The sequence below is a fragment of the Streptomyces spiralis genome (assembly GCF_014654675.1).
Taxonomy (GTDB): Bacteria; Actinomycetota; Actinomycetes; order Streptomycetales; family Streptomycetaceae; genus Streptomyces; species Streptomyces spiralis.
Genome location: NZ_BNBC01000002.1, coordinates 167,370 through 225,040, shown reverse-complemented (window position 1 = coordinate 225,040; position 57,671 = coordinate 167,370). Strand labels below are relative to the sequence as shown.

Here is a 57,671-nt window from a genome sequence, read left to right as displayed (position 1 = left end):
CCCGGCGATGACCCCTGTGACCCCCGTGACTCCTGTGACGTCCCCCACCGGGACAGCAGCCGCCGGCCCGGCCCCCGTGCCGTCGTTCGCGGTGATCTCCGGCGCGCAGGTGCAGCAGGCGCTGCACGGCCGCGAGCGGGAGATCGTGAACCTGGTCGAGGCCACCTACCGGCTGCACGGCGCCGGGCGGACGGTGAACCCGCCGTCGTACTTCCTGCGCTTCCCCGACCGGCCCACGTCCCGGATCATCGCGCTGCCGGCCTCCGTCGGCGCCCCGGTGGCCGTGGACGGCCTGAAGTGGATCTCCAGTTTCCCGGAGAACGTCGCGGCCGGAGTGCCGCGGGCCTCGGCGGTGCTGATCCTCAACGACCCGGCCACCGGCTACCCGTTCGCCTGTCTGGAGAGCTCCATCATCAGCGCCACCCGGACGGCGGCCTCCGCCGCCCTGGCCGCGGACCGGCTCAGCCGCAACCGGACCCGGCCCACCCGGGTCGGCTTCTTCGGCACCGGGCTGATCGCCCGCTACATCCACACCTTCCTCACCGGCACCGGCTGGAGCTTCGACGCCGTCGGCGTGTACGACGTGTCCGCCGACAGCGCCGCCGGATTCTGCGGCTACCTGAAGCAGGCCGGCGCCGAAGGGCCCGGTTCCTGCGGTGCGGTCACCGTCCACGACAGCCCCGAGGAGCTGATCCGCTCCAGCGACCTGGTGGTCTTCGCCACCGTCGCGGGCGAACCGCACGTCACCGAGCCGTCCTGGTTCGCGCACCACCCGGTGGTCCTGCACGTGTCGCTGCGCGACCTCGACCCGCGGATCCTGCTCGACTCGGCCAACTTCGTCGACGACGTCGAGCACTGCCTGAAGGCCGACACCTCCCCGCACCTGACCGAACAGCTCACCGGGGGGCGGGACTTCCTGGACGGCACCCTCGACGACGTCCTGACCGGCCGGGTGGAGCCGCCGGCCGACCGCACGGTGATCTTCTCCCCCTTCGGCCTCGGCGTCCTCGATCTCGCCGTCGGCAAGTTCGTCCACGACGAGGTGGCCCGCTCCGGGCGGCTCCGCGTCGTCGACGACTTCTTCCACGAGCTGTGCCGGTACGGGTGATCGACCTCTCGGCTGATCGTCCCTCTCCTCGGCCCAGGCATCAGGAGGCCAGCGTGCCCGTCATCACCGCCCCCCACGCCTTCAACGAAGGCCAGCTCTTCGTCGACCTCCAGCCGATCTTCGGGCGCTCGCTCTACCTGAAGTGCGAGGGCTTCAACTTCGCCGGCTCGATCAAGCTGAAGGCCGCGATCGAGATGGTGGAGTCGGCGGAGCAGGAGGGACTGCTGTCCGAGGACTCGGTCCTGATCGAGTCCTCCTCCGGCAACCTCGGTGTCGCGCTCAGCATGATCGCCGCCAGCAAGGGCTACCGGTTCCTGTGCGTGACGGACTCCCGCTGCAACCTGTCGACCAGGCTGCTGATGGAGGCGCTGGGCAGCGAGGTCCAGGTCATCTCCGACCTGGACGCCAACGGCGGGTTCCTGGGCGCCCGCATCGACTACGTCCGCTCGCTGTGCGCCTCCGACGAGCGGTACGTGTGGCTGAGCCAGTACACCAACCCGGGCAACTGGCAGGCGCACCACCGCCGTACGGCGCCGGAGATCGCCCGCCAGTTCCCGCAGCTGGACGTGCTGTTCGTGGGGGCGGGGACCACGGGGACGCTGATGGGGTGCGCCCGCTACTTCCGCGAGTGGCACCGGCCGGTGCGGATCGTGGCGGTGGACACCGTCGGCTCGGTCGCCTTCGGCGGCGAGCCGGGCCGACGGATGATCCCCGGCCTCGGCATGAGCATGCGTCCGCCGCTGCTGGACGAGTCCTACGTCGACGAGGTCATCCGGGTGGAGGAGGCGGACACCATCCGCGCCTGCCACCGGCTGGCCCGCCGCGGGTTCCTGTTCGGCGGCTCCACCGGGACGGTGGTCAGCGGTGCGATGGACTGGCTGGCCCGCAACGAGACCCCTGGCCTCACCGCGGTGGCCATCTCCCCGGACCTCGGCGAGCGCTACCTGGACACGATCTACCAGCGGACCTGGCTGGAGGACCTGTACGGCGACCAGGTCCTCGGCGACGACCGGGATCCCGCCTCCGAGGAGGTGACCGCGGGCTCCCCCGGCGCCGAGCCGGTGTCCCGGACGTGCGACAACCGCCGCGAGGTGTAGGGGACGTCCGAAGGGTCCCGTTCCCGTGCGCGCCGGTGCACGGCGTCTTCTCAGGACCGGGCCGGTGGCGTCCAGTCGGCGTGGCGGAGGATGGTCCGGAGGGTCACGCCGGAGGGGGTGAGCCGCAGGGCGGTGTTGCGGGCGGCGACGGCCAGGGGATTGCTCAACCGCTGGCCCATGCGCCCGGCTTGACGGGCCGCGCGGGCGACGGACTGGCTCCGTGGGCGGCGCTGTGCGTCGTAGCGGGCCAGGGCCGACTCGACCGTCGGTGCGGTGGCGAGCGCGGCGGCCAGGGTGGCCGCGTCCTCCAGGGCCTGGCAGGCGCCCTGACCGAGGTGGGGTGTCATGGCGTGCGCGGCGTCGCCGAGGAGGACGACCCGGCCCGCGGTGTAGGCGGGCAGCGGAGTCGTCAGTTCGTGGATGTCGTGGTGCAGGACGTCCTCGGGCCGGGTGGCGTCCAGCAGGGCGGGGATCGGCGCGTGCCAGCCGGCGAACCGGCGGCGCACCGCGGCGAGGGGGTCGGCGTGGCGCAGGCCGGGCGGCGCGTTGAGCACGGCGTGCCACTCGGCCCGGCCGTCCCGGAAGGCGATGTGGCCGAACTCCGCGCCCGGGCCCCAGGTGAGTTCGAAGTCGGTGCGCAGCGCGACGGGGTGCTCGGTGATGGCGCGCAGGACCGTCGAGCCGCTGTAGGCGGGGCCGGGGTGGTGCGGGAACAACTGGGCGCGCAGCCTGCTGTTCACGCCGTCGGCGGCCACGACCAGGTGGGCGTCCAGGGTGTGCGTGGGGTCCGGTGTGTTCGGGGTGTTCGAGAGGTCCGATATGTCCGAGGTGACCGGGGTGGTCCCGGCGACGGTCACGCGCAGGCGGCCGGGGCCGTCCTGCTCCACGGACGCCGCCTCCGTCCCGATGCGCAGGCACTCGGGCGGCAGCGCGGCGCGCAGCACGCGGTGCAGCTCGGCGCGGGGAATGCCGACGATCGGGGTCCCCAGCGCCTGTTCGAGCGCGGCTCCGTCCATCCTGGCCAGCCATCCGCCGTCCGGAGTGCGGGTGCCCCCGGTGTACTGGGGCCGGGCGGCCGCGCGTACGGCGTCGCCGACGCCGAGGGCGTCCAGGGCGCGCATGCCGTTGGCGTGCAGCGAGATGCCCGCGCCCACGTCCGCGAGTTCCCGGGCGCGTTCGAGCACCGTCACCTCCCAGCCGGCCTGCCGCAGACCGATGGCCGCGGCCAGCCCACCGATGCCCCCGCCGACAACCACCGCGCCGTCACCCATGTCCGTCCTCCCCATGCCCGATGCGCAACCCGCGACTCCGGATCTTCTACAGGTGTAGAAGCGCCATGCCGCAGACTAATCCCGCCTCTCTACAGGTGTAGAAACGGGGGTGTAGAAATGGGGGGTGCCCAGGGACCGACGCGCCGTTCTCGCCGACGCCGCCATCGACGTGCTCGCCCGCAGCGGGATGCGCGGGCTGACCCATCGCGCGGTGGACCGGGAGGCCGAGGTGCCTCCGGGTACGACCTCCGCCTACTTCCGCACGCGTCAGGCCCTGCTCACCGCCCTGGTGCGGCGCCTGGTCGAGCGCGACCAGGCGGAGCTGGAGGAGACCGGAAGGAGGACGCCGGTGCCGCGCGACGCCGAGGAACTCGTGGCCGGGATCACCGCCCTCATGGAGCGGCGGCTCACGGGGGACGGACGCCGGCGCTCCCTGGCGCGTTACGCCTGCGCCATCGAGAGCGTGCACCATCCCGAACTGCGGGAGATCCTCACGCCGCGCGAGAACGCGGGGCGTGACGTGGTGCGCGCCTTCCTGGCCGCGCAGGGCGTCGGCGACGCCGAGGACCGTACGGTCACCCTGCTGACCTGCGTGGACGGCCTCGTCTTCGATCGCCTGGTGAACGGCGGAGGCGTCTCGCCCGGGGACGTCCGCGGCCTGGTGGCCGCAGCGCTCCGCTGATGCGGACCGCTGCGAGATGCCGCACATGACACACCCCGGACTGGACGACATACCGACTAGTCAGGATGATGGTCGGGACCTGATGTTGTCGTCTCGTTCCCAGGAGCGTTCGATGAGCCCTGACCACCCGCCCGGACTCGACCTCGACCGGCTGCGCGGGCTGCTCGACCGTGAGCGGCCCGGCCTGGTGGGCGGCCCCCTGACCGGCCGGCTGATCGAGGGCGGACGGTCGAACCTGACGTACGCGCTCTCGGACGGCGTCTCGAAGTGGGTCGTGCGGCGGCCTCCGCTCGGCCATGTGCTGGCCACCGCGCACGACATGAGGCGTGAGCACCGGGTGATCAGCGCCCTGCACCCCACGAACGTGCCGGTGCCCCGCCCGGTGCTGCTGTGCGAGGACGAGGACGTGCTGGGGGCACCGTTCTACGTCATGGAGTTCGTCGAGGGCACCCCCTACCGCACGGCCGACCAGCTCGCCCCGCTGGGCGAGGAGCGCACCCGGAACGCGGTGCTGTCCCTCGTCGACACCCTGGTGGAGCTGCACGCGGTGGACCCCGACGGCGTGGGCCTCGGCGACTTCGGCCGGCCCGAGGGGTTCCTGGACCGGCAGCTGCGGCGCTGGGGCAAGCAGCTGGACGCCTCCCGCAACCGCGACCTGCCGGGCATCGACGAACTGCACGCCGCTCTCGGCCGCCGACTGCCGGTCTCCCCCGCGCCCACCGTGGTGCACGGCGACTACCGTCTCGACAACGTACTGATCGGGACCGTGGACGGCGCCGACAGGATCAAGGCGATCCTCGACTGGGAGATGTCCACGCTCGGCGACCCGCTCACCGACCTGGGCCTGCTGGTGATGTACTCCACCCCGCTGGGCATGCCCGACTCGCCCGTGTCCACCACCGCCCAGGCCCCCGGGCACCCCTCGCCCGCCGAGCTGATCGAACGGTACGCCGCGCGGTCGGGGCGCGACGTCGGCGCCGTCGACTGGTACACCGCGTTCGCCTGGTTCAAGCTCGCGGTGATCCTGGAGGGCATCCACTACCGGTACACGCTCGGCCAGACGGTCGGCCGCGGCTTCGACCGCATCGGCGACCTCGTTCCCGTCTTCATCCGGCACGGCCTCACCACCTTGCACGAGGGCCTTCAGGAGGGCTGACCATCATGGACTTCGCGTTCGACGCGCGCACCGAGGAGCTGCGCGCAAGGCTGCTGGCCTTCATGGACGAGTACGTGTACCCCGCCGAGCAGGTCGCGCACGAGCAGCGCGCGCGGCTCGCCTCGCCGTGGGAGAACCCGCCGGTGGTGGAGGAGCTGAAGGCGGAGGCGCGCCGCCAGGGCCTGTGGAACCTGTTCCTGCCGGACGCCGAGTACGGCGCCGGCCTGACCAACCTCCAGTACGCGCCGCTCGCCGAGATCACCGGCCGTTCCCCGCAGCTGGCGCCCACCGCCACCAACTGCGCGGCCCCGGACACCGGCAACATGGAGGTGCTGGCCCAGTTCGGCGACGAGCGGCAGAAGAAGCAGTGGCTGCAGCCGCTGCTGGCGGGCGAGATCCGCTCGGCCTTCGCGATGACCGAGCCGGAGGTGGCCTCCTCGGACGCCACCAACATCACCACGCACATCGAGCGAGCCTCCGACGGCACGGACGAGTACGTCATCACCGGTCGCAAGTGGTACATCTCCGGCGCCATGCACCCGGACTGCCAGATCTTCATCGTGATGGGCAAGACCGACCCGGACGGGCCGGACATCCGCCGCCAGCAGTCGATGGTACTGGTGCCGCGCGACACGCCCGGTGTCACCGTGGAGCGGGCCATGCAGGTCTTCGGGTACGAGGACCACTACCACGGCGGCCACGCCGAGGTGGTCTTCGACCACGCGCGCGTACCGGTGTCGAACCTGATCGGCGAGGAGGGCGGCGGCTTCGCCATCGCCCAGGCCCGCCTCGGCCCGGGCCGCATCCACCACTGCATGCGGCTGATCGGCATGGCCGAACGGGCGATCGAGCTGATGTGCCGGCGCGCGGTGTCCCGTACGGCGTTCGGCAAGGCGCTGGCGCAGCAGGGCGTCGTCCAGAACTGGATCGCGGACGCCCGGGTCCAGGTCGAGCAGCTGCGGCTGCTGGTCCTGAAGACGGCCTGGCTGATGGACACCGTGGGCAACAAGGGCGCCCACACCGAGATCCAGGCCATCAAGATCGCCACGCCTCGCACGGTGGTCGGCATCCTGGACCGGGCGATCCAGTTGCACGGCGCGGGCGGCGTCAGCCAGGACTTCCCGCTGGCCGAGCTGTACGCGGGCGCGCGCACCCTGATGCTGGCCGACGGCCCGGACGAGGTCCACCAGCGGTCGCTGGCGCGCCGCGAACTGAAGAAGTACCTGTGAGTTCCCGGCGGTGAGGGGCCCGCCCCGGCCCCTCACCGCCGCGACCGCGGCGATGCGCCGCGCCCGGTGGCGTCCTCCGGTAGGGACGGCCGCCGAGGGGTACCCCGGCAGGCATGGCTGGCATCGAACTCTCTAGCAGCGCTTTCAACGATCACGCCTTCATCGCGCGCCGGTACGCGTTCGAGGCGGAGAGCGTCTCCCCACCGCTGAGGTGGAGCGGCGCGCCGGACGACGCGGCCGAACTCGTGCTGCTGTGCGAGGATCCCGACGCGCCCTCGGGCACCTTCGTGCACTGGGCCGTGGTCGGCATCGATCCCCACAGCGATGGTGTCGCCACCGGCGAGTGCCCGCCCGGCGGCACCGAACTGGTCAACGGCTACGGCGAACGGGGCTGGGGCGGACCGCATCCCCCGCCGGGCGACGATCCGCACCGCTACTTCTTCCGCCTGTACGCGCTCAAGGAGCCCTGCGTCCTCCCCGACGCGCCCAGCGCCACCGAGGTGCACGAGGAGGTCGAGAAGCGGCAACTCGCCAGCGGCACCCTCGTCGGGCTCTACCAGCGGTGACGTCTCCCCGGCCGATCCCCTGCCGGATTCCCGGGCCGGCGATCCCCTGCCGGAATCCCGTGCCGAACCAGGGCAATCCGGTGCGTCCTGGGCGGGTACCCGGGCCCGGAGTGGATGTGTTCGCCCACGAAGCCAAGTGGCCGGGGAGTGATGACCCATGATGTCCGAGACGGTGTCGGTGCCCGCCGATCGCGTCAACCTGGACGGCGACCTGTCCGTTCCGGCGGCGGCCGAAGCGATCGCGGTGCTCCCGCACGGCGTCGACAGTTCCCGGCAGAACGATCACAGCCGGTCGATCGCCGCCCGCCTGCACGCGGCCGGGATCGCGACCCTGCTGGTGGACCTGCTCAGCAAGAGGGAGGAGGAGCACAGGGCCACGGGGAGCGGTGAGCACCTCTTCGACGTGGCACTGCTGTCCCGCCGCCTGGTGGCCACGGTCGACTGGGTCAAGATCCAACCCGACACGCGGGCCCTGCCGGTCATCCTGTTCGGGGTCGGCACCCAGGCGAGTTCGGTGCTCGAAGCGGCGGCCGACCTGCCGGACCAGGTACTGACCGTGGTGCTGTGGGGCGGCCTGCCCGACCCGGGGACCGACACGATCAAGCGGGTCCGCGTACCGGTGCTGTTCGTGGCCGGCGGGCAGGAGCCGGGAGTGCTGAGGCTGACCGAGAGGGCGGCACACCGGCTGCACGTGCCCCACGCCGTGCGCGTGGTGCCCGGTGCCACCCACCTGTTCCAGGAACCTGACGCGCTCGACCAGCTCGTCGACATCGCCAGGGAGTGGTGCGCGGAGCGCCAGCGGTACGCGGAGACGACCCGCCCGTGAGACGACGGGACGACCCGCCCGTGACCGTGACCGGCGCGGGCGGGTGACGATCAGGTCCCGCGCTCGCGCCGCATCCGGCGCACCACCACCGCCAGATCGACCGCTGCCAGCACGGCGAGCGCCGCGCACACGGCGGCGATGACGACAAGGGCGCCGCGGCCCGGGCTGTCGCCGGGGATCCAGTCGGCCGCCCAGAGCGCGAAGAACGCCGCCGCCGCGCAGAACAGCGGCACGAAGACGGCGGACAGAAGCAGGCGCAGCCCCAGCGGGCTCTGCGCGGTGGCCGGCTCGGTGCCGGTCCGTGGGTAGCGGCGGCCGATCATGCCGGAGCGCGCCCGCGGCACCGGTTCCCGGGTCCGGTGGGCGTCGTCGTCCCGTGCCGCCCATCGAGGGGTCCGGTCGCCTTCGGTCCGCCGCCGGGAGTTGTCGTCGGTCATGGCATGTCCTCCAGGCGCTCGCACCTGCTGCCACCTGACGCGCGCCCGGGTACCCGGCCGGATCACGGCCAACCGCGGTACGGCGCGCGGGGACGGGTACGCGGGATACGTCCGGGGAATCCGGCGCGCGCGCCTCACCGAGGTGAGCGTGGACCCACACCGGGAAGGGGCTGACCTGATGGTCACCGAGCGGCGTTCGGGCGGGACGGTGGCGCACCGGCTCATCGAGGAGCACCTGGTCGAGGGCAGCATGGCCGCCGGGGAGGAGATCGGCCTGCGGATCGACCAGACCCTCACCCAGGACGCCACCGGGACGCTGGTGATGCAGGAGCTGGAGGCGCTCGGCCCGGAGCGGGTGCGCACGGAACTGAGCGTGCAGTACGTCGACCACAACCTGCTCCAGGCCGACGAGCGCAACGCGGAGGACCACGCCTTCCTGCGCTCGGCCGCCCGGCACTACGGCATCTGGTACTCCAAGCCCGGCAACGGCGTCTCGCACCCGACCCATATGCAGCGCTTCGGCGTCCCCGGCAAGAGCCTGGCCGGCTCCGACTCCCACACCTGTGCCGCGGGCTCGCTGGGCATGCTGGCCATCGGAGTCGGCGGCCTGGAGGTGGCGCTGGCCATGGCCGGACAGCCGCTGTACGTGCGCATGCCGCAGATCTGGGGCGTACGGCTCACCGGCACCCTGCCCGAGTGGGCCAGCGCCAAGGACGTGATCCTGGAGATGCTGCGCCGGCACGGGGTGAAAGGCGCCGTGGGCCGCGTCCTGGAGTACCACGGCCCGGGGCTGGCCCACTTGACCGCGATGGACCGGCACGTGATCGCCAACATGGGCGCCGAACTGGGCGCCACCACATCGGTGTTCCCCGCCGACGACGCCGTGCGCGCCTTTCTGCGCACCGAGGGCCGCGAGCACGACTTCCACGAGATCGCCGCCGAACCAGGCGCCCGCTACGACCTGGAGGAGGACCTCGACCTGTCCGGTCTTCAGCCGCTGATCGCCCGGCCCACCTCGCCCGGCAACGTGGTCGCCGTGCGCGAGGTGGCGGGCGAACCGATCGGGCAGGCCGTGATCGGCTCCTCCGCCAACCCGGGGCTGCGCGACTTCGCCATGGCGGCCGCCATGGTGCGCGGCCGGCAGACCTCTCCGGCGGTGAGCTTCGACGTCAACCCGACCTCGCGGGAGATCCTCCAGGACCTCACCCGCGCGGGCGCCACCTTCGACCTGCTGGCGGCCGGCGCGCGGCTGCACCAGGCGGGCTGCCTGGGCTGCATCGGCATGGGCCAGGCCCCAGCCGTCGGCCGGAACTCGCTGCGCACCTTTCCCCGCAACTTCCCCGGCCGCTCGGGCACCGAGGATGACGCGGTCTGGCTCTGCTCCCCGGAGACGGCGACGGCCTCCGCGCTGACCGGCGCCATCACCGACCCCCGTGACTGGGCGGCCGAACACCACGTGCCGTACCCGCAGTTGAAGCTGCCCGAGAAGGCCACGGTGAACGCCGCCATGCTCGAGTCACCGCCGCCGCCCCACGAAGCCGCCCACATCTCGCTGGAACGCGGCCCCAACATCTCCGCCCTGCCCGAGCTGGATCCGCTGCCCGACACCATCGACGTCCCTGTCCTGCTGACGGCAGGCGACGACGTCTCGACGGACGAGATCTCACCCGCCGGGGCCAGGGCGCTCCCCTACCGCTCCAACATCCCCAAGCTCTCCGAGTTCACCCTCACCCGGCTCGACGCCGACTATCCGCGGCGCGCGGCCGAACTGCGGGAGAACGGCGGCCATGTGATCGTCGCGGGCGAGAACTGGGGGCAGGGCTCCTCCCGCGAACACGCCGCGATCACCCTGCGGTTCCTGGGGCTGCGTGCGGTGATCGCGAAGTCCTACGCCCGGATCCACTGGCAGAACCTGGCCAACTTCGGTGTCGTGCCCCTGGAGTTCGACGACCCCGCCGACCAGGCGCGCATCCAGCCCGGCGACCGGTTGCGCCTCGACGGACTCCACGAGGCGCTGGCGCCACAGGGCCCCTCGACGCTCACCGCCCACAACACCACCCGCGACGAGCACTACCGCCTCCGCCACCGGCTCTCCGACCGGCAGCGCCGGGCCGTCCTCGCCGGGGGTGTGATCCCCGCGCTCGCCCGCTCCGCGTGAAGGAACGACACCGATGACCGACGAACACCATGGCAGGGTCCTCGTGGGAGTCGACGACTCACCGCACTCCCGGCTCGCCCTCGACTGGGCGGCCGCCGAAGCCGAGTCGAGCGGCAGGGCGTTGCGGCTCGTGCACTCCGTCGGCCCCGGCCCAGAGGTCGGCTACGACGAGACCGGGGCGGGCCTCACCGAGGAGGTCTTCGAGGCGGCCACCGGCCTGCTGGACGACTGCCGGGCGCTGGTCGCCTCCGGGCATCCCCGGCTGCCGGTGGACACCGCCCTCGTCCACGGCGACCCGGCGGAGGCCGTCCTCGACGCGGCCGAGGACGCGGACGCCGACATGATCGTGCTCGGCACCCGCGGGCGGGGCGGCTTCGCCGAACTGCTGCTCGGCTCGGTGAGCCTCAAAGCGGCCGCGCACGCCGACCGCCCGGTGGTCGTGACCCATGGCGCCCCGGACCCCGCGAAGGGCGGCGACATCGTGGCCGGGATACGCGACGACCGGGACGAGCCGGCCGTACGGTTCGCCCTCACCGAGGCGGACCGCCGCCGGGCCACCGTCCGCCTGGTCCATGCCTGGACGCCGCTGCACCATGCCGGCCTCATGGTGCCGCAGGTGGACGACATGGACCAGGAGCAGCGCGACCACGCCGAACTGCTGAGCCGGGCCGCCCGTCCCGGCAAGGAGTTCCCCGGGGTGAACGTGGTCACCGAGCTGGCCGCGGGCGCGCCCGCCTCCGCGCTGGTGGATGCCTCGAAGGAGGCCGGTCTCCTGGTGCTTCCGCGTCACCCGGCCGAGGGCCGGCTGGGGCTGCCGCTGGGCTCGGTGACGCACGCGGTACTGCACCATGCGAGCTGCCCCGTCGCCATCGTTCCCGTGCGCTAGGGGGTGTCTCGCCGATCATGCCGGGCTCGCGGCGCCTGGCACCGCTCCCGGATCCGGCATGATCGGCGAGACACCCCCTAGTCCCTTTCCGGTCTTCCGGTCGCGGTGGTCCCGGTCCGGTTCAGCCGGCCACGGCCTCCCGCCGGGCGACGACGCGCTCGATGTCCTCGCGTTCCAGAAGGCCGAGGAGGTGTCCCTCCGGATCGGTGACCGGCACGACCGCCGTGCCCGAGCGCGCCATGCGCTCCAGCAGCGGGACGAGTGGCTGGTCGGCACGGACCGTCGTCGGGCCGGGCTGCAGGACGTCGTCCACGACTCCGCCGGTGAGGGCGGCGGCGTCCTCGTGCCGGAGAAGGCCGATGACCACCTGCTCGGCGTCGGTCACCACGCACACCCGCCGCCCGGTCTCGTCCAGCCTGGCCAGGGCCTCGTCGATCGACTGGTCGACCGTGCAGACGGGCACGTCGCGGTCGGCCACGTCCCCGGACAGCGGTATGGACGCCAGCTCTCCCTCCCTCGGCAGGCCCGCCGCGAGCCAGTCCGCCTTGCCGGGCACGTAGTCGTACACCTGCCGGAAGCCGAGCTGTTCGAGCCGGGCCGCCGCCCGTGGGCTCAGGTCGCACAACTCGTCGGCGCAGTAGACGATCACGGGCCGGGCGATGTCCAGCCGCTCCCGGGCCTGCCGGTCCAGTTCGCGCAGCCCGATCCGCAGCGCCCCCGGGAGATGGACCAGCTCGTACCGCTCCTGGGGCAGCACCTCGACCAGCTGGGCCATCTCCTGCTCGACGAGACGGAACACTTCCTGCCGGTCCATCAGTCGCGTCGGCATCGTTCCGCTCCCTCCGGACGTCCTCGTACTCCTCCGGGGCCGGTGCCGGCCGGGTACCCGAGCCCGTACGGCCCACACGGCGGGAGCCGTTTCCCGGGCCGGCCGGCGGGCACCCGGAGCCCGGGCGTGCGGATCGACGGCGGACGGCAGGAGGGCGCCGTGCAACTGGAGGAGTTCCTGGACGAGGTCCGCGACCGCGGAGAGTACAGCAGCCGGGACGAGGCCGAACACGTCAGCACGGCCGTCCTGTGGGTGCTCGCCACCCGGATCACCCCCGAAGAGGCCGACGACCTGGCGGGTCGGCTGCCCGCGCCCCTGGACGAGGCACTGCACCTGGAGCGGGGCCGCCCGGAGTCCTTCGACCTCGAGGAGTTCCTCTGGCGCGTGGCCGAGCAGACCGGCGCCCGGCCGCGGACCGCGCAGTGGGACGCGTGCGCCGTCCTGTCCACCGTCGCCGACGCCGTCCCCGGCGGGCGGGTCGACGATCTGCTGTCCCGGCTGCCGACGCGGTACGCGGAGCTGTTCGGCAGGACCGGCCCGCCGGCAGGGAGCCCGCAGGCAGGGACCCCGCAGGCGGCGAGAAGTGAGCAGACCTGACCCGCGGGCGCCCCGGCCCGCGCGCGCGTGCCAGAAGGACGACCGTGCCTTTCCGTGACCGCACCGACGCCGGCCGGCAACTGGCCCTCCGACTCGTGGAATGGGCGGACTCCGGCGATCTCGTCAACCGGCTGGTCCTCGACCTGCCCCGCGGGCGGGGTGCCCGTCGCGGCCGAGATCTCGCGCGCGCTGCACGCGCCGCTGGACGTCCTCGTGGCCCGGAAGATCGGCGCTCCCGGCCGTCCGGAGACGGCCGTCGGCGCCCTCGTCGACGACGAGCCCGCGGTGTTCGACCGCCGCAGCCTGGACGCCCTGGAGCTGACCGCGGACGCGTTCGACTCAGAGGTGGCCCGGGAGCGCGACGAACTGCACCGCAGGGAGCACGTGTACCGCGGCGACCGCCCCGTGCCGGACGCCCGCGGCCGGGCCGTGGTCCTGGTCGACGACGGTCTCGCCACCGGCCTGACCGCCACCGCCGCCCTGCGCCATCTGCGCCGTCAGGACCCCGGACGGCTCGTCCTGGCCGTGCCCGTGTGCAGCCCTCACGCGGCAGGCGAGCTGCGCGCCGAGGCCGACGACCTGGTCTGTCTGGAGCAGCCGGGGTCCTTCCGCGCGGTCGGCGAGTGGTACGAGGACTTCGGCCGGCTCACGGACACCGAGGTGGTCGACACCCTCCGCACCTTCCATGCCACGGCCTGAGACCCCGCCGTACCGGCTCGGCGGTCAGGTGCGCAGCCACACCGCCGTGTCCGGCGGCAGCAGGCCGTCGGCACCGAGCGGTCCGCTGGCCAGCAGCAGCGTGCGGTGCGGTGGGAGTCCGGCGGGGCGGCCGGAGAGGTTGACCACGCAGACCAGGCCGTGGGTCCGGGCGAAGGCAAGGACACCGTTGTCGGCCGGCAGCCAGGTCATGGGGCCGTCGCCGAAGCCGGCGACGGCCCGGCGCATCCGCAGGGCCTCCTGGTACAGCCTGAGCATCGACTCCGGCTCGGCGCTCTGCCTGTCCACGGCGTACCCGGCCCAGTCCGCGGGCTGGGGCAGCCAGGGCTCGGCCCCCGCCCCGAAGCCGCACCAGGGCGCGTCCTGGTTCCAGGGCAACGGGATGCGGCAGCCGTCGCGTCCGGGATCGACGCCCCCGGAGCGGAAGTGCATGGGGTCCTGGATGCGGTCCAGCGGCACCTCGGCCTCGGGCAGCCCGAGCTCCTCGCCCTGGTACAGGTAGACCGAGCCCGGCAGGGCGAGGGTGAGCAGGGCGGCGGCGCGCGCACGCCGGGTGCCCAGCCGCAGGTCGGTGGGGGTGCCGAAGGCCTTCGTGGCGAAGTCGAAGGAGGTGTCGGCGCGGCCGTAGCGGGTCACGGTCCGGGTGACGTCGTGGTTGCACAGCACCCAGGTTGCCGGGGCCCCCACGGGTGCGTGCTCGGCGAGGGTGTCGTCGATGGCCCGGCGCAGCCGGTCCGGCTCCCAGGGGCAGGTGAGGAAGTTGAAGTTGAAGGCGGTGTGGAGTTCGTCGGGGCGGAGGTACCGTGCGAAGCGCTCGGCGTCCGGGAGCCAGACCTCGCCGACGAACACGGCGCCGTACTCGTCGGCGATGGCCCGCCAGGAGCGGTAGATGTCGTGCAGTTCGTCCTGGTCGATGTACGGGTGCGGGTCCACCCCCTCCTCGAAGTCGGCGAGAGCGGGGTCCTTGACGAGCAGCGCGGCGGAGTCGATGCGTACGCCCGCCACTCCGCGCTGGAACCAGAAGCGCAGGATCTCCTCGTGCTCCTGGCGGACGGCCGGGTGGGCCCAGTTGAGGTCGGGCTGCTCGGGGGTGAACAGGTGCAGGTACCACTCGCCGTCGGGCACCCGGGTCCAGGTCGGGCCGGAGAACTGCGACGGCCAGTCGTTGGGCGGCAGCTCCCCGTTCTCGCCGCGGCCGGGACGGAAGTGGAACAGCTCCCGCTCCGGGCTGCCGGGTCCGGCCTCCAGCGCGGCGCGGAACCACGGGTGCCGGTCGGAGACGTGGTTGGGGACGATGTCGACGATGATCCGGATGCCGAGTTCCGCGGCCTCCTCGATGAGCTTCTCGGCCTCGGCGAGGGTGCCGAAGGCGGGGTCGATGGTGCGGTAGTCGGAGACGTCGTAGCCGCCGTCCACCATCGGGGAGGCGTACCAGGGGGTGAACCAGACGGCGTCGACGCCGAGTTCCGCGAGGTAGGGCAGTCTCGCCCGGACTCCCGCGAGGTCCCCGGTGCCGTCGCCGTCGCCGTCGGCGAAGCTGCGCGGATACACCTGGTAGATGACGGCGTCGCGCCACCAGTCGTCGGTGCGGGGCGAGTGAGGGACTGCCACGTGAGGTCCTTTCGGGCAGGGCGGATCTTCGCCGCCGGTCCGGAGCTGCGGGGCGTCGGACGGGCCGGCGGCGAAGGCTTGTGAGGGGGAAGGCGGGGGCAGCGGGCGGTTGCCCGCTCAGCCCTTGAGGCCGCCGGCGGTGAGGCCGCTCATGATGTTCCGCTGGAACACCAGGAACACGATCAGCGTCGGCAGCGAGGCGATCGTCAGTGCGGCGATGAGGACGTTGACGGGGACGCCGTTGGAGAGCGAGTAGATGCCCACGTTGAGGGTCTGCTTCGACGGATCGGGCAGGGTGAGCATCGGCCAGAGGAAGTCCTTCCAGACGCCGACGACCGCGAAGATCGACACCACGCCGATGATCGGCCGGGAGATGGGCAGCACGATCGACCACAGGATGCGCATCGGGGAGGCGCCGTCCATCGACGCGGCGTCCAGGAGCTCCTTCGGGACGGAGTCGAAGAACCGCTTCAGCAGGAAGATGTTGAAGGCGTTGGTGACGGACGGCAGCCAGATCGCCCAGGGCGTGTTCAGCAGGTTGCGGTGCACGATCGGCACGTCCAGGACGGTCAGGTACTGGGGGACGACCAGGACGGTGGCCGGGATCATCAGCGTGGCCAGCATCATGCCGAGGATCGCCTTGCCGAGCACCGGACGCAGCTTGGACAGCGAGTACGCGGCGGCGACGTCCAGGACGAGCTGGAAGGCCAGCGCGCCGAACGCGTAGAAGAGCGTGTTGAACAGCAGGGTGGACAGGCCCATGACGTCCCAGGCGCGGCTGTAGTTGCCCGGGGTGAAGGACTTCGGCACCAGGGTGGGCGGCGTCTGGACCACTTCCTGTGCGTCCTTCACACCGCTGGAGGCCATCCAGTACAGCGGTCCGAGGAACACCAGGGTGAAGGCGACGACGACCACCGCGAAGACGGTCCAGTACAGGGCCTTGCCCCGGGGGCGGGCGAGTTGGGCCGGTGAGATGAGTGTGCGTGTGGACATGCGGGTCTCCCCCCGGCTACTCGTTGTCGTTGCGGCTGAGCTTCACGTACACCGCCGAGAACCCGGCGAGGACGACGAGCAGCAGCAGGCCGAGCGCCGCCGCGGCACCGTAGTTGTTGAAGTTGAAGGCGTACTGGTAGATGAGGTAGACGACCGTGGTGGTCGAGCCCTCGGGTCCGGCGCCGCCGGTGAGCAGGAACGGCTCGACGAAGACCTGCATGGTCGCGATGATCTGCATCAGCATCATCAGCGACAGGATCAGCCGGGTCTGCGGGATGGTGACGTGCCAGATCTTGCGGAACAGGCCGGCGCCGTCCAGCTCGGCCGCCTCGTACAGCTCACCGGGGATGCCCTGGAGCGCGGCGAGGTAGATGAGGGCGGCGCCGCCCATGTTCATCCAGGTCGAGGCGATGACCACGGACAGCATCGACAGGTCCGGGTCCTGCAGCCACTGCTGCTCGGGCAGGTGCAGGACCCGGAACACCTCGTTCAGCAGGCCGTATCCGGGGTCGTAGAGGTACTTGAAGAGCAGTACCGAGGCGACCGGCGGGAGCATCACCGGCAGGTAGACGAGCAGCCGGAGGTAACCCTGGCCGTGGCGGAACTCGTTGATGACGATCGCGGTGACGAAGGGCACCGCGAACCCGAGGAGCAGCGCGAGCACGGTGAACAGCAGCGTGTTGCGCCAGGCCTGCCAGAAGGCCGGGTCGTGGTACACGGTGGTGAGGTTGTGCAGGCCGACCCAGGTGACACGGCCGTCCTCGGTCTTCTGGAAGGCGAGGAGGAACTCCCTGATCATCGGGTACCAGGAGAACACCGCGAAGCAGACGACCGCTCCGATGAGGAAGCCGTGGGCGGTGAGGTTGCGTCTCAGGCTCTTGGCGAGGCGTCCGCCTGGTGGTGCGGGAGCCGTTCCGCGCGGGGGTGAGGGGCGGGCGTGGGCCGCCGTGCTCGGGGTCAGACTGGGGGCCGCCATCGTCTCTCCTTGGTGCTGGGCCTCGGTACCGGGCTGCCGGTCGCCGGCGCGCCGGGGTCGCGGGTGGTCGGGTCCCGTGCGGCCGGGACCGGGACGCGGTGTGCCCGGTGGGGGCGGGGCCTTCGGCCCGCCCCGACCGGGGTCCGGTCACTGGTTGGCCAGGACCTGGTCGACCTGTGCCTCGGCCGTGGAGAGCAGCTTGTCGATGTCGGCGTCCTTGTTGGTCAGGACGCCGGACATCACGTTGTCGAGGACCTTGTAGATCTCCTGGGCCTTCGGCGGTTCGGCCTTGCCGGGCACCGGGTTGTCCATGAACGTCTTGAAGTTCTCGACCGGCATGGTGGCGTTGGTCCTGCGTGAGGCGTCGTCCGTCTTCTTGGACTCGCCGAGCCAGAAGTTGGGCTGCGGGACGCCCACGGGGAGCTTGTCGGCCTTGGTACGGGCCCAGTCGAACTGGCCCTTGCCGACGGTGAGGTTCTTGAAGTTCAGCCAGGCGATCGCGGCCTTGATCTTGTCGGAGGAGATTCCGTTCTTGATCATGTAGTTGTTGCCGCCGGCCAGGGTGTTCTTCTCGCCCGGGATCGGGCCCATGCCGAAGTTCTCATACTTCGCGCCGAGTTGCTGGACCATGTACGCGATGTCGTCGGGGGCGGCGAGGAACATGCCGAGCTTGTCGGTGGCGATCTGCTTCTGCAGGTCGCCCCACTTCAGCAGCTGGGTCTTGCCCATGCTGTCGTCCTCCCAGCGCATGGCGTGGAGGCTCTGCAGCACCTGGCGGCCGATGTCGTTGTTGAACGCGGCCTTCTTGCCGGTCGGGTCCACGATGTCGCCGCCGCGGCTGTACATCTGCGCGGTGAAGTGCCAGCCGCCGGTGTTGGCCGCGCTGTACTCGCCGTAGCCGGCGATGCCGTGGCCGAGCCCGGCTATCTTCTTGGCGGCGGCGCGGACCTCGTCCCAGGTGCGCGGCGGGTTGTCGGGGTCGAGGCCGGCCTGCTGGAACAGCTTGCGGTTGATGAGCAGGCCCATGGTGTAGTTGCTGGTCGGCAGGCCGTAGAGCTTGCCGTCGTGCTTCAGCGAGGCCAGGACGTTCGGGTCGATGTCCTTCAGCAGCGGGACCGTCTTGTCGTTGACGTAGGCGGTGATGTCCGCGGCGCCGCTGTTGTCGAGCACCTGCGGCAGGTCGGTGAAGTACGTGTAGAAGACGTCGGGCTGGGAGTGGGCCTTCAGCATCGCGGTGAAGCGCGGGGGCTCCAGGCACTGGCCCGGCGTGGACCGGCCCTCGATCCTGACGTTCGGGTACTTCTTGTTGAACTCGGCGACGTCCTCCTTCCACTCCTTGAGCTCGGCCGCCTTCGCCGCGGGAGGCATGCAGTCGATCGTCAGGGTCACCTTGGTCTTCGGGTCCAGCGGGGCGGCCGGGTCCGAGGAGCCACCTCCTTCGGAACCACCGGAGCCGTTGTTGCTCGCGCTGGTGCCGCAGGCGGCGAGCGCGGTCAACGTGAGCGCGGAGACGAGGGCGACCGCGCTGGCGCGGCGGGTACGGCGGAACCGGGCACTTCTCATGGGTGGTCCCCTTCGGGCATGAACGGCGAGGTCGCCCCACCGTCGGTGCGACTCGGTGCGTTGTGGGGCGCGACACACTCAACCACCGCCCACAGATGAACGCAAGATGTCGCGTCAATTTCGTAATTGTTTGACAAGCCCTGTCGATTGCGTGAGCGCCAAAGCTGCGGCGGGGCGAGGAAGCCCGCGGGACCGCAGAGCCCTGGGCCGGCAGGACGGGGTCACACAGGGCCGCCCAGGGGCCCCACGTCGGCCTGGACGCCAAACGCGCGCAAGGCCGGTGCAAGGCTCCGCAAGGAGCTTGCACCGGCCTCTTATGCCGGCCTCTTACGCCGGTCTCATGGGCCGACCTCACGGGCCGCCGACGGCCCGGCCGCCGCGACGTGCCGCTACGGATTGATGTTGATCTTGAAGGTCGACGTGGTGTTGCGGATGTCGACGGCGTTGTTGCTCAGCTTGAGCCCGTTGAACGTCACCTCACCGACGGCCGGGCCCTGGCCCGCCTCGGGCATCTCGTTGGCCCACAGGCCGAAGCCCGACTTGGCGTCGTAGGCGTCGCCGCTCTTGCGGGCACCGGAGACGGAGACGTCGGTGAAGACCGTGTCCTTGATGGGGTACTGCGGCTGGCCGCCCGAGTAGTTCGTCTGGAACATCACCCCGCTGTAGGTGGGATCGACGATGTCGACATGGTTGACCCGGATGCCCTGGAACACCTTCGACGCGGAGAACAGCCAGATGCCCGGGAAGGTCTGCGCGCCCCAGAAGTGGCCGCCGGCCCGCTCGATCGTCACGTTCTCGAACGTCGTCGGCTCGGTCCCGAAGCCGTTCATCGGAGAGCCGAAGTCCAGGGAGGAGATGGTGATGCCGGCGTACACCAGCGTGTCCGCGATGCGGATGTTGCGGAAGGTGTTGCTGTAGCCGCCGTAGACGGCCACACCCGCGGCCCGCCAGGTCAGGGTGGTGGTCAGGTTCTCGTAGACGTTGTTCTTCTCGTCCGCGCCGCCCGCGTCGATCGCCGAGAACAGCGCGAAGCTGTCGTCGCCGGTGGCGCGCGCGTCGTTGTTGGTCACATGGTTGTCCGTGGAGCCGTTGGTCATGTTGATGCCGTCGGCGAACATGTCCCGGATCCTCGAGTTGCTGATGGTGATCCGGTCGGTGTTGGCGCCCCAGTAGAGGCACACCATGTGCTCGTTCCAGATGTCGTCGATGACGATGTCCGACACGTTGGAGAAGTCGAACACCTTGCCCGGCCCGTCGATGCGCGAGGTGTAGTTGCCGAAGTAGGCGAAGCCCTTGAACAGCGAGCCCTTGGCGGTGGCGTCGGCGCGGAAGCCGATGTCGGTGTTCTCCTGCGTCGACGGCGCGTGGAACGTGGTGTACCAGGGGCCGGCGCCGACCACGTTCACGGCCCTGCCGTACACCTGGAACTTGCTCGACGTCTCGTAGTCGCCGGGCGGCAGATAGACGCCGGTGAGCTTGCCCGTGGTGTCCATGCGGACCTTGTCCAGGGCGTCCTGCACGGCCTGCTGCGTGAAGCCGGCGGGCACGGCGTACGCGGCGGGGTCGGGGTTGGCGACCGGTGCGGCCTGCTCCAGGTTGATGAAGTCGATCGCGTAGGTCGAGGTGTTGGCGGCGTCCTTCTGCAGCCGGATCCTGCTGCCCTTCGGAACGGTGTCGCCCAGGAGGATGTGCGCCTCGTCGTAGATGTGGCGCGGGGCACCCGAGCCCGGGGAGTTGCCGGGCGCGCTCTCCGCCCCGTACAGCCAGGCGTACTTCGACGTCAGCGGCAGCGCCTTCTTGAAGACGCCGTCGACGTAGACGTCGATGGTGGAGTCGATGCCCCCGCCGCCCGGCGCGTCCGGGATGGAGAAGCGGGTCACCAGGGTGTTGGTGGCGGCCCGGGTGGTGAACTCGACGTACTCCCCCGTCTGGTCCAGCTTGACGGCCCTGCGGCCGGAGGCCTCGCCCGCGATGTCGCCCACGGTGCGGTTGGGGCCGACGACGGTGGCGCCGCCGCCGAGAGTGCCGTCCTCCGCCTCGTACATGTCGTACGGCATGTTCGCGCCGCGTCCCACGAACAGCGGCTGGGTGGAGGTGTTGTTCTCGCGCTTGACCGGCACCTCGTTGGCGTCGGCGGCGACGACGGTCTTCACGGTGTAGGAGCCGTTGGCGGCGGTCCAGGTGCCGAGGTCCACGTCGGCCGAGGCACCGGCGGCGAGGACACCCGTGTAGGTGCCGGTGAGTGTCTTGACCGTGTCGCCCTGGGAGTCGGCCAGGGTGAGCGTGACGCCGTGGTCACCCCCGGCGCTGGGCTGGGTGCCCTGGTTCTTCAGCTTGACCTTGAACGTGACGTTCTGGCCGGCCGACGGGCTGGAGGGCGAGGTGGTCACCGAGGACACCACGAGGTCCGAGGTGTCGACGGGCTTGACCACCAGCGGATCGGGACTGGTGTAGGTGTTGTTGGACTCGTTCTGCTCGATGACCGCGTCACCGTCGTCGGCGACCGCGCTGAGCTGGTACGAACCGGCGTCCCGCCGGCCTATGGACGCGGTGACGGTGGTCTTCTCGCCGGCCGCCAGGGCATCGACCTGCGCGGTGGCGACCTTGGAGCCGCCGAGGCGCACGGCCAGGCTGCTGGCCGGTGCGTCGGCCGGACCGCTGTTGCGTACGGTGGCGGAGACGCTGATGGGGTCCGACTCCACCGGGGCGGTGGGCGACACGGTCAGCCCGGTGACCTCCAGGTCGGGGTTGGGCGCCGGGACGCCGATCACCTGGAACTCGGCGACCTGGCCCGCCGTGGCACCGGAGTTGGCCGTGAACTTCAACTGCACATCGGCCACCCGGGCGGACACCGGAACGGAGACGCTGTTGCCGTCGGCCGGATCGAAGGTGTAACTCTTGGCGCCCACCAGGGACTTGAAGCCGTCGGCGCTCTGCTCCCGGCCCAGGACCTCGATGGTCTGCGTGCGCTTGGACCAGGCCGGGTCGGGGTTCAGCCTCAGCACCAGATGGTCCAGGTCGGCGTTGGCGCCGAGCTTGACGGTGAGCGTGTTCGGGTAACTTCCGGCCGCGCCTTCCCAGTAGGTGGTCACGCTGTTGTCATTGGCGTTCGCCGCTACGAAGGTGTCCACCACGGAGGACGCGGTGATGGGCTTGCCGACCGCGAGGTTGGAACCGCCGCCTCCGCTGCCGTTGCGGGTCACGCTGTTGCTGGCGACGGATTTGTTGCCGGCCGCGTCCTTGGCCCGCACGTAGTAGGTCACCGTGCTCGTCGCGGGCTGGGTGTCGGTGTACGTGGTCATGTCACCGGCGACGGTGTCGCGCAGGGCGTTGTTGGCGTAGATCTCGTACCCGGTGACCTTGGTGTCGTCGGACGAGGCGGTCCACGTCAGCTTGATCCTGCCGTCCGTCGTCTCCGTGTAGGCGAGGTTCGACGGAGCCGTCGGGGCCTGGGTGTCGCCCTTGTCGCCGAGGCGGGTCACCGTGTTGCTGTCGGCCGACTGGTTGCCGGCCGCGTCCCGCGCGCGCACGAAGTACGACACGGTCTCGCTCGTCGGCCGGGTGTCGGTGTACGTGGTGACGTCACCGGCGACGCTGCTCAGCAGCGACCCGTCGGCGTAGATGTCGTACCCCGTCACGCCGACGTTGTCGGTGGCCGCGTTCCAGGTCAGCCTGATCTGGCCGGTGGCGGGCTCGGTGAAGGCGAGTCCGGCCGGGGCGCTGGGCGCCTGGGTGTCGCCGGTGTCCGGGCCGTAGACCTCCAGCTCGGAGACCTGGGCGCCGGGCTGGGCGCTGTTGGCGGTGACCAGGACGCGCACGTAGCGGGTGGTGGTGGCGTCGAAGGCGATGCTCACCGAGTTCCCGCTCGCGGGATCGAAGGTGTACGCCTGGGAGGCCGTGAGGTCGGTGAAGTCGGTGCCGTTGGTGCTGCCCTGGATCTTCAGCGTCTGGCTGCGCCTGTCCCAGCCGGCCGGCAGCCGCAGCACGACGCGGTTGACGCGCACGGAGGATGAGAGGTCGGCCTGGAGCCACTGCGGGAAGGCGTTGTTGTCGCTCTCCCAGTAGGTGGCCCGGTTGCCGTCGTTCGCATTCGCGGGGGCGTACACCTGGGTGTGGCTGCTGGCGGTCAGGGTGCGGCCGGCGGCGAGGTTCGCCGACGAGCCGTCGGCGGCGTGCACCTCCAGCTCGGACAACTGGGCCGACTTCCAGCCGGTGTTGGCGGTGACGGCGATGCGTACGAAGCGCGTACGGGCCGCCGGGAAGGCCACCGTCACGGTGTTGCCCGAGCCGGGACTGAAGGTGTACGAGGCCGAGGTCTTCAGCGTGCTGAAGCTGGTTCCGTCGGCGCTGCCCTGTACGGAGAGGGTCTCGGCTCGGCTCTCCCACGACGCCGGCAGCCTCAGGACGACCTCGTCCACGTTCTGCGTGGTTCCGAGGTCGGCCTGTACCCACTGCGGGAAGTCCGGTCCGGCGGCCTCCCAGTAGGTGCCCTGGTCGCCGTCGGTGATGTTCGCCGCGGAGTAGTCGCTCAGGGCGCTGCTCGCCGAGGCCCGGTCGCCCAGCGCGATGTTCGGTCCTCCCGACGCCCGGGCGGTCACGACCGGACCGGCCAGGGCCAGGAGGCTGCTCACGATCACGGCGCTCAGCGCCCGTGATCCCCGTCTGCGGAATCTCATCAGTCCTCGTTCTCGGCCTCGCGTCTCACGCCGCGAGGCGCGGCTCTGTGGGGTACGTGGACTAGCGACGGAGTGATGTCGCCAACTTGCGTTGAACGCTCAGAGAGTTCCAGAAGATTGTCAACTCGTCTACGGCTCGGGAACCGCGATTTGTATCGGGAGTACGGCGAAACGGAGCCGGCCTCGGCCGGGCGCCACGAGGGAGGGCGCCCGGCCGAGGCCGGCTCCTGGGGAGATATGGGCAGATGTGGAAGGGCGGGCCGGGCTCAGCCGGCCGGCGGCGGCGCGGTCGAGCCGCGCAGCACCAGTTCCGGTTCGAAGAGCAGCTCACCGGGGTGCGACCGGGTCCCCTGGAGCTGCGCGCACAGCAGCTCGACCGCCGCGCGGCCCATCGCCTCGATGGGCTGCCGGACGGTGGACAGCGGCGGCTCGGTGCAGTTCATGAAGGCGGAGTCGTCGAATCCCACGACCGACACGTCCGCGGGGACGGACAGCCCGCGCCTGCGCACGGCCCTGATGGCGCCGAGGGCGAGCGGGTCGCTCGCGCACACGATGCCGGTGATGCCCGCGTCCAGCAGGCGGGCGGCCGCGGCCTGTCCCCCTTCGAGCGAGAACATCGACCGCACGACGGACTCCTCGGGCAGCTCCGCGCCCGTGGCCCGCGCCACCGCACGGGCGGCTTCCAGCTTGCGACGCGAGGGAACGTGGTCGCTCGGGCCGAGGATCAGGCCGATCCGCTCGTGCCCCAGCGAGGCCAGGTGCCGCCACGCCTGCTCGACCGCGACGGCGTCGTCGCAGGCGACACAGGGGAAGTCGAGACCCTCTATCGAGGCGTTGATGAGCACCACGGGGATGTCCCGCTCGGCGAGCTGCCGGTAGTGGTCGTGCGGGGCGTCGGCCTGCGCGAACAGGCCACCGGCGAAGACCACGCCGGACACCTGCTGCTGGAGCAGGAGATCCACGTAGTCGGCCTCGGACACCCCGCCCTTGGTCTGCGTGCACAGCACCGGCGTCAGCCCCTGCTGGGCCAGCGCCCCTCCGATGACCTCGGCGAACGCCGGGAAGATCGGGTTCTGCAGCTCCGGCAGCACCAGGCCGACGAGCCGGGCGCGCTCTCCGCGCAGCTGCGTGGGCCGCTCGTACCCCAGCACGTCGAGGGCCGTGAGGACGGCCTGGCGGGTCGACTCGGACACCCCGGGCTTGCCATTGAGGACACGACTGACCGTCGCCTCGCTGACCCCCACCTTCTTAGCCACTTGAGCAAGTCGTCGCGTCATGTACGCAAGACTAGCGCAATTCTCGCAAGCGGATTGCGGCCGAGATGCCAGGACCGACGGATGCCGTCTTCCGAGCCGAGGGTGAGTGTGCCGGACAGCACCGGGGAACCGGATGGCCTGCGCTGTGCAAAATCCGTGCAGGACTTGCAGAGATCAGTTCCCCTTCGGGCGGGCGGGGCGCGCGGGGTGCGGCCGCCGTCGGGGCCGTAGCCGAAGCGGATCAGCACATGGGGGCTGCAGCGCCGCCGCGGGCCGCGCATCGCCGCGCGCAGGTCGGGCCACTCCATCGCCTGGTGCAGCATCGAGGTGCGTACGCCGTGCCGGGTGGCCACGAGCAGTGCCCGCTCCAGTGCCTGCCCCGCCCGCAGCCAGTCCGCCCGCCGTTCGTGCGCGGTCCACAACAGGGCCACCTGGGTGTGCCGTTCGAAGCGCAGGGCGGGCAGATGCAGGCCGCGCAGCGGGCCGGTGAAGCCTGGTGGCCTACGCACGCAGTCACGGAGTCGACGTAGCGGTGCTCCGGAGGCGGCGGGGCCCCGGATCCAGAACCACGCCCGCCCACGCCCACCGCCCGCAGCATGCGAAGGCCGGCACTCGGGTGCAGCGGCCCTCCCCCTGCCGTCGTAGGGCGCCGGGCTGGTCGTACGGGCCGGGCTACTCGCCCCGGGCCGTCACAGGCACCCGCGGGGCCATGTCGGCCAGACCGCTGCGGCGGCCCTCGGCGGGAATGCCCACCTCGTTGTCCGTGACCGTCGGCCGCACGGTCCCGCCCTCCGTCTCCAGCGCCGCCTCGGCCCGTCCGGCGCGTGCGTGCCGGGTGATGTTCGTTTCCGAAGGCCGGCACCGCCGCGGTGTCACGCCCGCTGTGCCACGACGGCCACCGGGCACTGGGCGTGATGCAGCAGCGAGTGGGCCGTGCGGCCGAGCTGGAGGCCGAAGTGGCCCGTTCTGTGCCGCGCCCCGACGACCACCAGGTCGGCGGCGGCCGAACGGTGCACGAGCACCCGGTGCGCCGGCCCCTCGGCCGTCGCAGGGCGCACCCGTACCGCCGGATGGGCGGCGATCGCGTCGCTCAGCAGTTCCTCCAGTTCGGCGTCGGCCCGCTCCTCCGGCTCGCGGGCCGCTTCCCCGGCCGCCGTGCCGCCGCCGGCCGTCCTGAGCACGGGGCGGCGCCAGGCCCGTACGACGTCGAGGACGCTGCCGCGTGCCTCGGCCTCACGGAAGGCGAACCGCACGGCCTCCCCGCACGTGCCGGGCGGGCCGGCGCCGAGCAGGATCCGCTCGTGGGTGCCGGCCAGGCCGGCGGCGTCACCGCGCACCACGACCACCGGGCACTGGGCCCGGCCCGCCACGGCCAGACCGACCGAGCCGAGGAGCAGCCCCTTCAACTCGCCGCGCCCGCGGGATCCGGTGATCAGCGCGGAGGCGTGGTTGCCCTCGCCCAGCAGGCCCGTCACCGCGTCCTCGGGGAGGACGTCGGTGGTCACCTTCACGTCCGGGCCGCGCCGCCGGGCCCGCTCCGCCGCGGAGGCGATCAGCTGCTCCGCCCTCACCTGCTCCCAGGGACGGTCGGCACCACCCCCCGGGGCGGCGCCCTCGTAGTGCTCCCAGAGCGAGGCGTACACCAGCCGCAGCGGCAGACCGTGCCGGGCGGCCTCGTCCACGGCCCAGTCGACCGCCGTCAGACTCGCGTCCGATCCGTCGACGCCCACGACCAGGGGCAGTTCCATCGTCTCCACCGCCTTTCGCCGGTCTGCCGCGTCGCTCACATCGCTCGGCAGGAGGTACCGCTGCCACCGTCGCACCCCGCACGCCCGGGCGCGAGGGCGGTCCGCCCCCGTTCCGGGGACCTGCGGCCCATCGGCGCCGGCCCGGCCGAACGACCCTGGCGCCGGGGCGGTCCGTGTGGTGTCCTGAAAGTGGCGGGAAGGATCGCCCGGAAAGACGCGGAGAAGCGGCACCGGCCGCGCACCGCGCAATCAGGATCCGCGAGAAGCGGATGGTCCTTCCCGTCCTTTCGCGTCGTCCCTCCGTGCGCCCTTCTCGCGTCGCCCCTTTCGTGTCGTCCTTCCGTGTCGTCCTTCCGTGCCGTCCTTCCGTGTTGCGGCTCCCCGCGGCCTGGGCCGAAGGTCCCCGAAGCGGGTCCGTTCGGCCCGTGGCACCGGTGCCCGCCCGGGCGGAGCCTGAAAGCAGCAGGCCCACGGCCTCGTCCGACGGGAACGAAGGGAGCCGGTGCGATGACCTCCACCACCACTCTGGCCACGGCACTGCCGGTCCGGCACCGCGAATGGCTCATGGACCTGGGCCGTGAGGTGTTCTTCGACGCCGGCAGCCGCCTGTTCGAGGAGGGGCGGCACGCCGACCGGTTCTGGATCGTCAGGACCGGGACCGTCGCCCTCGACCTGCACGTCCCCGGGCGCCGCCCCGCCGTCATCGAGTCCGTGGGACACGGTGAACTGCTCGGCTGGTCCTGGCACTTCCCGCCGTACGTGTGGCAGCTGGGCGCAGAGGCCACGAGCCCGGTCCGGGCCTACGAGTTCGACGCCGACGCCGTGCGGATGCTGTGCGCCGCGGATCCCGAGTTCGGCCGGGCGGTCGCGGTCTGGGTCGGAAAGGTGGTCGCGCACCGGCTGCACTCGGCCCGTGTCCGGCTCCTCGACCTCTACGCCCCGTACGGCAGCGGGACCAGGTGACGAGTTGCGGCCTGAGGGCCGCGCGCGGCCACCGTACCGACACTCCGAGGAGGAGATCATGGACGGCAGTCCGCACATCGTGAGCGACGTGATGACGCACACCGTCGTGGCGGTGGGGCGCGACGCCCCGTTCAAGGACATCGTCGGCCTCATGGGGCAGTGGAAGGTCAGCGCGCTGCCCGTGCTGGAGGGTGAGGGCCGGGTGATCGGCGTCGTCTCGGAGGCCGATCTGCTGCCCAAGGAGGAGTTCCGCGACAGCGATCCCGACCGGTTCACGCAGCTGCGCCGCCTGTCCGACCTGGCCAAGGCGGGCGCGCTGACCGCCGGGGAGCTGATGAGCAGCCCCGCCGTCACCGTCCACCCGGACGCCACCCTCGCCGAGGCGGCCCGGACCATGGCCCAGCGCAGGGTCAAGCGGCTGCCCGTGGTCGACGAGGAGGGCATGCTGGAGGGCGTGGTCAGCCGGGGGGACCTGCTGAAGGTCTTCCTGCGGACGGACGACGACATCGCCGAGGAGGTCCGGCGGGAAGTCGTCGTCCCTCTCTTCCCCTCCCTCGCCGAACGGATCCACGTGAAGGTCTCCGACGGCCTCGTCACCCTCACCGGCCACATCCGGGACACCTCGCTCGTGCCGGTGGCCGCCCGGCTGGTGCGCGCCGTGGAGGGCGTCGTCGACGTCGAGTGCCATCTGAGGAGCCGCGCGGCGCTCGCCGTGCCCGAGTGACAGGGCGATGCGAACCTGGGGCATGACCCACAAGAAGGCGGCGAAGCTGCCGCGCAAGACGTACGAGAAGGAACTGCTGCGCCTGCAGACGGAGTTGGTGCAGGTCCAGGAGTGGGTACGGGCGACCGATGCCCGGCTGGTGGTGGTGTTCGAGGGGCGGGACGCGGCCGGCAAGGGCGGCACGATCAAGCGGCTGACCGAGCACCTCAATCCGCGCGTCGCCCGGATCGCGGCACTGCCCAAGCCGACCGAGCGCGAGCGCACCCAGTGGTACTTCCAGCGGTACGTCGCGCAGCTGCCGGCCGGCGGGGAGATCGTGCTCTTCGACCGGTCCTGGTACAACCGGGCCGGAGTGGAGCGTGTGATGGACTTCTGCACCGAGGAGGAGTACCGCCGGTTCCTGCTCCAGTGCCCGGTCTTCGAGCGGATGCTCGTGGAGGACGGGATCCTGCTGCGCAAGTACTGGTTCTCGGTGAGCGACGCCGTGCAGGAGGAGCGGTTCCGGCGCCGTCTGGAGGACCCGTTGCGGCAGTGGAAGCTGTCGCCGATGGACCTGGAGTCGATCACCCGCTGGGAGGCGTACTCACGGGCCAAGGACGAGATGATGGCGCACACCGACATCGCCGAGTCGCCCTGGTACGTCGTGGAGAGCGACGACAAGCGCCGCGCCCGGCTGAACATGATCGCTCATCTGCTGAGCACCCTGCCGTACCACGACGTCTCGCCGCCCGTGCCGGAGCTGCCGCCGCGGCCGGAGCCGACCGGGTACGAGCGTCCGCCGCGCGATCTGCGGACCTACGTGCCCGATCACGCGGCGGACTTGTGAGCCCGACTTGTGAGCCGGACGTGCGACCTGACGCGGGCGGCCGGTCCCTCGGCAGGTCCGGTGTCGGGCGCCGGTCGGGAGTCCACCGTGGCCTGGGCGGGAGTCCCGCCGTGCCGTGGGCGGGATCCGCCGCGGTCAGTTGCCGGACGGCGTGCCGGCGTCGCTCAGCGGCGCGTGCCAGACAAGCCTGGTCCCCCCGCCGTCGGGGGTGGTCCACTCCAGGTCGCCGCCCAGGTCGCGGGCCCGCTGCGTCATGTTGGCCAGGCCGCTGCGGCGGCCCCCGGCAGGAATGCCCACACCGTTGTCCGTGACCGTGAGCCGCACCGTCCTGCCGTCCGTCTCCAACGCCACCTCGGCCCGGTCGGCCTGCGCGTGCCGGGCGATGTTCGCCAACGACTCCGACAGCACCGCCACCACGTGATCCGCGGTCTCCCTGGGCACATGGGTGTCCAGCAGACCCTCCATACGCACACTCGGCGCGAACCCCATCACCCGCGTGGCCTCGGCGATCACCCGCACCGCCCGCGCCCGCAGGCCCGGAGCCGCCTCGTCCTCACGCGTCCGCAGACCGAAGATCGTCGACCTGATGATCTTTATGGTCTCGTCGAGGTCGTCCACGGCCCGCAGCACCCGTTCCTTGGCACCGGCGTGGTCGATGAACCGGCCCGCGCTCTGCAGGGTCATCCCGGTGGCGAACAACCGCTGTATGGCCAGGTCGTGCAGGTCCCGCGCGATCCGGTCCCGGTCCTCCAACAGCGCGATCTGCTCCGCGTCCTGGCGCCGCTCGGCCAGCTCCATCGCGAGAGCGGCCTGCGCGGCGAAGGTCTTGAGCAGTTCCAGTTCGGTGTCGGAGAAGTTCCCGGCCCCCGTCTCACGGACGAGCAGCACCACTCCGCGCACCTGGCCGCCGGCGCCTACGGGCACGGCGACGGCCGGGCCGAGGCCGGCGAACCGCGGCGGTCCGGCCTTGACGCGTGCGTCGTGTGCGATGTCCGGGCTGCTCACCGGTGCCCCGCTGGTGAACGCCTCCCCCGTGAGGGTGCCGTCGACGGGCAGCACCAGCCCGCGGTGGGCCTCCGCCTGCTGCCCGATGGCCAGCTCCACGGTGAGCGTGTCGGTGTCCTTCACGGGGGTGGACATCGCGGCGAGCGCCGAGCCGGTGATCTCGCGGGCGCGTTCCGCGATCAGCTTGAGCACCTCCGCCTGGGCGGCCCCGGACATCAGGCTGTGGGTGATCTCCGCGTTCGCCTCCAGCCAGCGCTCACGCAGCCGGGACTCCTCGTACAACCCGGCGTTGTCGATGGCCACACCCGCAGCCACCGCCAGCGTGGACAGAACAGACTCGTCCTCCTCGTCGAACTCCGCCCCGCCCCGCTTCTCGGTCAGATACAGATTGCCGAACACCTGATCACGCACCCGGATCGGCACACCCAGGAACGTGTTCATCGGCGGATGATGCGCCGGAAAACCGTACGACGACGGATGCTCGGACAGCTTCCCCAGCCGCAACGGCTCCGGATGCCGGATCAGCTCACCCAGAATCCCGTGCCCCTCCGGGAACGGACCGATCCGGGCGATGACGTCCTCGCTCACCCCGACGGTGTGGAAGGCGGACAGCCGCCTGCCGTCGGGGCCGATCACGCCCAGCGCCGCGTACTCGGCGTCGACGACGGTCGCCGCGGCCTCCACGATGCTGCGCAGGACCTGTTCCAGGTCCAGCTCCCGGCCGACGGAGAGCACCGCCTCCAGCAGGCTGTGCACCCGGTCCCGGGTGCCGCGGGCCGCGTCCAGGCGTGCCTGGAGCTCCTCCAGCAGCTCGTCGAGCCGCAGCTGCGGCAGCCGCACCCGGGCGTCCTCGGCCTCCTCGGAGCCTCCCACCGCTGTTCCTCCAGCCCCTGTGACGTGCCGAAAGCCGTTCCGCTCATCCGTCACAGTAGTCGCTGCGGCAGGGACACGGCACGGGTGCGGCGGCGCGGCGGCCGGCGTACCTCCGGCGCAACAGGGCACGGGACCGGCCCGTGGGGCCGAGCCCGTTCCGCCGTCTCAGCCGTCCCAGGTCCAGTCGGCGACCTCCGGCAGGTCCACGCCGTGCTCCCGGATCCACGCCTGGTGGCGCAGCCGGGTGTCCTCCATGCGCTGGCGTACGCTGGCGGCGCGGACGGCGAGGCCGGGGACGCGGTCGATGACGTCCATGACCAGGCGGTAGCGGTCGAGGTCGTTGCTGACCACCATGTCGAACGGGGTGGTGGTGGTGCCGATCTCCTTGTAGCCGCGCACGTGCAGGTGGTCGTGGCCGGTGCGGCGGTAGGCCAGGCGGTGGATGAGCCACGGGTAGCCGTGGTAGGCGAAGATCACCGGTTTGTCGGCGGTGAACAGCCCGTCGTACTCGAAGTCGGTCATGCCGTGCGGGTGTTCCTCGGCGGGCATCAGCCGGGCGATGTCGACGACGTTGACCACGCGCACCGCGAGCTCGGGCAGGTGCCGGCGCAGCAGCTGGGCGGCGGCCAGCACCTCCTGAGTGGGCACGTCGCCCGCGCAGGCCAGCACCACGTCGGGTTCGCGGCTGCCGTCCTCGGTGCCGGCCCAGTCCCACACCCCGGCGCCGCGCGCGCAGTGCACCCTCGCCTGGTCCATGGGCAGCCAGTCGAAGCAGGGCTGCTTCCCGGCGACGATCACGTTGACGTAGTCACGGCTGCGCAGCGCGTGGTCGGCCACCGACAGCAGGGTGTTGGCGTCCGGTGGGAAGTAGACCCTCACGGCCTCGGGGCTCTTGTTGAGGATGTGGTCGACGAAGCCGGGGTCCTGGTGGGAGAAGCCGTTGTGGTCCTGGCGCCACACGTGCGAGGTCAGCAGGTAGTTGAGGGAGGCGATGGGGGCGCGCCAGGTGAGTCGGCGGGTGGTGCGCAGCCACTTGATGTGCTGGTTGACCATGGAGTCGACGATGTGCACGAAGGCCTCGTAGCAGGAGAACAGCCCGTGCCGGCCTGTGAGGAGGTAGCCCTCCAGCCACCCCTGGCAGGTGTGTTCGGACAGGATCTCCATCACCCGGCCGTGCGGGTCGAGGTTCTCGTCGACGGGCAGGGTCTTGGCCTGCCACGCCTTGCCGCTGGCGCCGTAGACGGCCTGGAGGCGGTTGGAGGCGGTCTCGTCGGGGCCGACGAGACGGAAGTCGCGCCGGCCGGCGGTGCCCGCCATCACGTCCTCGAGCAGGTCGCCGAGGACGCGGGTGGGTTCGTGCAGGGTGGCGCCGGGCTTGTCGACCTCGACGGCGTACTTCTCCAGCGGTGGCAGCGGCAGCTCGCGCAGCAGCAGTCCGCCGTTGGCGTGCGGAGTGGCGCCGAGCCGGCGGGCGCCCGCGGGGACGCAGGCGAGGACGTCGGGGCGGGGGGCGCCGTGCTCGTCGAACAGCTCCTCGGGCCGGTAGGAGCGCAGCCATGTCTCCAGTTGCCGCAGGTGTTCGGGGTTGTCGCGGACGGCGGCGAGCGGGACTTGGTGGGAGCGCCAGGTCCCCTCCACGGGCACGCCGTCGACCTCGGCGGGGCCGGTCCAGCCCTTCGGGGTGCGCAGCACGATCATCGGCCAGCGGGGCCGGTCGGTGACGCCGTCCTCGCGGGCGGCGCGCTGGATCGCGGCGATACGGTCGGCGGCGGTGTCCAGGGCGGCGGCCAGGGCGCGGTGGACGGTCGCCGGGTCGTCGCCGGTGACGTGGAGGGGGTCGTGGCCGTAGCCCTTGAACAGGTCGTCGAGTTCCGCTTCGGGGAGCCGGGCCAGGACCGTAGGGTTGGCGATCTTGTAGCCGTTGAGGTGCAGGATCGGCAGGACCGCGCCGTCGTGGACCGGATCGAGGAACTTGTCGGAGTGCCAGGACGCGGCCAGCGGGCCGGTCTCCGCCTCGCCGTCGCCGATCACGCACGCGACCAGCAGATCGGGGTTGTCGAACGCGGCGCCGTAGGCGTGGGAGAGCGCGTAGCCGAGCTCGCCGCCCTCGTGGATGGAGCCCGGTGTCTCGGGGGCGACGTGGCTGGGCACTCCGCCGGGGAAGGAGAACTGTTTGAACAGCCGGGCCATGCCGGCCGCGTCCCGGGTGACGTCCGGGTAGGTCTCCGTGTACGAACCCTCCAGCCAGGAGTTGGCCAGCACCGCGGGCCCGCCGTGGCCGGGCCCCCAGATGCACAGGGTGTTCAGGTCGCGGCTCTTGATGAGCCGGTCGAGGTGGGTGTGGACCAGGTTCAGGCCGGGCGAGGTGCCCCAGTGGCCCAGCAGCCGCGGCTTGATGTGCTCCGGGCGCAGCGGCTCGGTCAGCAGAGGGTTGGCCATGAGGTAGATCTGGCCGACGGAGAGGTAGTTCGCGGCGCGCCAGTGGGCGTCCAGCGTCGCGAGCTCCTCGTCCGTGAGCCCGGCGGGGGCCTGCCGCGTCTCGACGGACATCAGGGATCCTTCCTGGTCGACATGATCGGAAACAGCGGCGGGGATGCCGCACCTGGGTGCCGGCGGCACACCACTTCCACCCTCCGGTGGCCGCCCGGGTACCCGACAGGGCCGTTCGGGTCACGCCCGGGGGCCGGACGTCGCCGATGCGTGACCGCCTTCTCCGACCCTTGACACGGCATCAGGCGCCGCCACCTTGGAAGCGCTCCCACGCTCGACACCCGCGCTGCGTTCCCCCACCTCAAGCACGTAGCGCGAGCGAGTTGCCGTGCTCCGGCGCCCTGCCGCCGGCCCGACCCGGGCGACGGCCCGACCCAGGCGACGGCCCGACCCGGGCGACGGCGGCAATCACGCCATGACGCATTCCCCGGTGGGACAGCACCTGAATCGGCCGCGACATGAACACGAGCTGTTCGGACGCCCGAACCGGCTGTCACGCGGCGGCGGCGCGCCACGTGACTCCGCGCCCCGACACCCGGGAAGGAAAGGCCGCATGTTCGGATCAACGCGAGGCACAACCGCCGGCCTGTCGCGCCGCCGATGGGTCGGTGCGCTGGTCGCGGCCGTCCTGACGGCCGTGTGCCTCGGCGCGACCGGCCAGTCCTCCACCGCCGCGGCCTACCCCGGCCCCGGCACGGTCAGCGGTGACACCGGTGTTCACGACCCGTCCATGGTCGGGCCGCGTGTGGCACTGGCGGCCGGGGACACCACCGGCCGCCTCGTCGACGCCGCGGCGGCCATGGGAGAACTGCGCGCCGCCGTCAGCGCCCTCTCCGAGCTCGACCTGCCGCCCGACGAGATCCTCGCCCGCCTGCACGATCTGACCAGCCGGTTCGCCCGTGCCCCACGCGGTCCGGACTCCGAGGAGTCGCCCGACCAGACGTGGCCGGCGACGTGTGTGTACGCGGTCTACGATCCGGTGACCAGGAGCTGCTCCATGGCCGCCGCCGGGCACCCACCGCCAGCCCTGGTCATGCCCGACGACGACGTCGAACTGATCGACATCACACCGGGACCGCCCCTGGCCAGGGCGTCGGCGAGTACGCCGTCACCGAACGCACCCTGCCCGTGGGCAGCACCCTCGCCTTCTACAACCCCGGACGGCGCCGGTGCGGCACGACCGCGGCACATCCCGCCGGACGAGCTGCGCCGCGTGGTGGCGGCCCACTCCTCGCTCCGGGCCAGGTGCGACGCGCTCGCCGACACCCTGCTCCCGGAGCAGCCGCCGCAGGACGCCGTCCTGCTGTTCGCCCGCTCGAGCTCCGCCTGGCCCGCGACCAGACGCCAGGGGCTGACGGCCTGAGCGCCGGCCTCGGGATTCCCTCACTGTCCGTGTTCACCGGGCGATCCGCTGATGTGGGCGAGGCACCCCCTGGTGTTATTGAATGAGGTGTGCGGTCGGGGATCTCGGGGCCCGCCGCACGGGTCCGAGTACGGCCCCGGCGCCGCGCCGGGGATTGCTGAGAGAGCCGCATGGACTCCACACCCTCGTCCTCGTCCCCTTCGGCGTTCGACCTGGTCAGCAGCGCCCTGGGACGGTACATCCCGCGCGGCGGCGTGGCAGCGGCCCCCGGTACGGCCGACGAGCAGGTGCAGGGCGATCGCACCGCCCGCCCACGTGCACCCGACGACCCGGCAGCCGGCCCTCAGGATCAGATTCTCGGCGCGGTCAACCTGGACAGGGATCTGAGGATCACCCGCTGCAATCTTGAGGCCCCCGTGTTCGCGGGTCTGGACCCCCTCCCCGGGGATCCCTTCGTCGATCTTCTGCCCCCGGGGGACGTACCGACGGTCACACGGCGGTTGCGGCAGGTCCTGGAGACCGGTGAGGCGCACGTCGCCCGGATCCAGCGCCTGCGGCGCGGCGACGGGTCGGAGCTGGTGGTCTCGATGAGCATCCTGCCCGCCGCGGTGCCTCAGGAGGGCCTGACCGTCTCCGTGATCGCCATGGCCAGGAGGCTCCACCTGTACGCCGCCGAGACCGCGATCGGCACCTCGCTGGACATCGGCGAGACCGCGCAGTCGCTGGCGCAGTCCCTGCTGGCCTGGGGAGACGTGGCCGCCGTAGACCTCGACTTCGCCGTGTGGACGGGCGAGGGAGTCACCGACCGGCCGCACGGGCGCATCCGGCTGCGGCGGGCGGCGCTGGTGCCGGACCGGGCATGGCCCGAGGGCTACGTGACTCCCGGCGACGATCTCCCCGGCGACGCGAGTCGCCTGCTGGCACAGGCGGTACGGCGGGACGACGCCCCGCAGGCCATCGTCATACCCGACCGGGAGGCGGTCGAGCGGGTACTGGGCAGCCCGCGAGTGATGCGCGCCCTGGTGCCCGGCGACCGGTCGGCGGGTGTGGCGTGCATACCGCTGGTCCTGGACGGCCCGCCGCCCGTCGTGCTGGGCGTGGCGGAGATCTGGCGGCGGGCGGACGCTCCCTTCCGCGACAGCGAGCTGTTCGACCTGCAGGAACTGGTGGCCAGGACCGCCCATCACGTCGACCTGGCCCGTCAGCACCAGCGCGAGCACACACAGGTGCTGGCGTTGCAGCGCCGGCTGCTGCCCCGGACCGGTGGCGACACCATCGAGATCGCCAGCGTCTACCAGCCCGCGACGCCCGACAGCGCGGGCGTCGGCGGCGACTGGGTGAACAGCTTCCCGCTGCCGGACGGCCGTACCGCGCTGGTGGTCGGTGACGTCGTCGGGCACGGCCTGGGAGCCGCGGCGACCATGGGCCAGCTGAGCACGGAGGCCCGCGCGCTGCTGTCCGCGGGGCTCGCCCCCGACGAGGTGCTGGAGCACCTGGACGCGACCGTGACGCTGCTGGACGACACGGAGTCCGGGCTGGCGGCCGGCTACAGCGCCCTCGGGTCGACCTGCTGCATCGCCCTCTACGACCCGGTCAGTCACCGCGTGGCGCTGTCCAGCGCCGGACACCTTCCCCCGGTCCTGGTCTCCCCGGACGGACGCGCGGGCCCGCTCGCGGTCCGCCCCCACCCCGGCCTGGGCGCCGAGTTCGCCCTGCGGGAGCCGTTCGACGTGCACACGTTCGACGCACCCCCGGGCTCTCTGCTCGCCCTCTACACCGACGGCCTGGTGGAGGATCCGGCCGTGTCGATCGACGAGGGCATCGGCAGGCTGGCGGACGCCGTGTCCACGGTGCATCCCTGGGACGCCCTGCAGCAGGCCGCACGGCACGTCGTCTCCGTGCTGGCACCCGTGCGTCAGCGCGACGACGTGACCCTGCTGCTCGCGCGGATGATCGGCTACCGCAAGGGGGACACATCGACCTGGCGGCTGCCGGCCCGCGACGACGCCCCCGCCCGTGCCCGCGCCCAGGTGTCCGCGCTGCTGCGGCAGTGGCGCACCCGGGACGACACCCATGACAACGTGCTGCTGCTGGTCAGCGAGCTGGTCACCAACGCGGTGCGCTTCGCCACCGGTCCCATCACGGTACGGCTGATCAGGGCCGGTCAGGGCCTGGTGTGCGAGGTGGGCGACACCGGCAACGGCAGGCCCCGGGTGAGCCGGGGCGGCCTCCTCGACGACGGCGGCCGTGGCCTGAACATCGTGCACAGGCTCACCACCCGGTGGGGCGTGCGGTGGACGGACACCGGCAAGGTGGTGTGGGCGGAAGTCGCGAGGTGACGCGGCCGCGGGCACGGGGACACGTGCCTTCGGTACGGACGGTGCCCTCAGCGGTACGTGACGTGACCGGTGGTACGGACGGCCCGTCCGCCGATGCGGGCGGCACGGGCGCGCGCTACAGCCACTCCCCGTCCAGGGCGGTGGCGCTGAGTCCCGGCGCCGCCGCGTACAGGACGGCGCGACTGCCCGGCTTCTGCCCGGCGTCGTGCGCCCGCCGCATGATGTCGAACACGGCGGCGCCGCCGCGGTTGCCGGTGGTGTAGCCGTCCCGGCTGTGGTCCAGCAGCCCGGACGGCCATGCGTCGGGCATCGTCTGCTCCATGTACTCCAGCACCCGGGTCCCGCCGGGGTGCGCGAGCAGCACGTCGGGGTGCCAGGCGTCGGGGTGGTCCTGGTAGCGCACGCGCAGCCACTCCCACATCGCGGTGACCGTCTCCTGCACGGCGCGCGGGCCGCGCCGGTCCATAACGAAGTGGGTGCCGTCCGCCCGTGTGTCCAGGCGGTGCAGGTCGTGGGTGCCGGGCAGGGTGTGGTGCCAGGCGGCGTCCAGCCGCAGCACCGACTCGCGCCGCGGGCGGCCCGTGACGACCGCGGCGACCGCGGTGTCCGCGAACAGCAGCCGGACGATCAGGGACTCGAGGGTGTCGTCCGCGGGCTGGTAGGTCGTGCTCAGCGCCTCCGCGATCACGACCAGGACCACCCGGTCGGGGTCCGCGGCCACGAGATCCGCCGCCAGCGCCAGGGAGCGGGTCCCGGCGATACAGGCCCACTGCGTGGCCGGCAGCAGCATCACGTCGTTGCGGAGCGGAAGCTTGTTGGCCAGGGCGATGTCCAGACCCGGCAGCGCCGGGGTGGTGGAGTTGCTGGTGATCAGGCAGTCGACGTCCGCGGCGTCCAGCCCGGCGATCTGCAGGGCCCCGCGGGCCGCACGCTCCCCGTAGGACTGCACGGCCTCCCAGGCCGGCGCGGTGCGCTCCTGGACGGTCTGCGGCGCGGGTATCGCCTCCAGTGCGGCGATCACGCGGTCCACGTCCTGCTGGGTGAACCCGTCGCGCGTCAGCGCCTCTTGGGCCGGGCCGACGCCGACGGCCCGCAGGCCGCCACCGCTGCCGGGCGCGACGGCGGTCTCCAGCGGCACCATCCACCCGCGGGTCTCGATGCCCGTGCCGGCCGCGATGCTGTCGATCCGCGGCGCCCAGGCCGCATGCGGATGCCGATCGCGCACCTCCGCCACGATCTGGCTGGTCTCCACGGCGTGCTCGCCGTGTATCACGGCAGGAGGACAGAGGTAAGCGGCCATAATGCGGCACCTTTCCGGGGGGAACAAGCAGGAATGTCACGGATTCTGTGTCATGGGTCACTTTGGAATGTCGCGCCCAAGAGGTTGCCGATGGGCTCCACTTCGGGAGCCGCCATCCGTTTCGAGCATGGACGCCAAATGGACATTTCCGCTGTGATGCATACAACTCAGGCGGCACTCGAAATGGGTGACTCGGCACACACCACTGGAACAGGGGCCCCCGCAGCGCTTCCGCAGCCGCGACCTGACGTGCCGTCAGTCAGCCGGAAGACCACCTGGTCGCTGCCGCCGGTGTGCCGTGATGCCTCGGCCTATCGACCTATCGGGTCACCGACGTACGGCCCAGACCGCGAAGGCCTCGACGGCGTCGGCGACGGCATGGAACCGGAGCGAGTGGAAGAAGTCGAAGTTGTGCTGAGTGCCGGGTAGCTCGGCGAAGGCGACCGGTGCGCCGGAGGCGTGGGCGAGTTCGTCCGCGAAGTGGTGGGCGTCGGCTGTCAGCACCAGGGTGTCCAGGGTGCCGTGCACGATCAGGAACGGTGGCGCGTCGGCATGGAGGTGGGCGTGCGGGGTGGCCGGGGCGCCCGACGCACCTCCGGCGGTCGGTCCGTAGTAGCCGTACAGTCCGATCGCGCCCGCGATCGAGGCGTCGGTCAGCGCGATGGTCGCTGCCAGATGGGCTCCGGCCGATCCCCCGGCGACGACCGGACGTGACGGATCGGCGCCCAGCTCTTCGGCGTGTTCGCGCAGCCAGGCGATCGCCTGTCTCACGTCCGCGAGCGAGTCGGTGTAGGCGGTCCGCAGCCGGTAGTTCGCGCTCGCGCAGACCCACCCGTGGTCGGCCAGGCGGTAGAGCAGGGGCCGAGCGCCGAGGAGCTTGCTGCCCATGACGAACCCCCCGCCGTGCAGATACAGCAGGATCGGGGCACCGTGCGGCCGGCTGCGGGAGACGTAGACGTCGAGGCGTTGGGTCCGTGCGTCGCCGTACCGGCGGTCGCGGATCCGGCGGACGCCGGGCCGCCACGACACCAACGGCAGCAGCAGGATCCGGAGGAGGGGCAGGCGGCTGTGGGGCATCCGGATGCCTGGTCCGGCCGCCAGGGCCGCCTCCAGGACGCCTCGCGCCGAGCGGGTCCGGACCGCGATCGCGGCCAGGCCACAGGCCGGTGCGGCGGTGAGCGCGACCGTGAGCCACCACACCGGCGTACCGACGCCGGTCGTCAGCGCCGGAAAGGCGCTGAGGGCCACCAGGGCCAGGCCGAGGAACGGCTGCTCGTTGAGGAGATACCCGAGCCAGAACCAGAGGTTCGACCGGCTCGAATGCCGCGGCATGGGGGGCCGGAGAGCGGCGAACGTGCACAGCGCGAGCAGCGCGATGGAGGTGACGAAACCGATGGGCACGGACGCGGACACTCCGTCAGGGACCGCCAGACTCGTCAGCACCCGTCCTCCCCTGCCCCACCGGCACAGCCCATCCTTCCCCATCTGCCCTGGCAGAAGAAGTGCCGGTGACGGCAGCCGTTCCTGGGCGAGGCTGCATGAATCCGGCAACGAGCAGAGGAACCCCAGCCGACGCACGGCTGGGGTTCCTCGAGGCGGTGAGTGTCAGCGCTGCAGGGTCAGGACGCCCGGCCGCCAGGGCAGTTGGTCGTAGGGGCCGCCCGCGGAGGGGGACTTGCCCTGGTAGAGGAACTGCAGGTTGCAGGGGTCGATGGTCATGGTCTGGTCGGGGTTGTTGCGGACCAGGTCACCGTGGCTGATGTCGTTGGTCCAGGTGGCACCGCTGTTGGCCTTGCCCGCGAAGGGGTTGCTCTCGCTGGCGGCCTGCGGGGTCCAGGTACCGTTCAGGCTGGAGGCCGTGAAGGAGCGGAAGTAGCGCCCGTTCGCACCCTGGGCCTCGACGATCATGAGGTACTGGTTCTGGCCCTGGACCTTGTAGACCTGCGGCGCCTCGAACAGGTTGTTCGTCGTGTCGCTCATGACCGTCGTGTACGAGGAGCCGAAGCTGCCCGGGAAGTTCCCGATCGGCATGCTCGCCCGGTAGATCTTGCCGTTGTCACCGGCGAAGAACAGGTACATGTTCTGGCCGTCGGCGATCAGGGTCTGATCGATCGGGCCGGTGCCGGAGCCGGAGATGCTGCCGGTGAACAGCGGTTGCGGCGCGGACCAGCCGTTGGGGTTGGTGGGGTCGCTCGACGTGCGGTAGATGAAGGGCCACGCACCCCACTGGTACGCCAGCACCCAGATGTTCTTGGGCGCGAAGTAGAACAGGGTGGGCGCCACCGCGGACTGGCTCATCCCGGTCTGGCCGGCCGACGCCATGTCCGACCAGTTGGTGAAGGGAGTGAACGCCATCGAGCCGTACGACGATCCCGACACGTTCGACGCGTAGACCAGGTGCTTGCCGTTGTACACCACATTGGTGAAGTCCTTCAGCGAGACCCACCCGTTCGCCGGCTGCGCCAACGCACCCGTCGACGTCCACCGGTAGGTCGACGGAAGAGCACACGTGCCGCCCGGCGGGGTCGACGTCCCGGACAGACCGGTCCACTTCTGGTTGCTGCCGCCGTTGCACGTCCAGATCTCCACCGCCGTGCCGTTGGCCGTACCGGCGCCCGTGACGTCCAGGCACAGTCCGGACTCCACGCCGACGATCGTGCCGTCGGAGTTCACCCGCCACTGCTGGTTCGTGCCGCCGCTACAGGTCCAGATCTGCACCCGGGTACCGGCCGTGGTGGCGTGGCCCGGAACATCCAGGCACTTGTTGCCGTACACGGTCAGCTGGTTGCTGTCCGTCAACGTCCACTGCTGGTTGGTCCCGCCCGAGCAGTCCCAGATCTGCAGATTCGTGCCGTCCGTCTGGCTGGCGTTCGGCACATCGAGACACCGGCCCGAAGCGACGCCGCGCAAGGCGCCGCTGGTGGCCGCCTGAGCCGGGTTGGCGACGAGCGTGGCCGCCAAGGTGACCAGAACCGCGACCGCCGCGGCAAGCAACACAGACAGACGTCTGCGGCTGAAACTTCCTGTGCGCATGGGACCTCTTCATCCATGAGTAGGCGATTCCGGCCCGCCCCGCCAGAGGCTGTCCGGACTGTCGATGGGGTGCGGTTCGCAGGGGTCCGTGGGCTCCGGGCCGACCCCTTGTGGCTTCCCGGTCCAGCGAGACCTTCTGAGAGACCGGCGGCGCCGGGTGTCTTCGGGCTACGCGGCGTGGACGGCGTCGGGTGAGCCCGTCACGGTCCCGGCGTCATCAGGACGGTCGCGGCCGGCAGGCCCACGACCGAGGCTCGGCGGCGGCCGACGTCTGAGCGGGTTCATGCTCCTCCTCCTTGTACGGTCGGGTGCGGGTGGTGACGGTGGCCGGGATCGGCTCGGTTCAGGGCGTGGACAGCTCGAACCGCGTGACGCGGACCGAGCCGCCGAGCGCCCGGGTGGCGTGGTTGAAGAGGGCGAACCGGTAGCCCATGAAGAACCGCCAGTCGTTGCCCATGGAGAAGTCGGGTCCGAGGCGGGTGAACGTGACGCCGTCGGTGCTGTAGGAGAACGTCCCCGGGCGTGGCGCGCCGGGGCGGATGTCCGCGCTCGCGCGCAGCCAGATGCGGCTGCCCGGAACGGCCGCGCTCGCGAGCTCGTAGCCGGTGCCGGTGGTGTTCCAGTTGCTGTCCATGGTCAGCCCGCTGACCATCACCACCCGCGCGGCTCCGCCCTCGCGCTTGACACCGATCCACGCGGAGGAGTCACGCAGCAGCGCGAGTCCGGCCCGGTCGCCGTCCCGCATCGCGGAGTGGTCGAGAAGGACCGTGGCGGTGGAGGTGGGGCCCTGGATGCGGTGCGTGAGGGTGTTGCGGGCCCAGTACAGGTCGTCGGTGACCGTCGCGGTGCGCAGGGTCAGACCGTTGTCGACAGACCACTTGGTGTTGTCCGGGTTGTGGTTCCACTCCCATCCCGGCTTGAGACTCGTGCCGTCGAAGGTGTCGACGCCGGTCATGGGGGTGACCTGGCGGGGTGCCGGCGGCACGGCCGGGCTGGGATAGGAGGTGCCCCATGCGCCGTTCACCAGTTGGACGACGGGCCAGCCGTCCCAGGTCCAGGTGACCGGTGCCAGTGCGGGCACCCGGCCGCCGGGGTAGGCGTCGACGAAGGCCAGGTAGTACCAGGCGCCGTTCTGTGTCTGCACCAGGCCGCCCTGGTGCGGGACGCCACCGCCGGGGATCGACCCGGGCAGGTCGAGGAGCACCTGCCGCATCGTGTAGGGACCGAAGGGGCCGCCCGACGATTTCAGGATGTACTGCCCGTTCGCCGGGCGGGTCAGGAAGATGTAGTACTGCCCGTTGATCTTGTAGAAGCGGGAGCCCTCAAGGGTTCCGACGCTCGACGGGGTCGTGAACACCTGCTGTGTGCGGACCTGGGTGCGGCCGTCGGAGGAGAGCTGGGCCACGCTGATCGTGGTGTTGCCGTACGCCACGTACAGGGTGTCGTCGCTGTCGACCAGCAGCCCCGCGTCGTAGTAGGGCGTGCTGATCGTCGTCAGCCGGTTCCACGGGCCCTCGACGGCCGTCGCGGTGTAGATGTACGTCCGGGCGAAGTCGATCTGGCCGAGCCAGTAGAACGTCCTGTTGCTCGGGCGGTAGGCCAGCGACGACGCCCAGATCCCTCGGACATAACCACGGGCCCCGTTCAGGTCGTACTTGGCGCCGAAGTCCAGGACCGGCACCGAGTGGCCGGCGATCTCCCAATTCACCAGGTCGTACGACCTCAGGACGGGGGCGCCCGGCGAGTAGTGCATGGTCGACGCCGAGGCGTAGTAGGTGTTTCCGACGCGGATGACGTCGACGTCCGCGAAGTCCTGCCAGATCACCGGGTTCGTGTACTCCCCGGCGGTGGCGTGGACCGGCCCCTGGGCCGGGGCGGCTGCGGCGCGGGAGGCTCCCGTCAGCGGGAGAACCGCGCCGGCGGCGAGGCCGGTGGCGGCAGTCAGCGCGCGACGACGGGAAAGGAATTGATGAGGCCATGACATGCGCATCGTTCGGCGTGCTCCTTGCGGCTCGGCCATTGGGGGTGGGCGTGACCTGGAGGTGCCCTGCTGTGCAAGTGGAGCGGCTCTGTGTGTTCGCAATATCGAACAAAGGTCGGAGTGTCGAGCAACCTGGATGATACGGAACCGGTGAACGGCGTCAATACCTCTCGCATGATTCGCGCACAGTATCGAAAGATTCGGGGCCGCGATGAATGAAAGGCCGCAGGTCAAGCCGACCTCAAAGGCCCAGCTGCGCGGATGAACAGTCCTTCGATGCCGGGCGGGCCGGTTTCCCGGACGGTGTCGACATGGGCGAACACCCCTCCGTCATCCGTGACACTCGATTTTCCGAATGGTGTACGAAATTTCGGATCCACCTACCTGGCGGCGGTCGTCGGTTGTCGCAAGGGCTTCCGCGGCGTCGAGACACGAGAAGACCGCCGCCTCCGGCGAAGCGGCGGTCACCCTCGTGTCGTTCCTGCTCCGGGCAAGATCCGGGTGAAGACGGACCCCAGCTCACGTCGAAGTTCCTGAAGTCGGCCTCGCCCCGCGCGCCGGCGCTGTGCGCGGTGGCGATCATGCCGGCGTCCTGGGTGGCGGTGGCTTTCGCGAGGGTGACGGCGGAGCCCACCTGAGTCCAGGCCGTGCCGTCTGCCGAGCAGTACCCGCTGACCTGGTCGCCATGTCGGACGAGGCCCAGCCAGACAGGTGCCGTGATCGTCTTGTCGACGGATGTGGCGAACTGGTCGAGGTAGCCAGGGGTCGACGAGTCCTGCCACTGAAGCGAGACGCCATTGCCGGGGGTGACGACCAGGACCGCGTAGCCCTGGCTCTCGCCGGGTGCGGACGTGAAGATCCTCTCGGCACTCGGGCGGGTACGTGCGCAGAAGGGTCGCGGACTCTACGTGGCCGACGACGAGGGCATGTTGGGGTCTTCACGCTGGGGCGGCTTCTTCCTGCCGACCGACCTCGATCACGTCTACATGCTCTTCGAATTCCGGAGGGTCCAGGAGGCCGCGGCCAGCCGACTGGCCGCCGGCCGGGCGACGCCGGCCGAGTTGCGTGCCATCGAGGCCGCCGCCGAAACGTGCAGGGAAGGTCACGTGACCGGACAGCGGGAGCTGTTCGACCGTGGCGACGACGACTTCCATCTCAGCATCGCCATCGCGTCCCACAACCCCCTTCTCGTCGAGTCGGTGCGTGAGGCCCGCCGGTTGCAACGACAGTCCAGCACCATCGGTCTCCACGGCACCGTCGGCGGCCATGCCGAGGAGGCAGTGGTCGAGCACGCCGCGATCTACCAGGCGATCCGGGACGGCGACCCGGAAGCCGCGGCCGGCGCCGCCTGCGCCCACCTGGACAACACACTCGAGGACTACCGCCGCGAGATCCAGCGCCGCCTGTTCGGCTGACGCCTCTCGGCAACGCCCCTGCCCCTACGCACCGGAGTCGGCTCCGACACTCCATCGGCTGGTCCAGGCGGCAAGGCGCCTCTCCACGGCAGCACGGCGCCCGCGCACTGGTTCCCTAGGCATTCATGACGCCGCTCGGGACGCCGCCGTTCGGCTCCAGGTGCTCACGCAGCCACCGCTCGGTGGTGCTGACGTGCAGGAGCGCAGCGGCCTGGGCGAGCGCGGCGTCGCCAGCGGCCAGCGCCTGGTAGATCGCCTCGTGTTCGGCGACCGTGCGGGCAGCGGCGTTGTCGTCGACCAGACCGCGCCAGACGCGTGCGCGCAGCGTCCGGCCGGAGATCCCTTCCAGCAAGGTGGCGAGGGTGGCGTTGCCGGTGGCCGCGACCACCGCCCGGTGGAACGCGGCGTCGTGCTCGTTGAGCCGCTCCACGTCGTCCCAGGCCGCTCGCATCGCGTTCAGGTGCCGCTCCACCTCCGCCAGTTCGGCGGGCGAGATCCGGGTGGCGGCGAGCCCCGTGGCGACCGGTTCGAACAGTCGGCGCACCTCGGTCAGCTCGAGCAAGGTGTCGCCGCGCAGCAGTTCCACCGCTGACCCGATGCTGCTCAGCAGCAGCTCGGGTTCGAGGCTGGTCACATACGTGCCGTCGCCCCGGCGGATCTCCAGTACGCGCGCGACGACCAGGGCCTTCACCGCTTCTCGCATGAGATTGCGGGACAGACCCAGCTCCGCGGCCAGCTGCTGCTCGGGCGGCAGCTTGGCGCCTGGCGGCAGCTCGCCGGACTGGATGAGATCCCTGATCCGGTCGATGGCCTTGTCGGTCAATGACATGCGGCTGCTCCCTGTTCGTGTGCCCAGGCCGCGGCAGCGTAGCAATACATCCCATCACCGCGATAGAGATGGGATGACTGCAAATCTTGCGCGCACGCCACATCGACGTAAATGTGCAGGTGAGGCGAGTCAAGGCGCATCTCTTGCCTCAAGGGTATGGACACGCGGGTCGGGCGACTCTATAAATCCATCCCATGTCCAGCGTCTGCCGGTAGCAGAGAGGACATCTCTTTGACACACGACGATGGGTGGTCGCCATGGCGCCGAGACAGCACTCGACCCTCCGAGCCGAAGGTGCTGGGCCCGATGAGTGAGCTGATCAGCGCGGTCGAGGCCGTCGACGTCCGGTTCCCTACCTCCCGGGAGCTCGACGGCTCCGACGCCATGAACCCCGAGCCCGACTACTCGGCCGCGTATGTGACGATCCGTACGAGCGCCGGGGACGAGGGTCACGGACTCGCCTTCACCGTGGGACGCGGCAACGACGTCGAGGTCGCCGCCGTAAGAGCCCTGGCCCCGCTGATCGTAGGGCTGCCGGTGGAGGAGGTACTGGCCGATCTCCGCGGCTTCTCCCGGCGGCTGACCGGCGACAGCCAGCTGCGCTGGCTGGGCCCGGAGAAGGGGGCCATCCACATGGCCGCTGCGGCGATCGTCAACGCCGTCTGGGACCTCTACGGGCGTCGTACCGGAAAACCGGTCTGGCGGCTGCTGGCCGAACTGTCCCCGGAGCAGCTGGTCGACCTGGTCGACTTCCGCTACCTCCAGGACGCCCTCACCCGCGACGAGGCCCTGGAGATCCTGCGCCGCGCCGAGCCCGGCCGCGCCCGACGCATCGAAGACCTGTTGAAGCACGGATACCCGGCATACACCACGACCCCCGGCTGGCTCGGTTACGACGACGAGAAGCTGGTACGGCTGTCCAAGGAGGCCGTCGCCGATGGCTTCGGGCAGATAAAACTGAAGGTCGGCGCCGACCGCGAGGCCGACGAGCGCCGCATGCGACTGGCCCGCGAGGCCGTCGGTCCGGACATCAGGATCGCCGTCGACGCCAACCAGGCGTGGGGGGTCCATCAGGCGATCGACTGGATGGCGGCGCTCGCGCCCTACGATCCCTACTGGATCGAGGAACCCACCTCGCCGGACGACATCCTCGGCCACGCCGCCATCCGCCGGGCGTTGGCGCCGGTCAAGGTGGCCACGGGTGAACACACCCACAACCAGGTGATGTTCAAACAGCTCCTTCAGGCGGGCGCGCTGGACGTCCTGCAACTCGACGCCAGCCGCACCGCCGGTGTCACCGAGAACGTCGCCGTCCTGCTGCTTGCCGCCAAGTTCGGTGTCCCGGTCTGCCCGCACGCCGGCGGCGTCGGACTGTGCGAAATGGTGCAGCACCTGGCGATGTTCGACTACGTGGCCGTCAGCGGCACCACCGAGAACCGTGTGATCGAATACGTCGACCACCTGCACGAGCACTTCACCGACCCGGTCCGCATCCGCGACGGCCGCTATCTCGCCCCGGCCGCCCCCGGCATCAGCGCCGAACTGCACCCGCAGTCCCTGGAGGACCACCGCTATCCCGACGGCCCCGTGTGGAGCGCGGAGACCGACGGATGAGCGCTTCCCGGTTCGCGGGACCGCCCGCCCTCGAAATCCGGCAGCCCATGGGCCCTCTCGTCTGACCCCGTTCCTTCCCTCTCCGCTCCCCCTCCCGACCCCCGCACACCACACAGCCGGCCCTCGCATACAGCTTGTCCGCACGACTCCACCAGCAAGGAGAACGAGCAATGAAGCTCAGAGCCACCCGGTACGTCTCTTTCGGCGCCCTCGCCGCCCTGGCCATGACCGCGCTCACTGCCTGCGGGAGTTCGTCGGCCTCGGGCCAGGGAGGTGGTTCGAGGGTGATCGGGGTCGACTACCCGCGCTCCGACACCGACTTCTGGAACTCGTACATCAAGTACACCCCGCAGTTCGCCAAGGAGCTCGAGCTCGACCTGAAGACCACCAACTCGCAGAACGACGTCGCCAAACTCACCGCCGACGTCCAGACGTTCATCAGCCAGGGCGTCAAGGGCGTCGCGATGGCACCTCAGGACACCGCCGCCATCGCGCCCACCCTCGCGCAGCTGGCGGCGAAGAAGATCCCGGTCGTCTCCGTGGACACCCGTCCCGACACCGGAGATGTGTACATGGTCGTGCGCGCGGACAACCGCGCATACGGCGAGAAGGCCTGCCAGTACCTCGGGACCAAGCTGGGAGGCAAGGGGAAGGTCGTCATGCTCCAAGGCGATCTCGCCTCCGTCAACGGCCGCGACCGTACCGAGGCGTTCAACGCGTGCATGAAGAAGAACTACCCCGCCATCAAGGTCTTCGGTGAAGCCACCAACTGGGACGGAGCGGTCGCCGCACAAAAGCTCCAGACCGACCTGACCGCACATCCCGACATCAAGGGCGTGTACATGCAGTCCAGCTTCGCGCTCTCCGGCACTCTCCAGGTGCTCAAGCAGAAGAACCTGCTGGTCGGCCCTGAGGACAAGAAGCACGTGTTCGTCGTCTCCAACGACGGCATTCCCGAGGAGCTCAAGGACATCGCGGCGGGCCGGATCGACGCCACCGTCTCCCAGCCGGCCGACCTTTACGCGAAGTACGCCCTCTACTACCTCAAGGCGGCGATCGACGGCAGGACGTTCAAGCCGGGCAGGACCGACCACCACAGCACGATCATCAAGGTTCGCGACGGCCTTCTGGAGGATCAGCTCTCCGCACCCCTGGTGACGGCGGACGGCGGCACCTACGGCGGAGTCCCCAGCCTCAAGAGCGACGACGAATCCCTCTGGGGCAACAACCTCGGCTGACCGGAAGGCGGTACGCAGACATGGTTACGGCTCCGCCCGTCGCCCAGGCGGCGGGGATAACGAAGCGGTTCGGGTCCACGGTGGCGCTGCGCGACGCCGGGATCACGATCGCCCCCGGGGAGACGCACGCGCTCGTCGGGCGCAACGGTGCGGGGAAGTCCACGCTGGTCTCCATCCTCACCGGGCTGCAGGCGCCGGACGAGGGCACGGTGACGTTCGACGGCGAGCCCGCTCCCCGACTCGCGGACCGTGACGCCTGGCGGCAACGTGTGGCCTGCGTCTACCAGAAGTCCACCATCATTCCCGGGTTGACGGTCGCCGAGAACCTCTTCCTGAACCGGCACGACCGCGGTCGCAGCGGCCTGATCAGCTGGCGAACAGTGCGCGACAGGGCAAGCGAGCTGCTGCGGACCTGGTCGGTCGACGTGGACGCGCGCACTTTGGCCGGCGAACTCGACGTCGAGCAGCGGCAGTTCGTCGAGATCGCCCGGGCCTTGTCGTTCGGGGCACGCTTCATCATCCTCGACGAACCCACCGCGCAGCTGGACGGATCCGCGATCAACCGGCTGTTCGCCCGGATCCGGGACCTTCAGCGGCAGGGCGTCACCTTCCTGTTCATCAGCCACCATCTCCAGGAGGTCTACGAGATCTGCGACACGGTGACGGTGTTCCGCGACGCCCGGCACATTCTGACCGCCCCCGTGGCCGAACTGCCCCGCGCCGAACTCGTCGCCGCCATGACCGGCGAGGGCGCGACCGAGGCCGCCCGGGCACGCCGTCGCCCCGCGGACACCGGATCCCCGGATGTGCTCGCGGTGGAAGGCGCCGCTCTGCAGGGCGTGTACGAGAACGTGTCCGTCCGCATCCGCGGCGGGGAGATCGTCGGCCTTGCCGGCGCGGCGAGCAGCGGCCGTACCGAGGTGGCGGAGACGGTCGTAGGGCTGCGGACCGCCGACACGGGCACGGTGAGGATCGCCGGGACTCGTCCACGGCCCGGCAGCGTGCCCGCGGCACTGAGGGCCGGGGCCGGCTTCGTCCCGCAGGACCGCCACCACCAGGGATTCGTGCCGGAGATGTCCATCGCGGACAACGGCACCCTGACCATCCCCGAGCGGCTCGGTCCGCCCGGCTTCATCCACGGACGCCGCCGGGACGCCCTCGCCCGTTCCATGATCGAGAACCTGGCGATCAAGACGCCGGGGCCGGAGCTGCCCGTCTCCGGGCTCTCCGGAGGCAACCAGCAGAAGGTCGTCATGGCACGGGCCATGGCCAACGACCCCAAGGTGCTGGTGCTGATCAACCCGACCGCCGGCGTCGACGTGCGATCGAAGGAGTTCCTCCTGCGCAAGGTCGAGGAGATCGCCGAGGCCGGCACCGGGGTGCTCATCGCCTCCGACGAGCTCGACGACCTGCGCATGTGCGACCGGGTCCTGGTGATGTTCCAGGGCCGTGTAGTGGCCGAGAAGGCCGGCGGCTGGCACGACCACGAGCTCGTGGCCGCAATGGAAGGAGTGGACCTCGATGTCTGAGAGTGCGACCGCCGCCGCCGCGAAGAGCCCCAACGGCGAGCAGCCGGACACCGCGAGCGAGCAGCCGGGCGCCAGGAGGACGGGGCAACGCAGGATCGCCTTCGCGCGGCTGCGCGACCTGGCACTGATTCCCGCGATCATCGCCATGGCCATCGTCGGCCAGATCGTCAATCCGGTGTTCTTGCAGACCGACAACCTGATCAACGTCCTGCAGACCATGTCCGAGATCGCGCTGCTCGTCCTCGCGCAGACGCTGGTGCTGATCGTCAAGAAGATGGACCTCTCCCTGGAGTCCACCGTCGGGCTCGCCCCCGGGGTCGCGGCCTGGCTCACCGTTCCGCCGGGCGCGACGCACGGGATCGGACTGCTGCCCGGCGGCTGGTCCGTCCCCATCACGCTGACGGCCGGTCTGCTGATCGGTGCGGTGAACGCCCTGTTCATCATCCGGTTCGGGCTCAACGGCTTCATCGTCACGCTCGGCATGCTGATCGTGCTGCGCGGCATCCTGACGGGCATCTCCGGCGGGCAGACCTTCTTCCATCTGCCCCCCTCGATGCTCTACCTCGGCACCGCCCAGTGGCTGGGCATGCCTGCCTCGGTGTGGATCTGCCTCATCCTGTTCGCCGTAGGGATCGTGGTGCTCGGCTTCACCAGCTTCGGCCGCTCCCTCTACGCGATCGGCGGCAACGTCGACGCGGCGAAGGCGGCCGGCATCCGCACCGACCGGGTGCTGTGGATCGTCATCGTCACCGCCGGCGTCCTCGCCGCGCTGAGCGGTCTGCTGCTCTCGGGACGCCTCGCCTCGGTGGCCTCCGCCCAGGGCAACGGCTACATCTTCACCGTGTTCGCCGCCGCGGTCATCGGAGGCATCAGCCTCAACGGCGGCAAGGGCACCGTGTTCGGCGCGTTCACCGGCATCCTGCTGCTGTTCCTGATCCAGAACGTCCTCACCCTCGGAGGCGTCCCCGCGCAGTGGATCGGCGCCCTCAACGGAGCGATCATCCTCATCGCCCTGGCCCTGTCCCGCATCACCGGGGGCAAGGCACAGGAATAGCCACCGCCGCCCTTCCCCGGCATGCGCTCCCCCTGCGCTGCCGCCCGAACCCGGCCGGCCACGCCGCCGCACCCGAATGACCAGCCCAACCCGCGATCGAAAGGCAGGCATTCCCATGGAACGAAGAGACTTTCTCGTCGCCTCCGCAACCACGTCCGCCGCACTCGCCGTCGGTCTCCCAGCGGCTGCGGCGGCCGCGGCGCCGCAGAGCACCTCGGAAGCGGAGGATGCCGCCACTCCGGAGGCCTCCCGTCTCGCCCTCTGGTACGACAGGCCCGCCGGCCAATGGCTGGAGGCGTTGCCGCTCGGCAACGGCCGCCTCGGCGCCATGGTGTTCGGCGGAGTGGAAACCGAGCAGCTCCAGCTCAATGAAGACACTCTCTGGGCGGGAGGCCCCTACGAACCCGCCAACCCCCAGGGTCTGGCAAACCTCCCCGAGATCCGGCGCCGAATCTTCGCCGGCGAATGGAGCTCCGCCCAGGACCTGATCAACTCCACCTTCCTGGGCATCCCGGTCGGGGAGCTGATGTACCAGACAGTAGGCAACCTGCGCCTGACGTTCCCCGGGACAGGTGACGTCAGCTCCTACCGTCGTGAGCTGGACCTGGACACGGCCGTGGCGACCACGACGTACGTCCGCGGAGGAGTGACATACCGTCGCGAGGCGTTCGCAGGCCACGCCGACCAGGTGATTGTGGTCCGGCTGACCGCGGATTCCCCGGGTGCCCTGTCGTTCACCGCCGCCTTCGACACTCCCCAGCAGGCTCAGACGTCGTCCCCGGACCGGATCACCGCCGCTCTGGAGGGGACCGGGCAGACGCGTGAGGGGGTCGCCGGCCGGGTCCGCTTCCGAGCCCTGGTCCGTGCCCGCGCCGAGGGGGGCACCGTGCGCAGCGAGAACGGCACGCTCGCCGTGGACGGGGCCGACGCGGTGACCCTGCTGGTGTCCGTCGGCACCAGCTACAACGACTACCGGGACGCCTCGGGTGACCACCGCGCCCGCGCCGAGCGCCCTCTGAACGCCGCAGCCGACACCCCGTACGGGCAGTTGCGCTCCCGGCACGTACGCGACCACCGCGCGCTCTTCCGCCGGGTCACGCTCGACCTCGGCACCACGGATGCGGCCGCGGCGCCGACCGATCGGCGAGTGGCCGCGTTCTCTCAGGCCGACGACCCCCAACTGGTGGCGCTTCACTACCAGTTCGGCCGCTACCTGCTCATTTCCTCGTCCCGCCCCGGTACACAGCCCGCCAATCTGCAGGGCATCTGGAACGACCAGCTGTCCCCGCCCTGGGACTCCAAGTACACGATCAACATCAACACGGAGATGAACTACTGGCCCGCGCCCACCACCAACCTCCTGGAGTGCTGGGATCCGGTCTTCGCCCTCCTCGACGACCTCGCCCAGGCCGGACAGAAGACCGCCAGGGTGCAGTACGGAGCCGACGGCTGGGTCGCCCATCACAACACCGACGCCTGGCGCGGAACCGCGCCCGTGGACGGAGCCTTCTGGGGGATGTGGCCCACCGGCGGCGCCTGGCTCGCCACCTCCGTATGGGAGCACTACCGCTTCACCGGCGACAGCGCAGCCCTGCGCCGCCGCCTGCCCGTGGTCGAAGGAGCGGTCCGCTTCTTCCTCGACGCGCTCGTCCACGACCCCACCAGCGGACACCTGGTGACCTGCCCGTCCGTCTCGCCCGAGAACGCCCACCACCCCGACGTGTCCGCATGTGCGGGCCCGACGATGGACAACCAGATCCTGCGTGACCTCTTCGACGGCTACCTCGCCGCCTGCGACGCGCTCGGCACCACCAGCCCGTACGCCGACCGGGTGCGCCAGGCCCGTGCCCAACTGCCGCCCATGAAGATCGGCGCCCTGGGGCAGCTGCAGGAGTGGCAGCAGGACTGGGACGCGGGCGCGCCCGAGCAGCAGCACCGCCACATCTCCCACCTGTACGGCCTCCACCCCAGCAACCAGATCACCAAGCGAACGACCCCGGAACTCTTCCAGGCCGCTCTGAAGACTCTGGAAATGCGTGGGGACGACGGCACCGGCTGGTCCTTGGCCTGGAAGATCAATTTTTGGGCGCGCGCGGAAGACGGCGCCCGCTCCTACAAACTCCTCAGCGACCTGCTCACCCCCGACCACACCGCCCCGAACCTGTTCGACCTCCATCCGCCCTTCCAGATCGACGGCAACTTCGGCGCCACCGCCGGCGTGACCGAATGGCTGCTCCAGTCCCACACCGATGAGGTCCACCTGCTGCCCGCCCTGCCACCGCAGCTCCCTGCCGGCCGGGTCACCGGCCTCCTCGCCCGCGGCGGCCTCACGGTCAGCCTCTCCTGGCTCGACGGCGCGCTCGCCCAAGCCCACCTGACAGCGCGCCGGCACGGCACCGTCCGGCTGCGCACCGCCGCACCGGTCGCCGTGCATTCCACAGGCGGCGCCGAGACAGAAGTGAAGCGCCCCGAAAGCACCCTCGCGGTGTTCGAGACCACGGCGGGCGGCGAGTATGTGATCACGCCTCTCTGACACCTCGCGGCGCCCTCTGTGCGGAGCAGGTCATGTGGCAGGGCCCGTGGAGTCACGGACATTGAGGGTGGTCGCCAGCTGGAGGTGCCGGGAGGCGGGCTGGACGCCGTCCGCCATGCTGAGGGCGGTCTCGACGGCCATTCGGCCCATGCCGACGAGAGGCTGACCGACGGACGTCAGCCGGGGGGTTGTCCATTGGGCCTGCGGCGTGTCGTCGAACCCCGTGACCGAGAGATCCCCCGGGACGGCGATATCGAGTTCATTGGCCGCAGCGAGCACGCCGACGGCGATTTCGTCGTTGCCCGCGACGATCGCGGTCGGCCGCTCGTCGAGCGTCAGCATGTCATGGGCGTGCTGAAGTCCCGCTTCGACGGAGAAAGTGTCGTGGCGGATCATCACGTCGTCCGGCGTGATGCCGGCCGAGTGCAACGCGGCCTGGTACCCGTGGAAGCGCTCCGCCGAGGGAGTTGAACCCAGCGGGCCGCCGATCCAGGCGATCCTGCGGTGTCCCAGCCCGATGACATGCTCGGTCGCCGAGCGGCCACCCGCCCAGTTGGTGGAACCGATACTGACCACACGCGAGTCGGTGGTGTCGATCGGGTCGATCGTCACCACCGCCAGCTCCGCGTCCTCCGCGGCGCGGAGCACGGAGTCGGGCACGGCGACGGCGAGCGCGATGATGCCGACGACGCCGGACGCCCGCAGCTCCGCGATCCAGGCACGGGCCGCTGTACGGCTTGTGCCGGTCCAGTCCTCGGGCGGGAGGCGCAGGAGGAGCTCGGTCTGCGCAGCCGTCGCGGACACGAGGATCCCTTGGAGCACCGTCCCGGCGTAGCGGGACTCGACGATGTCGAGCACGGTGACGAGCGTCCGCTCCCGCTGCACATCGCGTCGCGCCGTCGTCGGCTTGTAGCCGAGCTCGGCGATGACACCGAGGACGAGGTCGCGCGTGTTCGCCCCCACGTCGCTGCGTCCGTTGAGAACCTTCGAGGCGGTTGCCGGTGAGACACCGGCCAGCCGGGCGACATCCGCGAGGGTGGCTCGTTCGGAATGAGACCGCCGACTCATCATGACTCCGTTCCGCGTCCGAAACTTTTTCGAACCTGGGCGCACGTTACACATGTGCCGCACCTGGCGTCCATTCGCACCTCGTCCAAGTCCTTGACGTGGTCGGATCAGGCCCAGTAGCTTGCCACCTGCTTCGAAAATGATGCGAAAAAGTTTCGAGTCTTCTCAAGGAGGAGGCGGCTCATGAGGCTCCGCAAGCAGGCAAAACTCCTTTCCGCGGCGCTCGGGCTGACGCTCGTACTGGGCGCTTGCTCGAGCGGGTCGTCGGACAGCGGCGACAAGCAGGTGAAGCTCACGGTCTGGAGTTGGGACGACACCGTCGCAAAGGCCGTGCCCGGGTTCGAGGCGGCGAACCCGAACATCAAGGTCAAGGTGGTCAACGCCGGCTCGTCGTTCGACGAGTACACGGCTCTCGACAATGCGATCCAGGCCGGTTCCGGCGTGCCGGACCTCGCGATGTTCGAGTACTTCGCGGTGCCCTACTTCGCCATCCCCGGCAAGCTCGACAATCTCGGGGAGTTCGGCGTCGACAAGCTCAAGAAGGACTACGTCGATGCCGCGTGGAACGACGTGACAGTCGATGGCAAGGTCTACGCACTTCCGTCCGACTACGGTCCGTCGGTCATGTTCTACAACCAGGCCACTCTCAAAAAGGCGGGTCTGAAAGAGGCTCCGGCCACGTGGGACGAGTACTACCAGGACGCCAAGAAGGTGCGCGCGCTCGGTGGCGACCACTACATCGCACAGGACACCGGGGACCTCTTCTTCCTGCTGTCGCTCATCTGGCAGGCCGGCGGTCGCCCCTTCAAGGTGAACGGCACCAAGGTGCACATCGACTTCTCGGAGCCCGGCACCACCAAGGCCGTGGCGTTCTGGCAGAAGATGCTCGACGAGCACTTGCTCAACACCAAGGTCACAGCGTGGTCCGACGACTGGAACCGCACGCTCAACGACGGAACTCTTGCCTCGCAGATCATGGGCGGCTGGCTGACCGCGTCACTCCCCCAGCGTGCGCCCAAGGCCGCCGGTGACTTCAGAGTTGCGCTGATGCCGCAGTGGCAGAAGGGCGACAAGGTCGGCGCGGAGAACGGCGGAAGCGGCTTCGGCATCCCGGCTGCTGCCCCGCACAAGGACGCGGCATTCAAGTTCCTCGAGTACTTCACGCACGGCGGCGGCCTTTCGCCCCGCGTCGATGCGGGCGCCTTCGTGCCGAACACGTCGGTGTTGGCGAGCACGGACTCCCAGAGCAAGGTCAACAAGTACTTCGGTGACCAGAAGGTCGGTCCGGTGCTGGCAGAAGCCTCGAAGTCGGTCGCGCGCGGCTGGCAGTTCCCGCCGTTCTTCGAGTGGGCCCGATCGACCTACGGCGACCTCGTGTCGAAGTACTACACCACAGGCAAGGGCTCGCTCGCGGGAATCCTCGAGGAGTGGAAGCAGCGCATGATCAAGTATGGCAACGAGCAGGGTTTCGAGGTGGACTAGCGCTGTGACGTCGCCCATTACAGCGCAGCACCCGGCATCGGCCGGAAAGCGCGGCAGGAAACAGATCGGACTGGCGTTCATCGCGCCCTTCGGGCTGTTGTTCATGCTCGTGTTCATCGTGCCGATCTTCTACGCCGGCTACCTCAGCCTCTTCCAGCAGAAGCTCATCGGCGGCAACACGTTCACCGGGCTCGCCAACTACACCAAGCTGTTCCACGATGCGCAGTTCTGGGACGGTGTGGGCCGGGTCTTCTCGTTCACACTCGTCCAGGTCCCGGTCATGCTGATCCTCGCCATGGTGCTGGCGCTGGCACTGGACTCCAGGCGTCTGCACGGCACCAGGTTCATGCGGGTGTCGATCTTTCTCCCCTATGCGGTGCCGGCGGTCGTGTCGACTCTCATGTGGGGATTCATGCTGGGCGTCAAATACGGCCTGCTCGGCAGCCTCAACGACGCTCTGGGCACGGATCTCGACCCCTTCACCCCCAGTACCACGCTCATCTCCATCGGGGTGATGGTGACCTGGGCCTTCACCGGCTTCAACATGCTCATCTTCTACGCCGTGCTCAAGGCCGTGCCGCGCGAACTGTACGAGGCGGCGGCACTCGACGGGGCGAACGAATTTCAGGTCGTCCTCAGAATCAAGCTGCCGGCACTGCGACAGTCCCTGGTCATCGCGATCATCTTCTCGATCATCGGCACGTTCCAGATTTTCAGCGAGCCGCAGATCCTGCCGTCGATGGTGGCCAACAGCGGCATCACCACCCACTACACGCCCAACCTGTACGCGTACAACCTGGCCTTCACCGGATCCCAGCAAGGCTATGCGGCAGCCCTCGCGCTCGTCATGGCTGCGATCACGATCGCGGTCGCCTACGCCGTCCAGATCAGAGGATTGAGAAATGCCTTCGATCACTAGCACAGGAGCTGAATCCGGCGAAGCCCACGTCGCGACATCCGGCTCATCGACGGGTCATTCCCGCGACCGCCGTCCCCGCTATACCGTGGAGAACCCCAAGAAGAGCGTGACGCTCACGGTCATGACAGGGTTGTCTGCCCTGTACTGCCTGCTGCCACTTGTGTGGCTGGTCATCAACGCAACCAAGACACAAGCCGACTTCGTCTCCTCGTTCGGGTTCGCGCCCGGTCACAGGTTCGCCCTGTGGGACAACATCGTCGAGGTGTTCAGATACCAGGACGGGATTTTCTCCCGGTGGTTGCTCAACACCGTCATCTACGTCGTCGTGGGTGCGGTCGTGTCGACGTTCCTGGCGGCCCTCGGCGGGTACGCCCTGGCGAAGCTCCAGTTCAGCGGCAAGCGCGTGTTCCTTTTCGTCATCCTGGGATCGATCGCGGTGCCGGGCATCGCCCTGGCGATCCCACAGTTCTTGCTGTTCGCGCATCTCGGCATCACCAACACGCCGTGGGCCGTTCTCATACCGAGTTTCATCAACCCCTTCGGGTTGTACCTGATGTGGGTGTACACGGCCGATGCCGTACCGACGGACCTGCTCGATGCCGCCAAGGTCGACGGCGCCGGCGAGTTCAGGACCTTCGTCCAGATCGCGCTTCCGCTGCTCGCGCCGGCGAGCGTGACAGTCCTGCTCTTCTCGTTCGTATCGATCTGGAA

At 70.5% G+C, this 57,671-nt stretch carries 44 protein-coding genes and 1 pseudogene (2 of these 45 cut by a window edge); 26 read left to right on the top strand and 19 right to left on the bottom strand.

The window, feature by feature from the left end; all coding sequences use genetic code 11:
- The 3 genes in view from IE318_RS03400 to sbnA are tightly spaced (at most 53 nt apart) and all read left to right on the top strand, a layout consistent with a single transcriptional unit that may run on beyond the window.
- Positions 1–11, top strand: the 3' end of a protein-coding gene (locus IE318_RS03400; protein WP_030165881.1) for a TauD/TfdA family dioxygenase. 994 nt of this gene lie to the left of the window's left edge; 11 of the gene's 1,005 nt are visible here — the last part of the coding sequence; the start codon falls outside the window, past its left edge; its stop codon occupies positions 9–11.
- Entirely contained in the window at positions 8–1,108 is a 1,101-nt protein-coding gene (gene sbnB, locus IE318_RS03395) for a 2,3-diaminopropionate biosynthesis protein SbnB (RefSeq protein WP_189896113.1), read from the top strand. The genes IE318_RS03400 and sbnB overlap by 4 nt, the downstream gene beginning before the upstream one ends.
- A gap of 53 nt (positions 1,109–1,161) precedes the next feature.
- Positions 1,162–2,205, top strand: coding sequence for a 2,3-diaminopropionate biosynthesis protein SbnA (gene sbnA, locus IE318_RS03390; protein WP_030165877.1), 1,044 nt, complete (start codon positions 1,162–1,164; stop codon positions 2,203–2,205).
- 50 nt (positions 2,206–2,255) lie between these two features.
- Here the strand turns inward: sbnA and IE318_RS03385 are convergent, their stop codons facing one another.
- A complete protein-coding gene (locus IE318_RS03385; protein WP_189896110.1) occupies positions 2,256–3,476 on the bottom strand; it encodes an FAD-dependent monooxygenase in 1,221 nt (406 codons plus the stop codon).
- Between the two features lie 124 nt (positions 3,477–3,600).
- Between IE318_RS03385 and IE318_RS03380 the strand changes: the two genes are divergently transcribed.
- The 5 genes from IE318_RS03380 (at position 3,601) to IE318_RS03360 (ending at position 7,935) form a co-directional block, all read left to right on the top strand.
- Complete coding sequence (locus IE318_RS03380) at positions 3,601–4,158, top strand: TetR/AcrR family transcriptional regulator (protein ID WP_189896108.1); 558 nt, start codon at positions 3,601–3,603, stop codon at positions 4,156–4,158.
- A 112-nt stretch (positions 4,159–4,270) separates the two neighbouring features.
- Positions 4,271–5,314, top strand: a complete 1,044-nt coding sequence (locus IE318_RS03375) for a phosphotransferase family protein (protein WP_030165869.1) — start codon at positions 4,271–4,273, stop codon at positions 5,312–5,314.
- Positions 5,315–5,319: 5 nt separating this feature from the next.
- Positions 5,320–6,543, top strand: coding sequence for an acyl-CoA dehydrogenase family protein (locus IE318_RS03370; RefSeq protein WP_189896106.1), 1,224 nt, complete (start codon positions 5,320–5,322; stop codon positions 6,541–6,543).
- Positions 6,544–6,656: 113 nt separating this feature from the next.
- The gene (locus tag IE318_RS03365) at positions 6,657–7,109 is read left to right on the top strand and encodes a YbhB/YbcL family Raf kinase inhibitor-like protein (RefSeq protein ID WP_189896104.1); all 453 of its coding nucleotides are present in this window, start codon (positions 6,657–6,659) and stop codon (positions 7,107–7,109) included.
- A 157-nt stretch (positions 7,110–7,266) separates the two neighbouring features.
- Positions 7,267–7,935, top strand: a complete 669-nt coding sequence (locus tag IE318_RS03360) for a dienelactone hydrolase family protein (protein WP_189896102.1) — start codon at positions 7,267–7,269, stop codon at positions 7,933–7,935.
- A 50-nt stretch (positions 7,936–7,985) separates the two neighbouring features.
- Here the strand turns inward: IE318_RS03360 and IE318_RS03355 are convergent, their stop codons facing one another.
- Complete coding sequence (locus IE318_RS03355) at positions 7,986–8,258, bottom strand: DUF6343 family protein (RefSeq protein ID WP_189896439.1); 273 nt, start codon at positions 8,256–8,258, stop codon at positions 7,986–7,988.
- 292 nt (positions 8,259–8,550) lie between these two features.
- On the opposite strand from IE318_RS03355, the gene IE318_RS03350 reads away from it, so the two are divergent.
- Positions 8,551–10,530, top strand: a complete 1,980-nt coding sequence (locus tag IE318_RS03350) for an aconitate hydratase (RefSeq protein WP_189896100.1) — start codon at positions 8,551–8,553, stop codon at positions 10,528–10,530.
- Positions 10,531–10,543: 13 nt separating this feature from the next.
- Positions 10,544–11,416, top strand: coding sequence for a universal stress protein (locus tag IE318_RS03345; protein WP_189896098.1), 873 nt, complete (start codon positions 10,544–10,546; stop codon positions 11,414–11,416).
- A 121-nt stretch (positions 11,417–11,537) separates the two neighbouring features.
- On the opposite strand, the gene IE318_RS03340 is transcribed toward IE318_RS03345, so the two are convergent.
- Positions 11,538–12,245: a CBS domain-containing protein gene (locus IE318_RS03340; protein WP_189896096.1), complete on the bottom strand. Its 708-nt coding sequence runs from the start codon at positions 12,243–12,245 to the stop codon at positions 11,538–11,540.
- A 159-nt stretch (positions 12,246–12,404) separates the two neighbouring features.
- Here IE318_RS03340 and IE318_RS03335 point away from each other — a divergent pair, with 159 nt between their 5' ends.
- Positions 12,405–12,842: a DUF2267 domain-containing protein gene (locus tag IE318_RS03335; RefSeq protein ID WP_189896436.1), complete on the top strand. Its 438-nt coding sequence runs from the start codon at positions 12,405–12,407 to the stop codon at positions 12,840–12,842.
- Positions 12,843–12,896: 54 nt separating this feature from the next.
- Positions 12,897–13,541, top strand: coding sequence for a phosphoribosyltransferase (locus IE318_RS03330; RefSeq protein WP_308438551.1), 645 nt, complete (start codon positions 12,897–12,899; stop codon positions 13,539–13,541).
- 24 nt (positions 13,542–13,565) lie between these two features.
- Here IE318_RS03330 and IE318_RS03325 read toward each other — a convergent pair whose 3' ends face one another.
- From IE318_RS03325 to IE318_RS03290, 8 genes are all read right to left on the bottom strand, one after another.
- Positions 13,566–15,170, bottom strand: a complete 1,605-nt coding sequence (locus IE318_RS03325; protein WP_189896091.1) for a glycoside hydrolase family 13 protein — start codon at positions 15,168–15,170, stop codon at positions 13,566–13,568.
- A 117-nt stretch (positions 15,171–15,287) separates the two neighbouring features.
- Positions 15,288–16,163, bottom strand: coding sequence for a carbohydrate ABC transporter permease (locus IE318_RS03320; protein WP_189896089.1), 876 nt, complete (start codon positions 16,161–16,163; stop codon positions 15,288–15,290).
- Between the two features lie 16 nt (positions 16,164–16,179).
- Complete coding sequence (locus tag IE318_RS03315) at positions 16,180–17,139, bottom strand: carbohydrate ABC transporter permease (RefSeq protein ID WP_189896087.1); 960 nt, start codon at positions 17,137–17,139, stop codon at positions 16,180–16,182.
- Between the two features lie 147 nt (positions 17,140–17,286).
- Positions 17,287–18,702, bottom strand: coding sequence for an extracellular solute-binding protein (locus tag IE318_RS03310; RefSeq protein ID WP_189896085.1), 1,416 nt, complete (start codon positions 18,700–18,702; stop codon positions 17,287–17,289).
- 389 nt (positions 18,703–19,091) lie between these two features.
- Positions 19,092–23,378 (bottom strand): discoidin domain-containing protein, encoded by a 4,287-nt coding sequence (locus IE318_RS03305; RefSeq protein WP_189896075.1) that lies wholly within the window; start codon positions 23,376–23,378, stop codon positions 19,092–19,094.
- Between the two features lie 266 nt (positions 23,379–23,644).
- Positions 23,645–24,655, bottom strand: coding sequence for a LacI family DNA-binding transcriptional regulator (locus IE318_RS03300; RefSeq protein ID WP_030164594.1), 1,011 nt, complete (start codon positions 24,653–24,655; stop codon positions 23,645–23,647).
- Positions 24,652–25,143, bottom strand: a complete 492-nt coding sequence (locus tag IE318_RS46470) for a hypothetical protein (RefSeq protein ID WP_373311048.1) — start codon at positions 25,141–25,143, stop codon at positions 24,652–24,654. Before IE318_RS46470 ends, IE318_RS03300 begins: the two co-directional genes overlap by 4 nt.
- A gap of 363 nt (positions 25,144–25,506) precedes the next feature.
- Complete coding sequence (locus IE318_RS03290) at positions 25,507–26,382, bottom strand: universal stress protein (RefSeq protein WP_189896073.1); 876 nt, start codon at positions 26,380–26,382, stop codon at positions 25,507–25,509.
- Between the two features lie 507 nt (positions 26,383–26,889).
- On the opposite strand from IE318_RS03290, the gene IE318_RS03285 reads away from it, so the two are divergent.
- From IE318_RS03285 to ppk2, 3 genes are read left to right on the top strand one after another with little or no spacing between them, the layout of a single operon-like run.
- Positions 26,890–27,345 carry a cyclic nucleotide-binding domain-containing protein gene (locus IE318_RS03285; RefSeq protein ID WP_030164581.1) on the top strand — a complete coding sequence of 152 codons (456 nt, stop codon included), beginning with the start codon at positions 26,890–26,892 and terminating at the stop codon, positions 27,343–27,345.
- Positions 27,346–27,403: 58 nt separating this feature from the next.
- Positions 27,404–28,069 carry a CBS domain-containing protein gene (locus tag IE318_RS03280; RefSeq protein ID WP_189896070.1) on the top strand — a complete coding sequence of 222 codons (666 nt, stop codon included), beginning with the start codon at positions 27,404–27,406 and terminating at the stop codon, positions 28,067–28,069.
- Between the two features lie 22 nt (positions 28,070–28,091).
- Positions 28,092–28,895, top strand: a complete 804-nt coding sequence (gene ppk2, locus IE318_RS03275) for a polyphosphate kinase 2 (RefSeq protein WP_030164575.1) — start codon at positions 28,092–28,094, stop codon at positions 28,893–28,895.
- Positions 28,896–29,030: 135 nt separating this feature from the next.
- Here ppk2 and IE318_RS03270 read toward each other — a convergent pair whose 3' ends face one another.
- Positions 29,031–30,773, bottom strand: a complete 1,743-nt coding sequence (locus IE318_RS03270) for a sensor histidine kinase (protein WP_189896067.1) — start codon at positions 30,771–30,773, stop codon at positions 29,031–29,033.
- A 165-nt stretch (positions 30,774–30,938) separates the two neighbouring features.
- The gene (locus tag IE318_RS03265; protein ID WP_189896064.1) at positions 30,939–33,323 is read right to left on the bottom strand and encodes a phosphoketolase family protein; all 2,385 of its coding nucleotides are present in this window, start codon (positions 33,321–33,323) and stop codon (positions 30,939–30,941) included.
- Between the two features lie 493 nt (positions 33,324–33,816).
- Between IE318_RS03265 and IE318_RS03260 the strand changes: the two genes are divergently transcribed.
- Positions 33,817–34,626 carry a PP2C family protein-serine/threonine phosphatase gene (locus IE318_RS03260; RefSeq protein WP_189896062.1) on the top strand — a complete coding sequence of 270 codons (810 nt, stop codon included), beginning with the start codon at positions 33,817–33,819 and terminating at the stop codon, positions 34,624–34,626.
- 170 nt (positions 34,627–34,796) lie between these two features.
- Positions 34,797–36,965, top strand: a complete 2,169-nt coding sequence (locus IE318_RS03255) for a SpoIIE family protein phosphatase (protein ID WP_189896059.1) — start codon at positions 34,797–34,799, stop codon at positions 36,963–36,965.
- 115 nt (positions 36,966–37,080) lie between these two features.
- Here IE318_RS03255 and IE318_RS03250 read toward each other — a convergent pair whose 3' ends face one another.
- From IE318_RS03250 to IE318_RS03235, 4 genes are all read right to left on the bottom strand, one after another.
- Positions 37,081–38,265, bottom strand: coding sequence for a beta-ketoacyl-[acyl-carrier-protein] synthase family protein (locus tag IE318_RS03250; protein ID WP_189896057.1), 1,185 nt, complete (start codon positions 38,263–38,265; stop codon positions 37,081–37,083).
- 327 nt (positions 38,266–38,592) lie between these two features.
- The gene (locus IE318_RS03245) at positions 38,593–39,666 is read right to left on the bottom strand and encodes an alpha/beta hydrolase (protein WP_189896055.1); all 1,074 of its coding nucleotides are present in this window, start codon (positions 39,664–39,666) and stop codon (positions 38,593–38,595) included.
- A 204-nt stretch (positions 39,667–39,870) separates the two neighbouring features.
- Entirely contained in the window at positions 39,871–41,298 is a 1,428-nt protein-coding gene (locus IE318_RS03240; RefSeq protein ID WP_189896053.1) for a non-reducing end alpha-L-arabinofuranosidase family hydrolase, read from the bottom strand.
- Positions 41,299–41,641: 343 nt separating this feature from the next.
- The gene (locus tag IE318_RS03235) at positions 41,642–43,282 is read right to left on the bottom strand and encodes a glycoside hydrolase family 43 protein (protein WP_189896434.1); all 1,641 of its coding nucleotides are present in this window, start codon (positions 43,280–43,282) and stop codon (positions 41,642–41,644) included.
- Between the two features lie 848 nt (positions 43,283–44,130).
- Between IE318_RS03235 and IE318_RS03230 the strand changes: the two are divergent.
- A pseudogene (locus tag IE318_RS03230) lies at positions 44,131–44,694 on the top strand (FadR/GntR family transcriptional regulator); the annotation flags it as partial.
- Between the two features lie 115 nt (positions 44,695–44,809).
- On the opposite strand, the gene IE318_RS03225 reads toward IE318_RS03230, so the two are convergent.
- On the bottom strand, positions 44,810–45,523 hold the full coding sequence (locus IE318_RS03225; protein WP_030164544.1) for a FadR/GntR family transcriptional regulator: 714 nt from the start codon (positions 45,521–45,523) through the stop codon (positions 44,810–44,812).
- A gap of 306 nt (positions 45,524–45,829) precedes the next feature.
- On the opposite strand from IE318_RS03225, the gene IE318_RS03220 reads away from it, so the two are divergent.
- The 5 genes from IE318_RS03220 (at position 45,830) to IE318_RS03200 (ending at position 53,491) form a co-directional block, all read left to right on the top strand.
- A complete protein-coding gene (locus tag IE318_RS03220; RefSeq protein WP_189896048.1) occupies positions 45,830–47,137 on the top strand; it encodes an L-fuconate dehydratase in 1,308 nt (435 codons plus the stop codon).
- Positions 47,138–47,307: 170 nt separating this feature from the next.
- Complete coding sequence (locus IE318_RS03215; RefSeq protein WP_189896046.1) at positions 47,308–48,375, top strand: sugar ABC transporter substrate-binding protein; 1,068 nt, start codon at positions 47,308–47,310, stop codon at positions 48,373–48,375.
- 20 nt (positions 48,376–48,395) lie between these two features.
- Positions 48,396–49,904, top strand: coding sequence for a sugar ABC transporter ATP-binding protein (locus IE318_RS03210; protein WP_189896043.1), 1,509 nt, complete (start codon positions 48,396–48,398; stop codon positions 49,902–49,904).
- On the top strand, positions 49,897–50,958 hold the full coding sequence (locus tag IE318_RS03205; protein ID WP_189896041.1) for an ABC transporter permease: 1,062 nt from the start codon (positions 49,897–49,899) through the stop codon (positions 50,956–50,958). The genes IE318_RS03210 and IE318_RS03205 overlap by 8 nt, the downstream gene beginning before the upstream one ends.
- A gap of 115 nt (positions 50,959–51,073) precedes the next feature.
- A complete protein-coding gene (locus IE318_RS03200) occupies positions 51,074–53,491 on the top strand; it encodes a glycoside hydrolase family 95 protein (protein ID WP_189896034.1) in 2,418 nt (805 codons plus the stop codon).
- Positions 53,492–53,521: 30 nt separating this feature from the next.
- On the opposite strand, the gene IE318_RS03195 is transcribed toward IE318_RS03200, so the two are convergent.
- Positions 53,522–54,559, bottom strand: coding sequence for a LacI family DNA-binding transcriptional regulator (locus IE318_RS03195; protein ID WP_189896032.1), 1,038 nt, complete (start codon positions 54,557–54,559; stop codon positions 53,522–53,524).
- Positions 54,560–54,742: 183 nt separating this feature from the next.
- Between IE318_RS03195 and IE318_RS03190 the strand changes: the two genes are divergently transcribed.
- The 3 genes in view from IE318_RS03190 to IE318_RS03180 are tightly spaced (each overlapping or abutting the next) and all read left to right on the top strand, a layout consistent with a single transcriptional unit that may run on beyond the window.
- On the top strand, positions 54,743–56,041 hold the full coding sequence (locus tag IE318_RS03190) for an ABC transporter substrate-binding protein (protein ID WP_189896026.1): 1,299 nt from the start codon (positions 54,743–54,745) through the stop codon (positions 56,039–56,041).
- Positions 56,010–56,960, top strand: coding sequence for a carbohydrate ABC transporter permease (locus IE318_RS03185; protein ID WP_189896025.1), 951 nt, complete (start codon positions 56,010–56,012; stop codon positions 56,958–56,960). The genes IE318_RS03190 and IE318_RS03185 overlap by 32 nt, the downstream gene beginning before the upstream one ends.
- A protein-coding gene (locus IE318_RS03180) for a carbohydrate ABC transporter permease (RefSeq protein WP_229903306.1) crosses the window boundary here: on the top strand, positions 56,944–57,671 show its 5' portion. The gene runs 226 nt beyond the window's last position; the window shows 728 of its 954 coding nt (coding positions 1–728); it begins with the start codon at positions 56,944–56,946; its stop codon lies off the right edge, out of view. Before IE318_RS03185 ends, IE318_RS03180 begins: the two co-directional genes overlap by 17 nt.

Coding starts and splice junctions, on each gene's coding strand:
- IE318_RS03265 (WP_189896064.1), bottom strand. CDS start 33,323: ATGTCCGTCGAGACGCGGCAGGCCCCCGCCGGGCTCACGGACGAGGAG.
- sbnB (WP_189896113.1), top strand. CDS start 8: ATGACCCCTGTGACCCCCGTGACTCCTGTGACGTCCCCCACCGGGACA.
- ppk2 (WP_030164575.1), top strand. CDS start 28,092: ATGACCCACAAGAAGGCGGCGAAGCTGCCGCGCAAGACGTACGAGAAG.
- IE318_RS03385 (WP_189896110.1), bottom strand. CDS start 3,476: ATGGGTGACGGCGCGGTGGTTGTCGGCGGGGGCATCGGTGGGCTGGCC.
- IE318_RS03290 (WP_189896073.1), bottom strand. CDS start 26,382: ATGGAACTGCCCCTGGTCGTGGGCGTCGACGGATCGGACGCGAGTCTG.
- IE318_RS03345 (WP_189896098.1), top strand. CDS start 10,544: ATGACCGACGAACACCATGGCAGGGTCCTCGTGGGAGTCGACGACTCA.
- IE318_RS03190 (WP_189896026.1), top strand. CDS start 54,743: ATGAGGCTCCGCAAGCAGGCAAAACTCCTTTCCGCGGCGCTCGGGCTG.
- IE318_RS03215 (WP_189896046.1), top strand. CDS start 47,308: ATGAAGCTCAGAGCCACCCGGTACGTCTCTTTCGGCGCCCTCGCCGCC.
- IE318_RS03320 (WP_189896089.1), bottom strand. CDS start 16,163: ATGTCCACACGCACACTCATCTCACCGGCCCAACTCGCCCGCCCCCGG.
- IE318_RS03300 (WP_030164594.1), bottom strand. CDS start 24,655: ATGACGCGACGACTTGCTCAAGTGGCTAAGAAGGTGGGGGTCAGCGAG.
- IE318_RS03225 (WP_030164544.1), bottom strand. CDS start 45,523: ATGTCATTGACCGACAAGGCCATCGACCGGATCAGGGATCTCATCCAG.
- IE318_RS03195 (WP_189896032.1), bottom strand. CDS start 54,559: ATGAGTCGGCGGTCTCATTCCGAACGAGCCACCCTCGCGGATGTCGCC.
- IE318_RS03315 (WP_189896087.1), bottom strand. CDS start 17,139: ATGGCGGCCCCCAGTCTGACCCCGAGCACGGCGGCCCACGCCCGCCCC.
- IE318_RS03355 (WP_189896439.1), bottom strand. CDS start 8,258: ATGATCGGCCGCCGCTACCCACGGACCGGCACCGAGCCGGCCACCGCG.
- IE318_RS03250 (WP_189896057.1), bottom strand. CDS start 38,265: ATGGCCGCTTACCTCTGTCCTCCTGCCGTGATACACGGCGAGCACGCC.
- IE318_RS03260 (WP_189896062.1), top strand. CDS start 33,817: ATGTTCGGATCAACGCGAGGCACAACCGCCGGCCTGTCGCGCCGCCGA.
- IE318_RS03200 (WP_189896034.1), top strand. CDS start 51,074: ATGGAACGAAGAGACTTTCTCGTCGCCTCCGCAACCACGTCCGCCGCA.
- IE318_RS03370 (WP_189896106.1), top strand. CDS start 5,320: ATGGACTTCGCGTTCGACGCGCGCACCGAGGAGCTGCGCGCAAGGCTG.
- IE318_RS03240 (WP_189896053.1), bottom strand. CDS start 41,298: ATGCGCACAGGAAGTTTCAGCCGCAGACGTCTGTCTGTGTTGCTTGCC.
- IE318_RS03340 (WP_189896096.1), bottom strand. CDS start 12,245: ATGCCGACGCGACTGATGGACCGGCAGGAAGTGTTCCGTCTCGTCGAG.
- IE318_RS03210 (WP_189896043.1), top strand. CDS start 48,396: ATGGTTACGGCTCCGCCCGTCGCCCAGGCGGCGGGGATAACGAAGCGG.
- IE318_RS03305 (WP_189896075.1), bottom strand. CDS start 23,378: ATGAGATTCCGCAGACGGGGATCACGGGCGCTGAGCGCCGTGATCGTG.
- IE318_RS03310 (WP_189896085.1), bottom strand. CDS start 18,702: ATGAGAAGTGCCCGGTTCCGCCGTACCCGCCGCGCCAGCGCGGTCGCC.
- IE318_RS03280 (WP_189896070.1), top strand. CDS start 27,404: ATGGACGGCAGTCCGCACATCGTGAGCGACGTGATGACGCACACCGTC.
- IE318_RS03185 (WP_189896025.1), top strand. CDS start 56,010: ATGGCAACGAGCAGGGTTTCGAGGTGGACTAGCGCTGTGACGTCGCCC.
- IE318_RS03235 (WP_189896434.1), bottom strand. CDS start 43,282: ATGTCATGGCCTCATCAATTCCTTTCCCGTCGTCGCGCGCTGACTGCC.
- IE318_RS03365 (WP_189896104.1), top strand. CDS start 6,657: ATGGCTGGCATCGAACTCTCTAGCAGCGCTTTCAACGATCACGCCTTC.
- IE318_RS03360 (WP_189896102.1), top strand. CDS start 7,267: ATGATGTCCGAGACGGTGTCGGTGCCCGCCGATCGCGTCAACCTGGAC.
- IE318_RS03285 (WP_030164581.1), top strand. CDS start 26,890: ATGACCTCCACCACCACTCTGGCCACGGCACTGCCGGTCCGGCACCGC.
- IE318_RS03375 (WP_030165869.1), top strand. CDS start 4,271: ATGAGCCCTGACCACCCGCCCGGACTCGACCTCGACCGGCTGCGCGGG.
- IE318_RS03205 (WP_189896041.1), top strand. CDS start 49,897: ATGTCTGAGAGTGCGACCGCCGCCGCCGCGAAGAGCCCCAACGGCGAG.
- IE318_RS03255 (WP_189896059.1), top strand. CDS start 34,797: ATGGACTCCACACCCTCGTCCTCGTCCCCTTCGGCGTTCGACCTGGTC.
- IE318_RS03220 (WP_189896048.1), top strand. CDS start 45,830: ATGAGTGAGCTGATCAGCGCGGTCGAGGCCGTCGACGTCCGGTTCCCT.
- IE318_RS03350 (WP_189896100.1), top strand. CDS start 8,551: ATGGTCACCGAGCGGCGTTCGGGCGGGACGGTGGCGCACCGGCTCATC.